Raw genomic sequence first — 57,020 nt, 5'->3', positions numbered from 1 at the left:
CGGTATTCTGGTGCGCGCTGGGGGCGCTGTGCTATTTGTTTGTGTGCAGTCTGCTTAAGCACTGGCGACACCACAAATAAAAACGCCCTCCAGGTGAGGGCGTCTTAGTGTTACTGGGCGGCAAACAGACCCAGATGCTCTTTAGCGTATGCTTCAAAGTCGGTGCAGCCACCAATGTGTTTCTGATCGAGGAAAATCTGCGGTACGGTTTCAACCGGTTTACCCACGGTTTTTTCCAGATCGGCTTTGGTGATGCCTTCTGCGTGGATATCCACATAGCGGAAGTTAAAGTCATCACGCTCTTCAGTCAGTTTTTCAGCCAGCTCTTTTGCGCGCACACAGTAAGGGCATCCTGGACGACCAAAAATTACTGCAAACATTTCTCTCTCCTCAAAAAACAAGCCTGACGGCGAATAGGACATATAGTGCCCGATAACCTGGCGTCATTAAAGAAGGTTTCGCCTGTCACTTTGATACAGTAAGGCTATGTTTCGCCAATTACACCGCGCAAATCATTGCCTATACTGGCTGCAATACGGTTTAAGCACGACAAAGAGAGACAAGATGACACCAACGATTGACCTGCTCCTTTCCCATCGTTCCATTCGACACTTCACCGGTGAACCAATTACCGAAGCGCAGCGCGAAGCGATTATTAACAGCGCAAGGGCGACCTCCAGCTCCAGCTTCCTGCAGTGCAGCTCCATTATCCGCATCACCGACCCGGCCCTGCGCGAGCAACTGGTTACGCTCACCGGCGGGCAGAAACACGTGGCGCAGGCCGCGGAGTTCTGGGTGTTCTGCGCCGACTTTAACCGCCACCTGCAGATCTGCCCTGAGGCCGAATTAGGCCTGGCAGAACAGCTGCTGCTGGGCGTAGTGGATACCGCGCTGATGGCGCAAAACGCCTTTACGGCGGCGGAGTCGCTGGGGTTAGGCGGTGTGTATATCGGCGGGCTGCGTAACAACATTGAAAGCGTGACCGAACTGCTGAAGCTGCCAAAACATGTCCTGCCGCTGTTTGGCCTGTGCCTTGGCTGGCCGGCGGATAACCCGGATCTGAAGCCGCGTATTCCTGCTGCCATGCTGGTGCACGAAAACCACTACCAGCCGCTCGATCGCGACGTGCTGGAGCAATACGACGAGGAGCTGGCGCACTACTATATGACCCGCGGGAGCAATACCCGTCGCGATACCTGGAGCGACCATATTCGCCGCACTATCATTAAAGAAAATCGTCCGTTTATTCTTGATTACCTGCACAAACAGGGCTGGGCGACGCGATAGTCCATTTATCCTGTGCCTGCCTGCGTATATGATACGCAGGCTTTTTCCATGTCTTTAGCGAGGTGCAGGGTGAAAATTGCCATATTATCCCGGGATGGAACGCTCTATTCATGTAAACGCCTGCGAGAAGCGGCGGCAAAGCGCGGGCATCAGGTTGAAATCCTCGATCCAATGTCCTGCTATATGAACATCGATCCCGCGGCCTCATCGATTCACTACAAAGGCCGCAAGCTGCCGCATTTTGATGCGGTGATCCCCCGCATCGGCTCCCAGATCACCTATTACGGCACCGCCGCGCTGCGCCAGTTCGAGATGCTGGGCAGCTACCCGCTCAACGAATCTGTCGCCATTTCCCGTGCCCGGGATAAGCTGCGCTCGCTGCAGCTGCTCGCCCGTCAGGGGATCGATCTTCCGGTGACCGGTATCGCTCACTCCCCGGACGACACCAGCGATCTCATCGACATGGTGGGCGGCGCGCCGCTGGTCATCAAGCTGGTGGAGGGCACCCAGGGCATTGGCGTGGTGCTGGCGGAGACGCGTCAGGCGGCGGAGAGCGTGATTGACGCTTTCCGTGGCCTCAATGCGCACATCCTGGTGCAGGAGTATATTGAAGAAGCTAAAGGACGTGATATTCGCTGCTTCGTGGTGGGTAACGAGGTGGTGGCGGCCATCGAACGCCAGGCAAAAGAGGGCGATTTTCGCTCCAATCTCCATCGAGGAGGCATTGCGCGGGTGGCAACGATCAGCGATCGTGAGCGTGAGATAGCGGTGAAAGCTGCGCAAACGCTGGGGCTGGATGTCGCGGGTGTTGATCTTCTGCGGGCGACGCGCGGGCCGCTGGTGATGGAGGTGAACGCCTCTCCGGGGCTGGAAGGCGTGGAAAAAACCACAGGGGTCGATATTGCGGGTAAAATGATCGCATGGATCGAGCGTCATGCGACCCCAGGCTACTGTCTGAAAACGGGTGGGTGAATGGTATTGATCGCACTTTTTGCGTACCCTATGCGAAGTTTTTATTAAAGAGGCTGCACAGCGATGGATTTACAGGTCGTTCCAACATTGGATACGTTACGTCAATGGCTCGATGATGCGGGTATTACGTTCTTTGAATGTGATTCCTGCCAGGCGCTGCATCTGCCTCATATGCAGAATTTCGACGGCATTTTTGACGCCAAAATCGATCTCATTAACGACGTGATCCTCTTCTCCGCGCTGGCCGAAGTGAAGCCGTCTGCGCTGCTGGCGCTGGCCTCGGACCTGTCAGCGATCAACGCCAGTTCTTTGACGGTGAAAGCATTTCTCGACATACAGGATGATAATCTGCCAAAACTGGTCGTTTGCCAGTCTTTATTCTCCGGTGCCGGGCTGTCGTTCAAGCAGTTCGCCTGGTTTATGCGCTTGAGCGAAGAGCAAATTTCCATGGTCATGATGGAAGCCAGTGCACACCATCTCCTGTACAGCGCGGAAGATGATGCAGAGAATAATGATGCATCTCCCAATTTTCTTCACTAAACCTGTGTGACTTTTGCGCAGTCGCTGCCATAGCGGCTGCAGAAGGCCATTTTTTCTGCTGCTTTTAACCTTTCCTTAAAGAATTTTTCACCTCCCCAAAGGCCATTTCGGCTTATCACGTAGACATAACCTGCATAAAAAATTGATAAAAGGCGTTTTTTCGTCTGGGCTATAGCCGGGGACACGGGCTACAGTTATTCTTGCGATGCTTAAAAAAGCGAGCGGAGGCTGCCGGATAAAGAGGTTTCTTTTTATTTCGGGCAGAGCGACAAACTATGCATGATTTTTGCATATATCCAGATTGCACAGTTTTAGTTCGTTTGTTAACGAGCTTTCAGAAGGAATAACACTATGATCGCCTTGAATAAAAAATGGTTATCGGGTCTGGTTGCGGGTGCTCTGATGGCCGTCTCTGCCGGCACGCTCGCTGCGGAACAAAAAACGCTGCACGTTTACAACTGGTCTGACTATATTGCGCCGGACACGGTCGCGAATTTTGAAAAAGAGACCGGCATTAAAGTGGTCTATGACGTGTTCGATTCCAACGAAGTGCTGGAAGGCAAACTGATGGCGGGCAGCACCGGCTTCGACCTCGTGGTACCGTCCGCGAGCTTCCTGGAGCGTCAGCTTACTGCCGGCGTCTTCCAGCCGCTGGATAAGAGCAAATTACCGAACTGGAAAAACCTCGACCCGGAAGTGCTGAAGCTGGTGGCCAAACACGACCCGGAGAACAAATACGCGATGCCGTATCTGTGGGCGACCACCGGTATTGGCTACAACGTCGATAAAGTCAAAGCGGCGCTGGGCCCGGATGTCAAGCTGGACAGCTGGGACGTGGTGCTGAAGCCGGAAAACCTTGCGAAGCTGAAAAGCTGCGGCGTCTCTTTCCTCGATGCACCGGAAGAGATCTTCGCCACCGTGCTGAACTACCTGGGCAAAGATCCGAACAGCAACAAGGCGGATGATTACACCGGTCCGGCGACGGATCTGCTGCTGAAGCTGCGTCCAAACATTCGTTACTTCCACTCGTCTCAGTACATCAATGACCTGGCGAACGGCGACATCTGCGTCGCGATTGGCTGGGCAGGGGACGTATGGCAGGCGGCTAACCGCGCGAAAGAGGCGAAAAACGGCGTGAATGTCTCCTACTTCATTCCGAAAGAGGGGGCGCTGGCCTTCTTTGACGTCTTCGCGATGCCGACGGATGCGAAAAACAAAGATGAAGCTTATCAGTTCCTCAACTACCTGATGCGTCCTGACGTGATCGCCCACATCAGCGACCATGTTTACTACGCAAACGGTAACAAGGCCTCCGTGCCGCTGGTGAGCGAAGAAATCCGTAATAACCCGGCTATCTATCCGCCAGCGGATGTGTTCGCCAAGCTCTTCACCCTGAAAGTTCAGGATCCAAAAATTGACCGTGTGCGTACCCGCGCGTGGACCAAGGTGAAAAGCGGTAAATAACGGCGTTTGGTATTGTTGCCCGGTGGCGCTATCGCCTACCGGGCCTATACAACCCGTAGGCCGGGCAAGCGTTAGCGCCGCCCGGCGATGCGCACCCTGACGGTGCGTTTGCACCAGTTTTGATCTATGCCGGAGAGCACCCCGTGAATGACGCGATCCCCCGCCCGCAGGCGAAAGTCCGTAAAGCGCTGACCCCGCTTCTTGAAATTCGTAACCTCACCAAATCTTTCGATGGCCAGCATGCCGTGGACGACGTCAGCCTGACTATCTATAAAGGCGAAATTTTTGCCCTTCTGGGGGCGTCCGGCTGCGGCAAATCGACACTGCTGCGTATGCTGGCCGGTTTTGAACAGCCCACGGCCGGGCAGATCATGCTTGATGGCGTGGATCTCTCCAGCGTGCCGCCGTATCAGCGCCCCATTAACATGATGTTCCAGTCTTACGCGCTGTTTCCGCACATGACGGTGGAGCAGAACATCGCCTTTGGCCTGAAGCAGGATAAGCTGCCGAAGGCTGAAATTACCGCGCGCGTGGCCGAGATGCTGAGCCTGGTGCATATGCAGGAGTTCGCGAAACGTAAACCGCACCAGCTTTCTGGCGGTCAGCGTCAGCGTGTGGCGCTGGCCAGAAGCCTGGCAAAACGCCCGAAACTGCTGCTGCTTGATGAGCCGATGGGGGCGCTGGATAAAAAACTGCGCGACCGTATGCAGCTCGAAGTGGTGGATATTCTCGAACGCGTGGGCGTGACCTGCGTGATGGTCACCCACGACCAGGAAGAAGCCATGACCATGGCCGGACGTATCGCGATCATGAACCGCGGCAAGTTCGTGCAGATTGGCGAGCCGGAAGAGATTTATGAGCATCCGACCACCCGCTACAGCGCTGAGTTCATCGGTTCGGTGAACGTCTTTGAAGGGCTGCTGAAAGCGCGTCAGGAAGATGGCCTGATCATCGAATCGCCGGGGCTGCAGCATCCGCTTAAGGTCGATCCGGATAACTCCGTGGTGGATAACGTGCCGGTCTACGTCGCGCTGCGCCCGGAGAAGATCATGCTCTGCGACGATCCGCCTGCCGATGGCTATAACTTTGCCGTGGGTGAAGTGGTGCACATTGCCTATCTGGGTGACCTCTCCATCTACCACGTACGCCTGAAAAGCGGGCAGATGCTGAGTGCCCAGTTGCAGAACGAACACCGCTATCGCAAAGGCCAGCCAACCTGGGGTGACGAGGTGCGCCTGTGCTGGGATGCGGACAGCTGTGTTGTGCTGACGGTATAAGGAGCGGCCAATGAGTACACTTGAACCTCCAGCCCGCGCAGGTAAACCGGGCGGCGTTGTCAGCTGGCTGACGCGCATGCAGATGAACCACGGCCGCAAGCTGGTGATCGCCATGCCTTACGTGTGGCTGATCCTGCTGTTTCTGCTGCCGTTCCTGATTGTTTTCAAGATAAGCCTGGCGGAAATGGCGCGGGCGATCCCGCCCTACACCAACCTGCTGGACTGGGCCGACGGGCAACTGACGCTGACGCTGAATCTCGGCAACTTCCTGCAGCTGACGGATGACCCGCTCTATTTCGAGGCTTACCTCCAGTCGCTGCAGGTGGCGGCGATCTCGACGCTCTGCTGCCTGGTCATGGGCTATCCGCTGGCGTGGGCCGTGGCGCACAGTAAACCGTCGACGCGGAATATTTTGCTGCTGCTGGTGATCCTGCCGTCGTGGACCTCGTTCCTGATCCGCGTTTACGCGTGGATGGGGATCCTGAAAAACAACGGCGTGCTGAACAACTTCCTGATGTGGTTAGGCGTTATCGATCAGCCGCTGACGATCCTGCACACCAATCTCGCGGTTTATATTGGCATTGTGTACGCCTATCTGCCGTTTATGGTGCTGCCGATCTATACGGCGCTGACGCGTATTGATTATTCGCTGGTGGAAGCCTCGCTGGATCTTGGTGCCCGTCCGTTAAAAACCTTCTTCAGCGTCATTGTCCCGCTGACCAAAGGCGGCATTATCGCCGGGTCGATGCTGGTCTTTATCCCGGCGGTAGGGGAGTTTGTGATCCCGGAACTGCTCGGCGGGCCAGACAGCATCATGATTGGCCGCGTGCTGTGGCAGGAGTTCTTCAATAACCGCGACTGGCCGGTGGCGTCGGCGGTGGCGATCGTGATGTTACTGCTGTTGATCGTGCCGATCATGTGGTTCCACAAGCATCAGCAGAAACAGATGGGAGACCACGGATGAACAACTTACCGGTAGTGCGCTCCCCGTGGCGAATTGCGATCCTGGTTATCGGCTTCACCTTCCTGTATGCACCGATGCTGATGCTGGTGATCTACTCGTTCAACAGCTCCAAACTGGTGACGGTGTGGGCCGGCTGGTCGACGCGCTGGTACAGCGAGCTGTTCCACGATGATGCGATGATGAGCGCGGTGGGGCTGAGCCTGACCATCGCGGCGTTGGCGGCGACAATGGCGTCCGTTCTGGGCACGATCGCCGCGCTGGTGATGGTGCGCTTCGGCCGTTTTCGCGGTTCGAACGGGTTTGCCTTTATGATCACTGCACCGCTGGTCATGCCCGACGTCATTACCGGTCTTGCGCTGCTGCTGCTGTTCGTGGCGCTGGCGCATGCCATCGGCTGGCCGGCGGATCGCGGCATGCTCACCATCTGGCTGGCGCACGTCACCTTCTGTACCGCGTATGTCGCGGTGGTGATCTCCTCGCGCCTGCGCGAGCTGGATCGCTCCATTGAAGAGGCGGCGATGGATCTCGGCGCGACGCCGCTGAAGGTCTTTTTCATCATCACCCTGCCGATGATTATGCCGGCGGTGATCTCCGGCTGGCTGCTGGCGTTTACCCTGTCGCTCGACGATCTGGTGATCGCCAGCTTTGTCTCCGGCCCGGGCGCGACGACGCTGCCGATGCTGGTCTTCTCCAGCGTACGCATGGGGGTCAACCCGGAGATCAACGCCCTGGCCTCGATCATCCTCGGCGTGGTCGGAATTGTCGGATTTATCGCCTGGTATTTGATGGCGCGCGCGGAAAAGCAGCGCGTGCGTGATATCCAGCGTGCAAGACGCGGCTGAAGGATTTAAAATTTCCAGTGATGTGCCGCGCATGACGCGGCACTGTTTTTCAGGGAAGTAAAACATTGGGATTATTAAAGAAATCACGTATTACGCACGCGCGTCCTAACGTTCCTGCTCTGGTTCAGGTGGCGGCGCTCGCCATTATTATGATCCGCTGCCTGGATGTGCTGATGATTCTCAACACCCTGGGCGTGCGCGGCATCGGTGAGTTCATTCACCGCAGCGTGCAGACGTGGAACCTGACGCTGGTTTTTTTGAGCAGCCTGATGCTGGTCTTTATCGAGATCTACTGCGCATTCTCGCTGGTCAAAGGGCGCAACTGGGCGCGCTGGGTCTATCTGCTGACGCAGGTAACCGCGGCGAGCTATCTGTGGGCGGCTTCGCTGGGATACGGCTACCCGGAACTGTTCAGCATTGCCGGCGGCTCCAAACGCGAAATCTTCCACGCGCTGGTCATGCAGAAATTGCCGGATATGCTGGTGCTCCTGTTGCTCTTTGCGCCAGCTTCAAGCCGGCGGTTCTTCCGCCTGCAATAATGTGTATAATCGCTGCCCTCGCTTTCCTTAAGGTTTTCATATGCAGTGCGCACTCTATGACGCCGGACGCTGCCGCTCCTGTCAGTGGATAGAACAGCCGGTCTCTCAACAACTCACCGCCAAAATGGCCGACCTGCAACAGCTGCTGGCAGCACACGCGGTGGCGGAGTGGTGCGCACCCGTCAGCGGCCCGGAGCAGGGCTTTCGTAATAAAGCCAAAATGGTGGTCAGCGGCAGCGTTGAAAAACCCCTGCTCGGGATGCTGCATCGCGACGGCACGCCGGAAGATTTGACCGACTGCCCGCTCTATCCAGCCTCCTTTGCGCCTGTTTTTGCCGCGCTGAAACCGTTTATCGCGCGGGCCGGGTTAACGCCTTATAACGTCGCCCGCAAGCGCGGTGAGCTGAAATACCTGCTGCTGACGGAGAGTCAGGCAGATGGCGGCATGATGCTGCGTTTTGTGCTGCGCTCGGAAACCAAACTGGAGCAGCTGCGCGAGGCGCTGCCGTGGCTGCAGGAACAGCTTCCGCAGCTTAAGGTGATTACCGCAAACATTCAGCCAGTGCATATGGCGATCATGGAAGGGGAGAAAGAGATCTACTTGACCGAGCGACACGCGCTGGCTGAGAACTTCAACGGCGTGCCGCTGTGGATCCGCCCGCAAAGCTTCTTCCAGACGAACCCGACGGTGGCGAGTGCGTTATACGCCACCGCCCGCGACTGGGTACGGTCGCTGAATATCCATCATATGTGGGATCTGTTCTGCGGCGTCGGTGGTTTTGGCCTGCACTGCGCCACGCCCGAGATGCAGCTCACCGGGATTGAGATCTCCGCCGAAGCCATTGCCTGTGCGAAACAGTCCGCCGCCGGGCTGGGTTTGACGAATATCCACTTCCAGGCGCTGGACTCCACGCAGTTCGCGACCGGCCAGGGCAACGTGCCGGCGCTGGTGCTGGTCAACCCGCCGCGCCGTGGCATCGACAAGGCGCTGTGCGACTACCTGAGCCAGATGGCACCGGAGTACATCATCTACTCCAGCTGCAACGCGCAGACCATGGCGAAAGACATCGCTCAACTGCCGGGCTATCGCGTTGAACGCGTTCAGCTTTTCGATATGTTCCCGCATACCGCCCATTATGAAGTGCTGACGTTGCTCGTAAAATCTTAAACAAAATGTGAACTCTTCATTCCTGCGAAATCAGGTAAGCTTACGTCATAAGACATGAATGAAGGCTTACCCATGAAGCAGATCCTGCTGGTGGAAGATGACCACGATATCGCGGCGCTTCTGCGACTCAATTTAGAAGACGAAGGCTACGCCATCACCCACGAGCCCGACGGGGGCAACGCCCTGCAGCGTCTTGAAAAACAGGCGTGGGATGCGGTGATCCTCGACCTGATGCTGCCCAACGTTGACGGGCTGGAGATTTGCCGCCGTATTCGTCAGATGACGCGTTACCTGCCGGTCATTATCATCAGCGCCCGCAGTAGCGAAACTGACCGCATTACCGGGCTGGAAACCGGTGCCGATGACTATCTGGCAAAACCGTTTTCGGTGCAGGAGTTGATTGCGCGCATCAAAGCCCTGTTTCGCCGCCAGCAGGCGATGGGACAGGCGCAAACCGACGGTCACATTCAGGCTCACGGCCTGACCATCGATCCGCTGGCGCGCAGCGTGCTGCTTCATGGCCAGGTGGTGGATCTCACCCCGCGTGAATTCGAGCTGCTCTACTTCTTTGCCCGTCATCCTGGCGAGGTGTTTTCGCGTCTGGCCCTGCTGGAGCAGGTCTGGGGCTACCAGCACGAAGGCTACGAGCACACTGTGAACACCCACATCAACCGCCTGCGCATCAAGATTGAGAAGGATGCTGCCGAGCCGGAGATCATTCGCACCGTCTGGGGCAAGGGCTACAAATTTGCGGAGGCGCACCATGATGCGCCGCTTTAGCCTCAGCCAGCGTCTGACGCTGCTGTTTATCCTGCTGATGATGCTCTGCGCCGCCGTTGCCTGCGCGGTACAGCTCTACAGCAGTATGCAGTACGGTAATGCGATGGTGCAGCGGTTGTCGGGCGGGCTGGCGCAGCAGATTGTCCAGCGTGAACCGATTCTGGACGCGCAGGGCAGGGTTGACCGCAGCGCGCTGAAACCGCTGTTTGACCGGCTGATGACCTTTAACCCCAGCGTTGAGCTGTACGTCGTCTCCCCGGACGGCACGCTGCTGGCCGATGCCGCGCCGCCGGGCCATATTCAGCGACAAACCATCGACCTTGCTCCGGTGCAGAGCTTCCTCAGCGGCGAGGTCATGCCGATCTATGGCGACGATCCGCGCAGTCAGAGTAAAAAAGTCTTCAGCGCGACGCCGTTACGTCAGGACGGCGAGCTTAAAGGCTATCTGTATATTATTTTGCAGGGCGAGGAGTCGAACGCGCTGGCGGAAATGGCCTGGCATAAGGCGCTGTGGAGTACCGTCCTCTGGTCACTGCTGTGGGTGGCGCTGTTTGGACTGCTGGCAGGCTTACTGATCTGGTACTGGGTCACGCGTCCGGTCAAACGCCTGACCCGCGAAGTGGCCGGGCTGGAGCAGGACAGCATCAGCGCCATCAGGCAGCTGGCGGCACAGCAGCCGGACGCGGCGGCGAAAGATGAAGTGGCGCTACTGCGCAACAGCTTTATCGAGCTGGCGCGTAAAATCACCCGTCAGTGGGATCAGCTGGCGGACAGCGATCGCCAGCGCCGGGAGTTTATCGCCAATATCTCGCACGATCTCCGCACACCGCTGACGTCGCTGCTGGGCTATCTCGAAACCCTGTCGCTCAAATCCGCGACCCTGACGCCGCAGGAGCACCAGCAGTATCTCGCCACCGCCCTGCGTCAGGGGCAGAAGGTGCGTCATCTCTCCCAGCAGCTGTTTGAGCTGGCGCGTCTTGAACACGGCGGCATTAAACCGCAGCGTGAGCGTTTCGCCATGGCGGAGCTGATTTCCGACGTGGCGCAGAAGTTTGAATTAACCGCCCGCACCCGGGAGGTGAACCTGCATATTGATGTGCCGGGACCGCTGCCGCTGATTAATGCCGATGTGTCGATGATTGAGAGGGTGGTGACCAACCTGCTCGATAACGCGATGCGGCATACGCCAGCCGGCGGGGAGATCCGTCTGGCGGTCTGGCAGGAGAATCAACAGCTTCAGGTCGAAGTGGCCGACAACGGAACGGGTGTTGATGCCGCGCTGCGCGACGATCTGTTCCAGCGGCCATCGGCGTTGACGACCCAGGCATCACGCGAGGATCGTGGCGGGTTAGGGCTGCTGATTGTGAAACGGATGCTGGAGCTGCACGGGGGCGGGATCAGGCTGATGGAGTCGGTGAGTGGGGCGCGTTTTCGCTTCTTTGTTCCGCTGTAGAATTGCCGGATGACGCTACGCTTATCCGGCCTGGAATTCCCCCCGTAGGCCGGGTAAGGCGTAGCCGCCACCCGGCAAAAAAATCTTACTGCGGGAACCACTGCTCGCTGATTTTCTGATACGTACCGTCGGCTTTAATCGCTTTCAGCGCGCCGTTCAGTTTTTCCAGCAGGGCTTTGTTATCCGGACGAACCGCGATGCCCAGACCCGTGCCGAAGTACTGTGGATCGGTCACTTTTTCCGTGGCGGTGCCCAGCTGCGGGTTGGTTTTCAGCCATTCGTTCACCACGGCGGTATCACCGAATACGCCATCGATACGGCCGTTTTTCAGGTCGATAATCGCATTCTGGTAGCTGTCATAGGCCACGGTTTTCACTTCAGGATGCTTGTCCTGCAGGTACTTCTGGTGGGTGGTGCCGTTTTCCATCCCGATGCGTTTGCCTTTCAGCTCGTCGAACGACTTGTACGCCCCTTTCTTCGCAATCACCACCGCCGAGTTGGCGTAGTACGGGTCGGTGAAGGCCACCTGCTTGCTGCGCTCAGGCGTGATGTCCATCCCGGAGATCACCGCATCGTATTTTTTAAATTTCAGCGACGGGATCAGGCTGTCGAAGGCATGGTTGGTAAAGGTGCAGTCGGCCTGCATCTGTTTGCACAGCGCTTTCGCCAGGTCGATATCGAAACCGACGATCTGGTTGCTGGCATCCAGCGATTCAAACGGCGGATAGGTGGCGGAAACGCCAAAATTGATTTTATCCGCAGCGGATGCGCCAGCGGCGAACGTTGCCAGTAAAGCGGCCAGAACTAACTTTTTCATTATCATACTCCCGTCTGTAGGTCCTATGAATAAACAATGCCAGCAAATGAATTTATATTCAATAAAAATGATTAAATATTATTTATGATATAAAAAAAAGCGGATAACCAGAAGGTTACCCGCATTGATGTTTATATTTTATGCATTCTGTAGGTCGGGTAAGGCGAAGCCGCCACCGGACTAATTCCGGCGCTCAAACGCCAGCGCTTTACGCTCGATCAGGCGCATCATTAGCGTCAGCAGACCGTTCACCACCAGATACACCACGCCCGCCGCGCCGAACACCATCACATCATAGGTGCGTCCGTACAGCAGCTGTCCGTGCCCCATCACTTCCATCAGGGTGATGGTGTAGGCCAGAGAGGTACTCTTGAACACCAGCACCACTTCGTTGGAGTAAGAGGAGAGGGCGCGCTTAAAGGCGTACGGCAGCAGGATCGCCAGCGTGTCTTTCTTGCTCATGCCCAGCGCCCCGCAGGACTGCCACTGTCCTTCCGGAATCGCACGGATCGCCCCATAGAACAGTTGGGTGGTATAGGCCGCACTGTTCAGCGAAAGGGCTATCAGGGCACACAGCCACGGCTCAGAAAGCAGGTGCCAGATAACCGGATACTCCTGCAGCGACGGGAACTGGCCCGGGCCGTAGTAAATCAGGAATATCTGCACCAGCAGCGGCGTACCGGTAAACAGGGTGATATAAGCGCGCACAATCCACACCAGCACCGGCGTTTTCAGCGTCAGGATGATGGTGAAAATGAGCGCCAGGATCAGCGCCACGATGATGGACGCCACGGTCAGCGTCAGGCTGGTGTGCAGCCCTTTCATCAGCTCGGGAAAGTATTCAAGCATCAGCCTGGTCTCCGTTCAAAGCGCGTGGCACGCAGGTCAATACGCTTGAGGATGTACTGACTGAGCAACGTGATCACCAGGTAGATCGCCGCCGCCACAATGTACCAGGTAAAGGGTTCCTGGGTACGAGTGGCGATGCTTTTGGTTTGCAGCATCAAATCGTTAACGCTTATCAGGCTTACCAGCGCGGTATCTTTCAGCAGCACCAGCCACTGGTTGCCGAGGCCCGGCAGGGCATGACGCCACATCTGCGGCATCACCAGACGGAAGAAGATCGCGGATTTCGACAACCCTAACGCCTGACCCGACTCCCATTGCCCCTGCGGCACGGCCTTCAGCGCACCGCGCAGGGTTTGCGAGGCGTACGCGGAGTAGAGCAGGGAGAGGGCAATCACGCCGCACAGGAACGGGCTGACGTCGAAGTTTTCAATCTGCATCTGCACCGGGATCTGCGCAAAACCGAGATTGAGGGTAAAGCCGTCCGACAGCGTAAGCAGCAGCTGTGAGGAGCCGAAATAGATAAACAGGACCACCAGAATTTCCGGTAGTCCACGCAGCACGGTGACCAGCGCGGAGCCTGTCCAGGCGACGGGGAACCATTTCGCGGATTCCCACACCGCAAAGAACATCGCCAGCACAAGGCCGATAATCAGTGCGCAAACGGCAAGGCCGACGGTCATCCCGGCGGCGCTTGCTAAAGGAAAAATTTCATTCATCAGGAATTACTTCTGGAACCATTTTTTGTAGATGGTTTCGTAGGTGCCGTCTTTCTTCACTTTTTCCAGCGCAGCGTTGAATTTCTGCTGCAGCTCGGTGTTGCCCTGACGAACGGCAATCCCCAGACCGGTACCGAAGTAGTCCTTATCGGTCACTTTGTCGCCCACTGGCGCCAGCTTGTCGTTGGCTTTCAGCCATTCAGTCACGACCGCGGTGTCACCAAATACGCCATCGATACGGCCATTTTGCAGATCCAGCTTCGCGTTCTGGTAGCTGTCATACGGAACGGTGGTGATTTCCGGATGCTTATCCATGATGAATTTCTGGTGGGTGGTGCCGTTCTGCACGCCCACTTTTTTGCCTTTCAGCTGATCGACAGAGGTGAATTTGCCTTTCTGACCAATGAACAGGGCGGAGTTGTCGTAGTACGGGGTGGTGAACAGCACCTGCTTTTCACGCTCTGGGGTGATGTCCATACCAGCCATCACGGCGTCGATACGGCGGAACTTCAGGCTTGGGATCAGGCTGTCGAACGCCTGGTTGCTGAAGGTGCAGGTCGCATCGATCTCTTTACACAGGGCATTCGCCAGGTCTATGTCGAAGCCAACAATTTTGTTGTTCGCATCCATAGACTCAAACGGAGGATAAGACGCTTCCGTGGCGAAACGAATGGTCTGGGCTGCGGTAGCGGAAAGGGTAACGCCAGCAAGCAGCACGGCAAGTAATACTTTTTTCATTATATTTCCCCTGACACAATCAATGAGATAAATAGTTTTTGAAGGCATCGGTTTGCGGGTTCGCGAAGCAGCTCGCATCACCTTGCTCAACGATATACCCGTTTTCCATATAGACCACACGGCTGGCGGTTTTTCGCGCCACTTCCACTTCGTGGGTGACGATAACCTGCGTAATGTTGGTTTCCGCCAGCTCGCGAATGATGCTGACGATCTGAGCGGTGATTTCCGGATCCAGCGCCGCCGTCGGTTCATCAAACAGCAGTACCGCAGGCTCCATCATCAGCGCACGGGCAATCGCCACGCGCTGCTGCTGGCCACCGGAAAGGTGCAGCGGGTAGCGGTCGCTGTAGGGCTTAAGACGCAGACGTTCCAGCAGCTTTTCCGCACGCGCGATCGCCTGATCCTTGCTTAAGCCCAGCACGCGGCATGGCGCTTCAATCAGGTTTTGCAGTACGGTGAGATGCGGCCAGAGATTGTATTGCTGGAAGACCATGCCGACGTTTTGACGCAGTTCGCGAATCGCCTTATCAGAGGGCGTTTTGGCGAAGTCAAAATGGTTACCGGCGATAGCCAGCGTACCTGAACGGGGCATTTCAAGCAGATTAAGGACACGCAGAAGGGAGCTTTTGCCTGCGCCGCTTGGACCCAGCAAAACCAGCGTTTCGCCTTCCGGGCAGTTCAGCGTGATGTCAAACAGCGCCTGGTGTGCGCCGTAGAAGCAGTTAATGCCGTTTAGTTTAATACTCATCGGGGCAGTCTTTACTCATCCAGGCAATCTATAGCAATTGAGGCCGCAGATAGTACCGTTGACAGAATAGTTATGCAATATTTCTGCGTTAAAAGTTAAATATAACCCGTGTTTCCCCTTAAACATAGCACAAAATAGCGAGCGGCAAGGTCGGCGAGTATAAATGTCGGCATTCCGCATGAAATGCCGCACATTTTACGGGGGTTACCGCGCGGTATCGCAGAAGTTAGCGATTCTCAATCGACTGGCGAAGCGTGCCGGCCGGGGCATGAACGCTGCCGCCAACGTAGCGCACGTCGTCCACTGCCCAGCACTGGCCTTCACGGATCATCAGCACTTCATCCTGCCAGGTTTGGATGCCCTGGGTCAGCTTCACGCGCAGCGGAATATTTCGCGCATCGGTGTTCGGAATGGTGGACGCGCTGGCCACCTCGGCGCTGTCTGGCAGCGTGGTGCGGCTGGAGAACGGGTCGGACTTCAGCAGCGCGTTGTGCTGCGGATCGCGGGTGGCGTCGTTGAGCAGTTTTGCCAGCCCATCGCTCAGGTACGGGCGCAGACCGGTAAGATCGTTGCTGCGGTGCTGAATGCGATAATCATAGAACTGTTGCGCCACGGTATCCGGCCCGCCCTCGATACAGGGGCCGCTGCGGGTACCGATATCCTTAAAGGCTGGCGTGACCGTGGTGGTACAGGCGCTGAGCACCAGCGCGCAGGGCACTAAAAGTGTTAAAGCTGAATAGCGCATGTTGATTTCCTTATTTATTAACTATCCTTTCAATCATAGCGTAACGAACCGATAATGCTGTCCCTAAGGCATTGAACGCTAAAGAAGGAGAGAAACCATGCAGTTTTCAACAACGCCAACCCTGGAAGGGCAGACCATTACCGAGTATTGCGGCGTGGTCACCGGTGAAGCGATTCTCGGTGCCAATATCTTCCGTGACTTTTTTGCCGGTATTCGCGATATCGTGGGCGGCCGCTCTGGCGCGTACGAAAAAGAGCTGCGCAAAGCGCGCGAAATAGCTTTTAAAGAGCTCGGCGAGCAGGCGCAAGCCCTCGGCGCGGATGCGGTTGTGGGGATCGACATCGACTACGAAACGGTCGGTAAAGACGGCAGCATGCTGATGGTGAGCGTAAGCGGTACGGCGGTGAAAACCCTGCGATGAGGCGTGCGTTTGCCCCACTCCTGCTGGCGCTGTTGCTGGCAGGATGTGTTTCGGAAAAAGGGATTGTCGATAAAGGTGCCTACGAGCTGGATACGCGCCATCAGGCCCAGGCGGCGTATCCGCGCATAAAGGTGCTGGTTCTTCACTACACCGCGGATGATTTTGACAGCTCGCTGGCCACGCTGACGGATAAAAACGTCAGCTCTCACTATTTGATCCCTGCCACACCGCCTGCCCCTGACGGTAAGCCGCGCATCTGGCAGCTGGTGCCTGAAAGCGAACTGGCCTGGCATGCGGGTATCAGCTTCTGGCGCGGCACCAACCGTATCAATGATACCTCGGTGGGCATTGAGCTGGAGAACCGTGGCTGGCAGAAAACGGCCGGGGTGAAGCATTTTACGCCGTTCGCACCAGCGCAAATTGCGGCGCTGGTCCCGCTTGCTAAAGACATTATCGCCCGCTACAACATCAAGCCTGAGAACGTGGTGGCTCATGCGGATATTGCGCCGCAGCGCAAGGACGATCCCGGCCCGCTTTTCCCCTGGCGTGAGCTGGCGCATCAGGGGATTGGCGCCTGGCCTGATGCTGACCGGGTGGCATTTTATATGAATGGGCGGCCGCCTTATCAGCCGGTGGACACCGCCGCGCTGCTGGATCTGCTCGCGCGCTATGGTTACGAGGTGCCCGATAACAGCACTCCCGCCCAGCAGAAACGCATCATCATGGTGTTCCAGATGCACTTCAGGCCGCAGTTGTGGAACGGTGTCGCGGATGTCGAAACGCTGGCCATCGCCGAAGCGCTTCTGGAGAAATACGGACAGGGGTAATTCTTCGGAAAGCCCCCGAAAGAAAGATTAGCTATTAATGCGCTTAAGATTAATCTTAAGTACATTCTCAATTCATTTTAAGTTAATTGATTTAAAATCGGCCTCAATTAAGATGGATTCATCGATTCACAGCATGAATCAAATTAAAAAAACAGCGCTTGTTTGGTTTTTTTAATTTTAAAAGAATACGAAATTTACTTTACGGCAACATCTATTGCTGCCGACCACTTTCCCTTTTAAACATCTTAATCAGGTATAACAATGTTAAGCATTTTCAGTAAAAAAACGCGTCCTCATCATGAAATGGCAGCCATTATTGCTTCAACGTCTGGTTACGAAGAAAAAACGTTAAAGAAATGGCAACGAATTTCCACACAAAACTCGGATAATATTCATATTATCATCAGCGGTGAAGTTGAGTTCCGCCGCAGTTCTGATGATTTATGCTTATTTACGCTGGAGGGACAATGTATTTTTGGCCTCTCCGCCATTTTTTACAACTCGGCACACATGCACGGCGTTGTGCGCACCAACACCGTAATACGCACCATTCATAAAGATGATTTCCAGCGGTTAATGACCGAGCAGGGGCTGTGGCCTGAGTTAACCAAAGTGCTGGCATGGTATATCTGTATGCTCAGCAAACGTGATGACCGTTTAGTTGCCCGCAGCGCATATTCCGTGGTGCGTGAATTCCTGATTGAAATTAACGAGCTGATTGTTCAGCAGCAGCGCGATATTAACATTTACGATTATATTCAGGAATACACCAACCTGGCACGCAGTACCATTATCAAAATTCTCTCCGACCTGAAAAAAGGCCAATATATTGTGGTGGAAAAAGGGCGGTTGATTAGCCTGACCACGTTACCGGAAAAATATTAGTCTCCTCCTGCGTCTCCTTTTATCACCGAAGGAGACGCATTTTGCGTTTCATCGACCGGTGGTGCCGGCATTTTTCCCTTCGCCATATCATTCTGCTGCTGTTTTAACGCCTGCATAAATAACGCTTTTAACGCACCGTCATCCTCAGATGTCGTCGCCTGTTCGTGTGCCTCGGTGCCGGGTAAGGTATCGCGCGAGGTGTCATGCGTGACGGAGCTATCCGGTAAGGTGCCATCAGGTGCCTGCTGCCAGTCATTTTCGTCGCTGTTGATCGGCATATTCTCCATCGGCGGTAAATCGTCCTTTATTTTCACCGGCTGCGGTTTGGGCTGCGGGTGCGGGAACGGCTTCGTTACATAGATATAATGCATATCCGAGAGGCTGGTTTCCGGCTTCGCGACGCTGACCTTTTTCACCACCGGCGCCGGATGGCGTAAGTTCCAGTACACATGGGCATAAAGCCCGGCGACGATCAGCGCACACATCCCCAGACACCAGAGCGTGACCACGCTGAACATTTTACTGAACGACGGTAACCGCCAGGAAAACCAGACCGGTTCCCCGGTGGTATAGCTGCGCTGGGCAGCGAGACAGATAGTAGACATTATGCGTGCTTCTCTTGCGTGTTCGGGGTGGTCTGCGATGCCTGGAGCTGAACGCTCGGTGTGGTATGGGTTTCGCGCATCAGCTGCATCAGGGTCTCTTCCCCTGGGATACCATCGACGCGAAGGTGCATCTTCTCCTGGAATTCGCGGGTGCGTTTCATCAGCTCCGCCGTCCAGTTTTTATCGTGCGTTTCGTTTTCACCGAGCGCGACGCTGAGCTGCTGATCCAGCCACTCAAGATCGTTGCTGTCGCTGGCCGCGGTAATTTCATCTTTGCCGGAAGGCGTCAGGCGGTGAAGCAGGGTGTAACTTCCCGTGGCGTGTTGGTTATACCAGGCGCGGCTCACCTGCCAGGTCCGGTTGTTCATCAGCAGATCCAGAGAGGTTTTTCCGGCGCGCGCCACCACGGCGTAGTTAATGTGGTTGCCCATTTTGACTTCACTGACCCACGGGTACCCTTCGCTGGCCAGGGTATCCAGGCTGGCCGTTCCCTGTTTACACATCAGGTTCACTTTGGCCGCGTTCTGACACAGGGCGTCGTCTGCTGAAGCGTCATACCCCCACATGGCGTACAGCTGGTGCATGGCATCAGGCTGATTCACCACCTCGTTTTCGATAACCGGGACCACCGGCGCGTCTGGCGTTTTGACTGGCTGTTTCCAGCTGGCCGGCACCGGCAGCGCCACCGGCAGTTTTGCCGTAATGGAAGAGGTCATCATCCAGCCGCAGGCAGCGAACAGGACGGAGGCGAACAGCCCGACGGTAGCCAGCGCTTTACCGCGTTTCGGCGCCGGGAGCACTTCGCCGATGGCCAGACGCAGATGGCGCGGCCCGACGTTCGGCGCGCGTTCGGTCCAGGCGGCCAGCATTGAGAGATGCGCCAGCGCATTCAGCTTGCTGATATTACCTTTGGTCAGGGCGTGGATTTTTTTCACGCGAGCAGGCGTCAGCGGGGAGATCGCTGCGCCGTGCTCTTCGCACTGGGCGTCGACATAGCGCAGGAACTCGCGGCAGGTCAGGTTACGCAGCGTGTGGCGGGTCAGAACAAACGCCTGCAGCGCGGAATCGGTCAGCATCGTCTCCCTGTCTTCACTGCCCATCAGGATGACCGACAAACGCACGTCCAGCTCCTGGGCACGCGTGAGCAGCATGGCCAGCAGATCATAACAGTTGTGCTTCATCGCCTCAGCATGGGTGATGACCAGCACCTTCTGCGTGGCACGGGCATCTCGCCACTGGCGCAGCACGGCATCCACGGCCTGCAGTTTATTTTTGCTCTCTTTCACCGACGGGTTGAGCTTATAAAGGAGAGAATTGGCGCTCAGCTTCGGAAAGGCATTAACCGGGATGACGGCGTTGCTGCGCTTCAACGCCTCGCTGAACTGCCCCAGCAGTTCGCTGTCGTGGTAAAAGAGCCCGGTGATCCCTGCCTGCTGGCTTTTTTCTTTCAGAAGATTGAACACATCCTGATGATAAGGCACCAGAAAATCACCCGATTTGCGGGTGATATTTCTGAACGGAGGGGTACTGAATTTAAAATGACTCTGATACATAGCGACTAACCGTCTCATCTCTTTAATAGCAATGGGCGAAAAGTACGGGATGCACCAGGTCTGGTCAATTTAACACCAGAGTAAAAATAACCTGCCGTCAGGCTCTAACATTCCCCTTTTTTCCGGTCAATCATTTTCTTCATTAAAGTTAATAGCGAAGCCGATAGTCCACCTTCAGGGGGCTGATTATTATTAGCTCACTCAGTGATGCAGCACGTCGCTGCGAATGACTGCTTTGCTAAAAGGCCAGATAAATAATGAGGAACGTATTCCTTTCCCGTTTAATGACACCCTGCGTCATGCTTGTCATGCTGATATTCTGCAGCCAGCAGGGATATGTCGTTTATAAAGATTATAAGAAGGTTACGAATAAGTTAGCGAATGCTGATAAGCCGGCGCTAAAAAAAACTGACGCTGAAAAATCCTTTGGGCTTTTCACCGCCGCAGTGCGTCAAAGCAACGCGCCATCCGCGGCAAAAGCGCCACTGTCGGCAGAGATTGAGGGCATTATTCGTAGCGATGAATCCTGGTTATCGTTCGCCGTGATCAAGACGCCCGCCGGTCAGCAGAGCTACCGGGAAGGGGAGCCGCTGGTGGGCTTTGACGATGCCTATGTAAGTGAAATTAATCAAGATAATGTGGTGGTGCAGTACGAGGGGGCGAAACAGACGCTGGCCCTCAATAAACCGGCGTATTTCAAGGGCGGCGTTGACAGCGCCCCGGTTACCAAATCGAAAAAAGATGCCGGCGCCGACAGTCTGCATCTCGATGATTATCTGGTGTTAAAACCGTTAATCGATAAAGGCCAACTGGAAGGCTTTACTATTAATCCACGGAACGCAACGCCTTTTTACCATAATGCAGGACTGGAAAAAGGCGACGTGGTGTTGAAAGTCAATGACGTCGATATGACGCAAGAAGCGCAGGCGAAAAATATCATCGCCAACTGGTCGAAAATGAAAGAAGCGGATGTTGTCGTCAGACGGCACGCTCACCTTGAAAATATTCGGGTTAATGTATTCAACAATTAACAAGTGTACATCATGAAGAAATTTCCGTGGGCGTGCGTGGCGCTGACCGCATTGTCGTTATATTCCGGTTCGCTGCTTGCAGCCAACTTTAGCGCCAGTTTTAAAAATACCGATATCCGCGAATTTATCGATACGGTAAGTCGTAATCTGAATAAAACCATTCTCGTCGACCCGTCCGTTCAGGGCACCGTGTCGGTGAGAACCTATAACGTGCTGTCGGAGGAGGAATATTATCAGTTCTTCCTGAGCGTGCTGGACCTGTATGGTCTGTCGGTTATTCCGATGGATAACGGTATGGTCAAAGTGGTGCGTTCAAGCGTGGCGCGTACTGCCGGTGTACCGGTGGCCGACAGCAAAAATCCGGGCAAAGGGGATGAGATCATCACCCGCGTGGTGCGTATGGAAAACGTCCCGGTGCGCGAGCTGGCGCCGTTGCTGCGCCAGCTGAACGATGCTTCGGGCATCGGTAACGTGGTCCATTTTGAACCTTCAAACGTGCTGTTGTTAACCGGTAAAGCCTCGGTGGTGAACCGCCTGGTGGATCTGGTGGAGCGCGTGGATCGTTCCGGCATGCAGCGTCGTGAAATCGTGCCGCTGCGCTATGCCTCCGCCAAAGAGCTCTCTGACATGTTGAATAACCTCAATAATGAAGAGCAGAAAGGGCAGAACGCGCCGCAGCTGGCAACCAAAGTGGTGGCCGATGACGAAACCAACAGCCTGGTGATCAGCGGGACGGAAGATGCGCGTGCTCGCACCCGGTCGCTGATCGGTCAGCTCGACCGCGAGCAGAATAACGAGGGCAATACCCGCGTCTTTTACCTGAAATACGCCAACGCCTCAAAAGTGGTGCCGGTGCTGACCGGTATTGGTGAGCAGCTGAAAGACAAAGCGGGTACGCCGAAAAGCAAAACCGCAAGCCCTTCAGGGGATCTGAATATTACCGCCGATGATGCGACCAACTCCCTGGTGATCACCGCCCAGCCAAACGTCATGAACTCGCTGGAGAAGGTGATCGACAAGCTGGATATTCGCCGTCCGCAGGTGCTGGTGGAAGCGATCATTGCTGAAGTACAGGACGGCAACGGCCTGGATCTCGGCGTGCAGTGGACCAGCTCACACGGCGGCGTGCAGTTTGGCTCGACCGGTCTGCCGATCAGCCAGATTAAGAACAAGACGCTGAAAACGGCCAGCTTTACCGGCCTGGCGACCGGCTTCTTTAACGGCGACTTTGGTGCGCTGATGACTGCGCTGTCGACCACCGGTAAGAACGACATTCTCTCCACGCCGAGCGTGGTCACGCTGGATAACAAAGAAGCGTCGTTCAACGTCGGTCAGGATGTGCCGGTACTGTCCGGCTCCCAGACCACCAGCGGCGACAACGTCTTTAATTCGGTTGAACGTAAAACCGTCGGTACCAAGCTGAAGATTGTGCCGCAGATCAACGACGGGGATATGATCCACCTGAAGATCGAACAGGAAGTCTCCAGCGTCGATGCCAGCGCCACCACGGACGCCAGCCTGGGGCCAACCTTCAACACCCGTACCATCAATAACGAAGTGATGGTTCACAGTGGCCAGACGGTGGTGCTCGGCGGGTTGATGGAGAACGTCAACAAACAGAACGTGTCAAAAGTGCCGCTGCTGGGTGACCTGCCGCTGGTGGGACAGCTGTTCCGCTATACCTCGCAGGACACGTCGAAACGTAACCTGATGGTGTTTATCCACACCACCGTGCTGCGTGATGACGACAACTACAGCGCGGCGACGAAAGAGAAATACGATCAGATCCGCGCCCGTCAGCAGCAGCGTATGGAAGAGCAGAAGCTGGGGATTATTGAAAACAGTGATAACCCGGTACTGCCGGCACTGCCATCGCAAAGCCGTTCAACGCCGGTGGGGACGACTGCGCCGTCATCGACCCGCAATCCCTTCAAAGAGTAAGCGGAGGTGATGCGTGGATGAACTGACGAAACAGCTTTGCACCAGCAGCTTTGCGAAAGACAACGGCATCCTGTTCTGGAACGACACGGTCTATATCCGTGAAGATGTGCCCGCGTTTGCGCTGCTGGAGATGCGCCGGGTGCTGGGGCGCGCCTTTGTGCCCCAGACGCTGAGCGCCGAAGCGTTTGATGAAATGCTGGCCAAAATCTGGCAGCAGAACAGCGGCGTTTCGCAGCAGCTGGTGGACGACATGGATGCGGATATCGATCTGATGGCGTTAACCGAGGAGATCCCGGACAACGAAGATCTGCTGGATAACGACGAAAACTCGCCGGTGATCCGCCTGATCAACGCCATTCTTGGCGAAGCGGTGAAAGACGGCGCCTCGGATATCCATATCGAAACCTTCGAGCGCACGCTGAGCATCCGTTTTCGCGTTGACGGCGTGCTGCGCCCGGTGCTGCAGCCAGCGCGTAAGCTGGCGCCGCTGCTGGTGTCGCGTATTAAGGTGATGTCGAAGCTCGATATCGCCGAAAAGCGACTGCCGCAGGATGGCCGTATCTCCCTGCGCATTGGCCGTAAAGCGATCGACGTGCGTGTCTCGACTATTCCGTCGCAGTACGGCGAGCGCGTGGTCATGCGTCTGCTTGATAAGAGCAACCTGAAGCCGGACATCAACAAGCTCGGGCTGATTGATGAAGAGCTGGAAAAACTGAAAGGGCTGATTGCTCGCCCGCACGGCATTATCCTGGTCACCGGGCCGACAGGCTCCGGTAAAAGTACCACCCTGTACGCCATTCTGTCGGCGCTGAACGGCCATGAACGTAACATCCTGACCGTCGAAGATCCGATTGAGTATGAACTGGAAGGGGTGGGGCAGACGCAGGTGAACCCGCGCGTGGACATGACCTTTGCCCGCGGCCTGCGCGCCATTTTGCGTCAGGATCCGGACGTGGTGATGATCGGGGAGATTCGTGACGGCGAAACCGCGCAAATTGCGGTGCAGGCGTCGCTCACCGGTCACCTGGTCATGTCTACGCTGCACACCAACAGTGCGGCGGGGGCGATCACCCGTCTGCGGGATATGGGCCTTGAGTCCTTCTTGATTGGTTCATCGCTACTTGGCGTCATTGCCCAGCGTCTGGTGCGGCGGCTGTGTCCGTACTGCCGGACCACCAGTCCGCTGGACGACAATGAAAAAGCGCTGTTTAGCTTTATGGATAAACCGCCGAAGGCCATCTATCGCGCCGTGGGCTGCGAACACTGCCGTCAGAGCGGGTATCAGGGGCGGGCGGGCATTCATGAATTTCTGGTGGTCGACAGCGCCATGCGCCGCGCCATTCACGAAGATAAAGATGAAATGTCCATTGAGACCGAGCTGTTCAAACAGGCCTACAGCCTGCGCGAAAACGGCCTGATGAAGGTCATCAGCGGCATCACCTCGCTGGAAGAGGTGATGCGCGTGACCGCCGAGCGTGGAGGCGATGAATAATGGCTTTCTACGCGTGGACCGCCACCGATGCAGCCGGGAAAACCCAGCGCGGCACGCTGCAGGCGGAAGGGCCAAAGCAGGTGCGTCAGTCGCTGCGTGAACAGAAGCTGATGCCGCTGACCATCACCGAAACCCGTGAAAATGCGGCCAGCGCCAAAGCCAAAACCGGCGCCAGACTCTCTGTGCCGGTGCTGTCGATGTTTACCCGTCAGCTGTCGACGCTGGTTAATGCGTCGCTGCCGCTGGAAAGCGCCCTGAAGGCGATTTCAAAGCAGACGGAAGACAAAAAGCTGGCGGCGATGGTGACCGAAATCCGCGAGAAAGTGGTGGAAGGCCATACCCTTTTTGACGCCTTCAGCCAGTTCCCGCGCACGTTCGACAAGCTGTACTGCACGCTGGTGATGGCCGGGGAAAAAACCGGCCATCTCGGCGACGTGCTGGAGAAGCTGGCGGAGTACAACGAGCAGCGTCAGAAGATGAAAAGCAAGCTGACGCAGGCGATGGTCTACCCGATCACCCTGACGGTGGTCGCCGTGGCGGTGATCAGCATCCTGCTGGTGGCGGTGGTCCCGCAGGTGATCGAGCAGTTTGTGCATATGAAGCAGCAACTGCCGATTACCACCCGCACCCTGATTGCCGTCAGTGATTTCCTGCAGGCATACGGGATCTTCATTGCGGGTGCCTTCTTTGGCGCGATGGTCGGCTTTAAGGTCTGGGTCAAGAAAACGGCGAACCGTTTTCGCTGGCACAGCTGGCTGGTGAACGGCTCGCCGATCAAAAAGCTGGTCTGCGCCATCAACAGCGCGCGCTATATCCGCACGCTCAGTATCCTGCAGGCCAGTAGCGTCCCGTTGCTGGAGGGGATGTATATCGCGATGGACGGGATCGAAAACCGCTATGCCCGGCAGGTGCTGGAGCAGGCGGCGGATACCGTGCGTCAGGGGGCCTCCCTGTATAACGCCCTGGACCAGGCGAAACTGTTTCCGCCGACCATGCTGTACATGATTGCCTCTGGTGAAGAGAGCGGGGAGTTAGGTTCATTAATGGATCGCGCCGCGGAAAATCAGGAATCGGCTTTACAACATCGAATTACGTTAACGCTGTCGGTCTTTGAACCGGCACTGGTGGTGACAATGGCGACAGTGGTTTTATTTATCGTGCTGTCAATATTACAACCTCTCCTTCAGCTCAATAATATGGTGGGTTAAATATGTCCTTAAAAAGAAATAGCCTGAAACGTCAGGCCGGGTTTACCTTGCTCGAATTAATGGTGGTCATCGTTATTCTTGGCGTCCTCGCCAGTATGGTGGTGCCAAATTTAATGGGAAATAAAGAAAAAGCCGATGCCCAGAAAGCGACCAGCGATATCGTGGCGCTGGAAGGTTCGCTGGATATGTACAAGCTGGATAACCACCGTTATCCCACGACAGAGCAGGGGCTGCAGGCGCTGGTGACCAAACCGGAAATCGCCCCGATCCCGAAAAACTACCGTGACGATGGCTATATTCGTCGTCTGCCGGAAGACCCATGGGGTAATGATTATATCCTGGTAAGCCCGGGTGAACATGGCGCGGTGGATGTGTTCTCTGCCGGTCCGGATGCCGAAGCGAATACCGCGGATGATATTACCAACTGGTCTTTAGATAAAAAAGAGAAGTAATGAATAAGCAACGTGGGTTTACCTTACTGGAAATTATTCTGGCGCTGGTGATATTTGCCAGTTGCGCCATGATGGTGGTGTCGACTATTCCGTCGCGCAGCGGCGCGGATATTTTCGGTCAGCAGTTAAAAGCCCTCGTTGAATATGGTTCGGACCGTGCGGTGATGGACGGCAATATTGTCGGGCTGGTGATCACCCCCTCGGAATATCAGCTGGTCACCTGGGCCGAAAAAGAGGGCGAGCGTCACTGGGAACCCTTAACCGCCGGGCGCATTGTCACCCACGGTCAGTTCCCGGAAGAGATGCACGTCTCACTGTCACCGCAGCGCCTTGCGGCCACGACTGACGCGACGCCGCAGATTGTCTTTTTGCCGGACGGGGAGATCGGCCGCTTCACGCTTTCCCTGCAAAGTTTTGACAAAAAGCAACGTTTTCGCGTGGTGTCGCAGGGGGCATCACCGGTTTTGGTAGAGAACGATGACTAAACGCAAAGAACAGGGGATGACCCTGCTGGAAGTGATGGTCGCTCTGGTCATCTTCTCCACCGCCGCGCTGGCCCTGATGAACTCCGTCTCGCTGAACGTGCGCTTCACCCACGGTCTCGGCGACTCGCTGCAGGCGAGCTGGGTGGCGGAAAACCAGCTGGCGGAAGCGAAACTGAGCAACACGCCGTTCCCGGATGCCCTGCAGACCGGCTCGGAGATGATGGGCGGGCGAAACTGGACCTGGCGCAAACAGCGGGTCAACGTCACCGAAAAACGCTTTGCCGATGAGGTGCAGGTGTTTGCCGAGGGCGACGAAGACAAGCCGGTGATTACCCTGCAGGTGCCGGATCCCGGAGAAGTGAAATGAGCAAGCAGATTCAGCGTCAGCAGGGCTTTACGCTGCTGGAGATCATGATTGCGCTGACCATTTTCGCGGTTATCAGCTTGCTTGCCTGGCAAATCCTTGACGGGGCGATGCGCACCTCGAACGCCACCGACGCGGCGGCCACCCGCTTAAACCAGCTTCAGCGCGCCTATAACCTGCTGGAGCGGGATTTCTTCCAGCTTCAGGCCCGCGCCCCGCGCAACGAGCCTGAGGTTTTTGTCCAGCATGACGATGCGCTGGAGCTGACCACGCTGAACGGCGTGAGCGGTCAGGTTCAGCTGGAGCGTGTGCGCTGGCGGCTCAAAGATAAAAAGCTGTGGCGGGATATCTGGCCGGTCATTGACGGCCCGGCGGATACGAAACCGGAAGAGGTGGCGATCCTCAGCGAGGTGAAAGAGATCTCCTGGCGCTTCTGGAAAGCGAGCTGGCTCGACAAGTGGACCGACACGGCGCATCAGCCGGACGGCGTGGAGCTGCTGCTGACCATGGAAAATGGCGATACCTGGCGCTGGGTCTTTACCACCCCGGGCGATCTGCCGGACGCGCCTGCGGCGCCAAGAGAAGCTACGCCAGCAGCCCCTGGGGATGCGCAACCGCAGCCGGCACCTGCCCCGTCCGGAGAGAAGAAATGAGCGGAAAATCGGTTCGAAAACAGCGCGGTGTCGCGCTGCTGGTGGTGCTAATTTTGCTGGTCATGATGTCAGCGCTGGCGGCCAAAATCAGCCAGCAGTTCTGCCGCAATCTGCAGAAGACCCGCTATCAGGTGAGCCAGCAGCAGCTGCGCTGGTCCATTCAGAGCCAGCAAAAAGCGATTGAAGATCGGCTGCAGACGTACGCCAGCGGTGAGAGCAAAGGGCTGTCGCCAAAAGGGGAATGGACGGATCCGGTGGAAACCGAAGGCGAACATTACACCGTGGTAAGCCAGATTGAGGACGCCCAGACCTGTTTTAACGTGAACAATTTACTGGCCACCGACCCGACACCGGCGACCCAGACGGCGGGCGCGCAGCCGGAAAAACCGGTCAAAGAGCGCATCGTTGAACAACTGCTCGCCGACAGCGGGATCTCCACGGGGGATGCCGAAGAGATCTACCAGCAACTGATGGACTATCTCGATGGCGATACCACGACGGTTAAAGAGGGGCTGGAGACGGATGCCTGGGCCGGCGTGGAGCCAGCGCGGCAGCCCGCGAATCAGATGATGCGCACCCCGGGGGAGTTAAAGCTTCTGCCCGCCTTTCCGGCGGCGGCCTACGGCAAAGTCAGTAAGGTGCTGTGCGCCTTACCCGACACGGCCAGCAAGGTGGATGTCAATACATTGACCGAAGAACAGGCGCCGCTGCTGGCCGCACTGTTCATTGGCTCGCTGAGTGAGGATGAAGCCATCCGGCTTATCGCCTCCCGCCCGGAAGAGGGCTGGGAGTCGATGGAGGCATTCCTGAAAGCGCTTGAGACAAATTATCCGCAGACCAAAGACGCCCTCAAGCAGGTTCAGGCGTTGCTTGCGGTGAACAGTAACTATTTCCGGGTCAACAGCACCGGCAATACCGATGATTTAACGCTGCGCGTCGTCAGCCAGCTTCATGTTGATAATGAAGCCGGGAAGGTGATTACCTGGCAACGTCGCTACCGAATGGTTGAATAACACAAGACGATCTCTATGAAACAGGTGCTTTTTATTCGTCCCGATACGCATGAAGACGGGAACATAATGTGGTGCGAGTCCGGTAGCGACCAGGTGGGAGAACGCCAGGGGGCGGCGTCACTGGCGGAACTCGCCGGTCACGCGCTTGCCGCGCGGGTATGTCTGTTACTCCCGGCCTGCGAAATGATCTTCCGCCATTTCACCTTGCCGAAAAAAGGGAGCGTTGAATTCTCCTGGCTGGCCGAAGAGACGCTGATAGGTGACGTGGACACGCTCCACTGGACGGTGCTCAGCAAAAAAGGGCGGGACGTTGACGCGGTGGCCATTGATGCGGCGCGTCTGCGCTACTGGCTGGACCGCTGTGCCGGGGCCGGACTGACGGTGGTGCAGGTGCTGCCCGATGCCATCCTTCTGCCGGTGGCCGAAGGCGGGACCACGCTGGTGTCAACCGACGACGGCTACTGGATGCGCTACTCGCCGTTTGGCGCCTGTGAAACCGACGCCGCGCTGCTGCCGCTGCTGCTGAGCCAGCAGCGCGCCGGGGAAATCGTCTGCTACGGCGATGCGCCCGCGGGCGTGCAGGTGGATGAGCAACTGGCCTGGCAGCACCCGCTGGTGCTGATCCAGCCGCAGTGGAAAACCTGCAAAGCCAATCTCCTGCACGGCGAATTTTCTGCAAAAGGCACCGACGGCGGTTTTTGTTACGCCAGACCGGCTATCGCCGCCGTGGCGCTGCTGAGCCTGGGACTGCTGATCGGCCCTCGCATCGGCATGGCCTTGATGCTCACTCACCAGGAAAACCTGGCCCAGCAGCAGATGGTTGAGCTGGCTCAGCACTACTTTCCCACGCTGCGCCAGACTACCAACCTGAAGTACCACTTCGGGCAGAACATTAAGAAAGAGAAAAAAGGCGTCTTTCTGCAACTGGAGGCGCTGGAGCAGATCAAAGCCGCGCTCCCGTCGGTTGAACTGAGTGAAGTCGGGTATGACGACACGCAGAATCAGCTCACGCTCAACATCAGCGCCACGGATCCCGCTGCGTTGCAGGCGTTCGTCAATAAGGCCAGTGACACCTTCGACTTTACGCTGCAGCCGGTTTCCAGTGAAGCGCCGTATACCGCCATTATCACAGGGAAATATAAATGAAAGAGAAAATTGGACAATTAAAGGCGCGCTATCAGGGCTACAGTCCGCGCGAGCGAAATCTGTTTAAACTGTGCGGCGCGGCGCTCTGCTGCGCCATTATCTGGTACGGCGTAATGACCCCGCTGGACAGTATGATTAAAAATAGTGAAAGCACGCTGGCCAAACAGAAACAAACCCTCAACTGGATGCGTGCCGAAATAAATAAAAACCATCTTCAGGCCAAAATATTAAAAACCAGTAATCCACGTAGCGTGGTGGAAGAGAGCGCGAAAGAGATCCACGTTGCGCTGAGTAATATTCAGCAGGACGGTCAGACCCTGTCATTTAATATTGATCGGGTTAACGTCTATGAGCTGAAAAACTGGCTCCGGGAGGTGAATTTAACCACCGGGGTGCGTCTGGAGAAAATGGATCTCACCCCGGTCGATCATCTCAGCGACGTAAAAGCGCAGATAAAACTCACCTGGGCGAAAGTGGCATGAACCCGCTGATGCTGCTTCAGAGCAGCCAGATGCCCGCCCTTTGCCTGCTGAGCGGTACGCTTGGCGGTATTATCGGCAGCTTTCTGGGCGTAGTTGTCGAGCGCATTCCCCCGCTCATCAACGAAGAGGAGGGTGCCGGGAACCTGCTGTTTCCGGCCTCCCACTGCCCCGCGTGTTCCCACAGGCTCTCCTGGTGGGAAAATATCCCTGTTGTGAGCTGGTGCTGTCTGCGCGGGCGTTGCCGCTGCTGTAAAACCGCGATCCCGCTGCGTCTGCTGCTGCTTGAGCTTTCCAGCGCCCTGTTTTTTGCCCTGACGGCGGCGTTTGCCCCGTCTGCGGCCGCATTGGCCTCACTGTGGGTGCTCTGGTGCGGGCTGCTGCCGCTGGCAGTGATTGACGCGAAACACCTGCTGCTGCCGGATTGTCTGACGCAACCCCTGCTGTGGGCGGGGCTGTTAAGCCATGCACTGTTTCATCAGCTGCCGCTGACGGATGCCCTGTATGGTGCGGCGGCAGGCTACCTGTCGCTGTGGCTGATGTACTGGGCGTTTCGCCTGAGCACTGGCCGCGAAGGTTTGGGCTACGGTGATTTTAAGCTGCTGGCTGCGCTGGGCGCGTGGTGCGGCTGGCAGGCATTGCCTTCTTTATTGCTGGCGGCTGCATTGAGCGGCATCGCGTTGTATTTCCTTTTTTATAAATCTGTTAAAGAAAATAGCATTATTCCGTTTGGACCGATGTTGTCACTGGCGGGTTTGGTTATTTTTATTCTGCAGACCTTGCACATTACATTCTGAACGGCGCGGTCAAGTTTTTTTTGAAATTTTTTCGATAAGGGAATGGCAGGATTTTATTAAATTCCCGGCGTATTGTAAGAGACATAAACTGTAAGGATTGTCGCTTATGTCTTTTTAGGGAGGATAATTTAGCGTAATAGCTGTCTGGTTTAATTAAGTAAGGCTCACGGTTTTAGTTAAATAATATATTCACTACCCGCCCATGTTATATGGAATACATGGTTGTTTTAATTTATCACAAATAAGATTATCAGGAATTAATAATGAAATTTATGAAGCCAACTTATCTGGCACTGTTTGTCGCCGCCGTCTCCGGCTCTGCGTTCGCCGCAGCCCCAGGTACGCCAACTATCAGCAGCGGTAATGACAAATTTGCTATCGTTGAAGTGGATCAGTCTGTGGTGGACTACGGTAACCTCGTTAAGGTCCATAACGATGGCGTTGACGTGAAGGTGGAGTGGAACGTCTGGAGCGGCGATGCGCCGACTACCGGTAAAGTCCTGCTCGACGGTCAGACCGTATGGTCTGGCGCTGCCGGTGCCTCTGGCTCCGCGACCTTTAAAGTGAAAAAAGGTGGCCGTTACCAGGAACAGGTTGAACTCTGTAACACCAGCGGCTGTACCAAAAGCGCCAGCAAGCTGATTATCGTTGCGGATACCGACGGTAGCCACCTGCAGCCGCTGAATGCGCCTATGCGTGAAAACAACAAAACCTTCGCACAGCATACCGATAAAGTGGTTGCCGCTTACTTCCCTGAGTGGGGCGTATACGGTCGTCAGTTCCCGGTTGATAAAATTCCAGCCTCTAACCTGAACCACCTCCTGTACGGCTTCATTCCAATTTGTGGCGGTGACGGCATCAACGACGGTCTGAAAACCGTTGAGAATGGCAACAGCTTCGCAAACCTGCAGAAAGCCTGTGCTGGCCGTCCTGACTACACTGTGGCGATCCACGATCCGTGGGCTGCGCTGCAGATGCCACAATCTGGCGTATCTAACTGGGACGACCCGTACAAAGGTAACTTTGGCCAGCTGATGGCGCTGAAAAAAGCCCATCCGGACCTGAAGATCCTGCCATCCATCGGCGGCTGGACCATGTCCGATCCGTTCTATCATATGAACGACACCGCGATCCGTGCCCGCTTCGTGGCGTCTGTTAAAGACTTCCTGAAAACCTGGAAATTCTTCGACGGCGTGGATATCGACTGGGAATTCCCTGGCGGCGGCGGTGTAAACGAAGGTCTGGGTAATGCTCAGCAGGATAAAGCGACCTATACCGCGCTGATGCACGATCTGCGCACCATGCTGAACGAGCTGTCTGCGGAAACCGGTCGTACCTATGAGCTGACCAGCGCTATCGGTGCGGGCAAAGATAAGATCGAAGACGTGGACTACACCACGGCGCAGCAGTACCTCGACCACATCTTCCTGATGAGCTATGACTTCTACGGTGCGTGGAGCATGACCGATCTCGGCCACCAGGCGGCACTGCATGCGCCAGCATGGCGTCCGGACACCAACTACACCACCTCTAACGGCGTTGACGCGCTGCTGCAGCAGGGCGTACAGCCAGGCAAAATCGTGGTGGGTACTGGCATGTATGGCCGCGGCTGGAAGGGCGTTCACGGTTACACTGGCGACAACCCGTTCACCGGTACGGCGACTGACGCCGTGAAAGGCACCTGGGAACCCGGCGTTGTTGACTATCGTCAGATTGTGAACGAGTACAAAGGCAAGCCAGGCTGGGAATACGGTTATGACGCGGATGCTGAAGCGCCATACGTCTTCAACAAGTCTACCGGCGAGCTGATCTCTTATGAAGATGCCCGTTCCGCGACGGCGAAAGGTAAATACGTGATGGCGAAAAACCTCGGTGGTCTGTTCGCCTGGTCTATCGACTCTGATAACGGTGACATCCTGAACGCCATGAACGAAAGCCTGCTGGGTGGCTCAACGCCGGATCCGGTGGTGACTAACCATGCGCCAATTGCCTCCGCTGCGGATCAAACCGTGACCGGTCCGGCAACTGTCACCCTGGACGGCTCTGCGTCTACCGATCCTGATGGCGATGCGCTGACGTACAAGTGGACCCAGATCTCTGGCCCATCCGTCACGCTGACCAACAGCACCAAAGCGAAAGCGACCTTCTCCGTTGGCGCGGTGACCAGCAACCAGACCCTGGCATTCCGTCTGACCGTGACCGATCCTAAAGGTCTGAGCAGCACCGCTGATGTTCAGGTTGTAAACAAGGCGCCGAAAGCGAACCAGGCTCCGGTGGTTAACCAGATGCAGGCTGTGACCCTGGAAGCAGGCCAGTCTTATACCCTGAACGTACAGGCTGCGGATCCAGATGGTGATGTACTGACCTATACCTGGAGCGTTCCATCTGATATGCACGCCACCGGTACGAACACCTCAAGCGTACAGATCACCGCACCGGATGTGAGCACTGACTCAACCTACACCCTGAGCGTGATGGTGAGCGACGGCAAAGCCAGCGTTCAGTCTAACGTACAGGTCACGGTCACGCCGAAAGCAACGCCGGTTGTGCCTGATGAAGACAACACCCCCGCTGACGAAGGCGACAAACCTTCTGACGAAGGGCAAGCAACCGGCAGCTGTGACAACCCGGTTGACGCCAACGCCAGCAAATATGCGGCATGGGAATCCAGCAAAGTCTACAACAATGGCGATATGGTCAGTTCCGATAATCTGGTATGGAAAGCGAAATACTGGACTCAGGGCAACAAACCTGGCTTTGATGCAGACGCATGGGAAATGGTCAGCCAGGTGAAAATGAACTGGCGTGCCGATAAAGTCTACAACGGTGGTGACAAAACGTCCTATCAGGGCTTTGAATACCGTGCGAAATGGTGGACTCAGGGCGACAAACCCGGTAACAGCGATGTATGGGTGAAAGAAGGCGCGTCTGCGGACTGCAAATAATCTTCTGATGTGAAATTGTGGGTGTGATATCTGCCCACAATTACTGGTCACACCCCACTTCGGGTGTGGCCAGTCACTTCACCTAATTTAACAGGACGTGTTTAAGGAGAATCGAGTCATACCACAGCAGGTGAATAATGAAGCGTTTACTGTTTCTGTTATTGATATTAAGCCAAAGCGCGTTAGCGAATTGCTGGAATAAAGCAGCGCACTATTATCATGTTGATCCGTATTTGCTGTATGCGATTGCTAATGTTGAATCAGGAATGAATCCCTATGCGGTCGGGAAAAATCACGATGGCACGATTGATGTGGGATTAATGCAAATTAACAGCACGCACTTTACGGCGCTTGAACAACACGGTATCAGCGAGCGAAGACTCATGACTGAACCTTGTACCTCCATTATGGTGGGCGCATCGATCCTCTCAGGCATGATTAAAGTTTACGGTTATAACTGGGAAGCCGTCGGCGCTTATAACGCCGGGCTCAAAAAAGAGAATTACCCCAAACGCATGGTGTATGCCCATAAAGTCTGGGAAAAATATCAGCAACTCAAATCCGTTGCCCATGAAAGAAATGACTGGTGAGTTTTTTCTTTTTTGAAGAGTACCAATACGTATTCTTCAGAAAATGAAAAGCAGCTGTCTGGAGTTTATTTATTAATGGATTAATAAATAAGCTGGATTTTTATTTAACACTATCGAAATTAACAGGAATAACCGAGATGAATAAAAGGACATTACTGAGCGTGCTTATTGCAGGTGCATGCGTAGCACCTGTTATTGCTCAGGCCACCATGCTGAAGGCGGATAACAGCGAGCCTTACACCATGAAAGCCAGCGATCTGGCGAAAAAGGAGAAAGCGCTCACCGATTTCCCGCTGATGAAATCCGTGAAGGATACTATCCGTACGCTGGACAACGCGTCAGTTGAGCAGATTGAGCCAGGCCGTGCGGCAAACCCGGATAACGTAAAACGCGTTGAAGGGATCCTGAAAGAGAGCGACTGGGAATACCTGTTCCCACTGCGCGCGAAGGATTACAGCTACAGCAACTTCCTGAAAGCGGTGGGCAAATTCCCTGCACTGTGCGACACCTATAAAGACGGCCGCAACAGCGATGCCATCTGCCGTAAAGAGTTGGCAACCATGTTTGCTCACTTTGCGCAGGAAACGGGGGGGCACGAAAGCTGGCGTCCGGAAGCCGAATGGCGTCAGGCGCTGGTGTACGTGCGTGAAATGGGCTGGAGCGAAGGCCAGAAGGGCGGTTATAACGGCGAATGTAATACCAGCGTCTGGCAGGGTCAGACCTGGCCGTGCGGTAAAGACAAAGACGGTGATTTCCTGAGCTACTTCGGTCGCGGAGCGAAACAGCTGTCTTACAACTATAACTACGGTCCTTTCTCTGAAGCGATGTACGGCGATGTCCGCACGCTGCTCGACAAACCAGAGCTGGTGGCAGACACCTGGCTGAACCTGGCGAGTGCGATATTCTTCTTCGCCTATCCACAACCGCCAAAACCAAGCATGCTGCAGGTTATCGACGGGACCTGGCAGCCGAACGACCACGACAAGGCTAACGGCCTGGTCCCAGGCTTCGGCGTCACCACCCAGATCATCAACGGCGGCGTTGAGTGCGGCGGTCCGACCGAGATTGCCCAGTCTCAGAACCGTATCAAGTATTACAAAGAGTTCGCAAACTACCTGAAAGTGCCTGTTCCTGCTGATGAAGTGCTGGGCTGTGCCAACATGAAGCAGTTCGATGAAGGCGGCGCGGGTGCCCTGAAGATTTACTGGGAGCAGGACTGGGGATGGAGCGCGGATACGCCTGACGGCAAAACCTACGCGTGCCAGCTGGTGGGCTACCAGACGCCATTCAGCGCGTTCAAAGACGGCGACTACACCAAGTGTGTACAGAAGTTCTTTAACGTGAAGATCGTGAATGACGATGGCTCAAATGTGAACCCGGCGGATAACACCCCTGCTGACAACACCCCGGCAGATAATACGCCAGCGGATAACACGCCAGCAGACAATACCCCAGCGGATAATACGCCTGCTGACAACACGCCGGCTCCAGTAAACCACGCACCGGTTGCGCAGATTGCCGGTCCGATTGGTGCAGTTGAAGCGGGTGCGCAGGTGTCTCTGAGCGCGGAAGGTTCTACTGACGAAGACGGTAACCAGTTGACTTACACCTGGCGTTCCCAGGACGGCCAGACGGTGACCGGTCAGGACAAAGCGGTGATCACCTTTACGGCACCAGAAGCCGCCACGGCGAAACAGTACGAAGTCAGCCTGACCGTCAGCGATGGTGAACTGAGCAGCACCACCACTTACCTGCTGAACGTCAAAGCCAAAGCGGCGACCCCGTCTCAGGATGAAGGTACCTACCCGGCGTGGAGCGCGAACAGCAAGTACAGCGCAGGCGATATCGTGAACAACCACGGTAAACTGTTCCAGTGCAAACCGTTCCCGTACAGCGGCTGGTGTAACAACGCCCCGGCATACTATGAACCAGGCGCGGGTCTGGCATGGTCTGAAGCCTGGACGGCGCTGTAAAAACAAAACGGCAACCGAAAGGTTGCCGTTTTTGTTTTACTCCCTCTCCCTGTGGGGGAGGGCATCAGGCCGCACCAGATTAACTACCGATGCAACTTTCCGTGATCCCGCAACCACGCCGCGGTACGCACAATCCCTTCATCCAGCGTCACAATCGGTTTATACCCCAGCTCATTCTCCGCGCGGGAAATATCGAGCGTGAAATCAAAATTTAGCTTTGAAACGCCATAGTGGGTCAGCGCAGGCTCTTTGGCCGATTTACTGCCAAAACGCTCCATGCTGCGGGCGATCATATCCAGCATCGGGTAAGGCACGGAACGGATACGGCAGTTGATCTGCAGCTCATCAATCAGGCGCTGCACAATGCTGCGAAGCGTGCAGGGCTCGCCGTTGGTGATGTTATAGGCGCGACCGGAAATCAGCGTATCGCAGTCCGGCTGGCTGGCCAGCCACATGGCGTGGACCGCATTTTCGTAATAGGTCATATCCACCAGCGCGTCGCCGCCGCGTGGCAGCAGTACGCTGCCGTAGTGGTGCATCATCTGCGCCAGACGGGGAATAAACACTTTGTCGTGCGGTCCGAACAGGCTCTGCGGACGCAGGACCGTAAAACGGGTATGCGGGTTCGACTGTGCCAGCAGATCAATCACCTCTTCGCTGGCTGCCTTGCTGCGGGCAAACTCACAGGCAAAACGGGCTGGCCGGAAATCTTCCTGCACATCGCGGTGGTGGTGATAGTCGAAATAGAGCGACGGAGAGGAGATATGAATAAAGTTACGCACGCCCCAGGCGACGGCCCATTCGCCCAGACGGCGGGTGGCCCGCACGTTGGCGAGATCAAAGGCTTCCTGGGTACCCCACGGAGAGGTAAAGCTGGAGCAGTGCCACAGGGTATCGATACCGGCGAGCATCACTTTGGCCTGAGAGGAGACCAGCTCCGTCAGATCGGCATGGACGAACTCTGCGCCCATTTTTTGCAGCAGTTTTCCCATCGCTTCGTTGCGACCGGTAGCCCTGACGCTGATGCCCTTGTTGCGCAGAAATTCGACCGCATTTCGGCCTAAGCCGCTGGTCGCCCCGGTAACCAGTACCTTCATATCAATCCACTGTGTTGAAAAGAATTTCGTGCGCATTCTTTCGTGAATTACGGCGCTATGCAATGGGAAAGGTGAAAGAAAGAGAGTTTTATTTAGATCTTTTCCGTCTTTTGTTCTGCCCGTTGCGCAATCCGCTTTGCCATCCCGCGAAAGATAAACAGGTGCGCCGGGATCATGAACAACCAGTAGAACAGACCGGGCATGCCGTGCGGATGCCACCAGGCGCGGACGTCCAGTTCACGATGATCGCCTTTGTCTTTCAGGGTAAAGCAAAGCCGGCCGAGTCCCGGCGCTTTCATACCGAACAGCAGTGCCAGCTGTTTTTCCGGTTCGACGATGATCACCTTCCAGCTGTCCACCGCGTCGCCCACCTCAAGATACGGGCGCGCCGGACGGCCTTTTGCCAGCCGGTGGCCCACCAGCAGGTCCATCGCCCCGCGGGTTTGCCAGAGCAGGTTACCGAAGAAATAGCGCTCTTTACCGCCAATCTGGTTTACCACCTCCCACAGCGCGGCCAGGCTGGCCGGGGTTTCTACCGTGCAGCCCGCCTGTTTCGGGTAATAACCGTACTCCGGCCGCCAGCGGGCAAACGCCTGGGCGTCGTAGCCCCAGTCGCTGGAGTTCACCAGCTGCGCTTCTTCTTGCAGGGTGTTGCGTACGGCCTCGTCAAAGCGGATCAACGGCTGGGGGATTAAGGCGCGGAGCGCGCTATCGTCTGCCAGCAGATCGTGTTTCAGCCCCTGGATCAGGGCTTTGGCGGTCGTCGGCGGGACGGAGGTGATCACATTCAAAAACCACACCGAGATCCAGCGGGTCGGGAAGGGGATCGGGATCAGCCAGCGTCGACGGCCGCTGACGTGCATAAAGTGTTCAAACTGTTCCTGATAGCTCAGCACTTCCGGGCCAGCGGCTTCGAACACGCGGTGCTGTTCCGCCGGATGATCCAGTAATGCCACCAGATAATGCAGCAGATTCTCCAGCGCGATGGGCGTGGTACGCGAGCGGACCCAGCGCGGCGGCGTGAGCACCGGCAGGTTGTAGACCATATCGCGCATCACTTCGAAGGCGGCGGAACCGGCACCGACGATAATGCCGGCGCGCAGTTCCGTGACGGGAATGTTCGCACTACGCAACGTGTCAGCGGTAAGCTGGCGCGCACGCAGATGATCGGACTGTGCATTTTCAGGAGCCTGAAGCGAACTTAAAAAAATCACCTGCTTCACCGGCGTTTGCCGCAGCGCATCGCGCACGTTGAGGGCCACCTGACGTTCGTGGGCGATAAAATCGCCCCCTTCGCCCATGCTGTGCACCAGGTAATAAAGCGTATCGACCCCCTCCAGCAGTGCTGGCAGCGCGACAGGCCAGTTGAGGTCGACGTTGTGGCAGGTCACGCCGGGCAGATTCTGCTTTTGAAGGCGTTCCGTGTTGCGTGCCGCCGCCAGCACCTGATGCCCCTGCTGGCTTAACGCCGCGGTGAGATGCTGACCGATATACCCGCTGGCGCCAAGCACCAGAATACGCTGCGGCACGTTCTGCTCCTTAACGCTGTAAAAACGCCTGCCAGTGTTTCACCACGTCCGCCAGCTGTGCGCGACTCACGTCGAGATGCATCACCAGACGCACAACGGGTGACGCATTGATCAGCACGCCACGCGCTTTCAGAAACTCACCCAGCGCCGCGGCATGGTCATCGCCCACGCGAACGAACAGCATGTTGGTGTCGTGGCGCATCACGTCGGCGCCAATTTCACGCAGCTGCGTCGCCATCCACGCGGCATTGTCGTGATCGTCCTTCAGGCGCGCCACGTTGTTTTTCAGGGCATACAGACCCGCCGCCGCCAGAATACCGGCCTGGCGCATGCCGCCGCCGGTCATCTTGCGCCAGCGGTTCGCGCGCTTAATGTAGTCTGCGTTGCCCACCAGCAGGGAGCCGACAGGCGTCCCCAGCCCTTTAGAGAGGCAGATGGTGAACGAATCGCAGTATTGCGTAATCTCTTTCAGCTCGCAGCCGTAGGTCACCACGGCGTTAAAAATACGCGCGCCGTCCACGTGCAGCCCGAGTTTGCGTTCGCGGGTGAATTCCCACGCCGCTTTCAGGTATTCGCGCGGCAGGACTTTGCCGTTATGGGTGTTTTCGAGGCTGAGCAGCCGGGTGCGGGCGAAATGGATATCGTCGGCTTTGATTTTCGCGGCGACTTTGTCGAGCGGCAGGGTGCCGTCCGGTGCGGCGTCAATCGGCTGCGGCTGAATGCTGCCGAGCACTGCAGCACCGCCTGCTTCGTAGAGATAGTTATGTGCCCCCTGGCCGACAATGTACTCTTCGCCGCGCTCGCAGTGGCTGAGCAGCGCCACCAGGTTAGCCTGGGTTCCGGTGGGCAGGAACAGGGCGGCCTCTTTGCCGCTGAGCTCCGCGGCATAGCGCTGCAGCTCGTTTACGGTCGGATCGTCACCGTAAACGTCGTCCCCGACCGGGGCGGCCATCATCTCTTCGAGCATGGCGCGACTCGGGCGGGTAACGGTATCACTGCGTAAATCAATCATGGCATGTCCTTATATTTAAAAGGCGATGCCAGATGTTTTACCTGAGCCAGTTGGTTTTTGCCAGTTCGATCACCTCATCGCCGCGGCCGCTGATGATCGCGCGCAGCATGTAGAGGCTAAAGCCTTTGGCCTGCTCCAGCTTGATCTGCGGCGGGATGGCCAGCTCCTCTTTGGCGACCACGACATCCACCAGCACCGGGCCGTCGATGGAAAAGGCGCGCTGCAGGGCTTCATCCACCTCTGACGCTTTCTCCACGCGGATGCCGGTGATGCCACAGGCCTCGGCGATGCGCGCGAAGTTGGTGTCGTGCAGCTCGGTGCCGTCTGTCAGATAGCCGCCGGCCTTCATCTCCATCGCCACAAAGCCCAGCACGCTGTTATTAAAGACCACGATTTTCAGCGGCAGCTTCATTTGTACCACCGACAGGAAATCCCCCATCAGCATGCTGAACCCGCCATCGCCGCACATCGCCACCACCTGACGCTCCGGCGCTGTCGCTTTTGCTCCCAGCGCCTGCGGCATGGCGTTCGCCATCGAGCCGTGGTTGAACGATCCGAGCAGACGGCGTTTGCCGTTCATTTTCAGATAGCGCGCCGCCCAGACGGTGGGGGTGCCCACGTCACAGGTGAAGATGGCATCGTCGTCTGCGAAATGGCTGATCTGCTGGGCCAGATACTGCGGGTGGATCGCTTTGTCGCTCGGTTTGGCGAGGTCGTCCAGCCCCTTGCGGGCATCGCGATAATCGCTGAGGGCCTTGTCGAGGAACCTGCGATCTGTTTTCTCTTCCAGCAACGGCAGCAGGGCGGCAAGGGTGGATTTGATGTCCCCCACCAGCGCCATATCGACCTTACTGTGTGCGCCGATGCTGGCCGGGTTGATATCAATCTGAATGATTTTGGCATCCGTCGGGTAGAACGCGCGATACGGGAACTGGGTGCCGAGCAAAATCAGGGTGTCGGCGTTCATCATGGTGTGGAAGCCGCTGGAAAAACCGATCAGCCCGGTCATCCCCACGTCATAGGGGTTGTCGTACTCGACGTGCTCTTTGCCGCGCAGGGCATGAACTATCGGGGCTTTCAGCTTGCCCGCAAATTCAAGCAGCTCCTTGTGCGCGCCAGCACAGCCGCTGCCGCACATTAGGGCGATATTGCTGGAGTAGCGCAGCAGCTGCGCCAGCTTTTTCAGCTCCTCTTCCGCTGGGGTGATGACCGGCTGCGGCGCGTGGTACCAGTGGGTACTGGCCCCTTCAGGCGCCGCCTTCAGGGCCACGTCGCCCGGGATGACGACCACCGAAACGCCCCGGTTCAGCACCGCCTTGCGCATGGCGATGGCCAGCACCTGCGGGATCTGCTCCGGGGATGAAACCAGCTCGCAATAGTGGCTGCATTCACGGAACAGCTCCTGCGGATGCGTCTCCTGAAAATAGCCGCTGCCGATTTCGGAAGAGGGGATGTGGGCGGCTATCGCCAGCACCGGCACGTGATTGCGGTGGCAGTCGAACAGCCCGTTGATCAGATGCAGGTTACCCGGCCCGCACGACCCGGCGCAGACGGCCAGTTCACCCGTGAGCTGTGCTTCGGCACCGGCAGCAAAGGCGGCGACCTCTTCATGACGGGTCGACATCCATTCAATGGTCTTCATCCTGTTAAGGCTATCGCTGAGGCCGTTAAGGGAATCCCCGGTTACGCCCCAGATACGTTTTACGCCTGCCTGTTCCAGGGTCTTCGCTATATATGCAGCCACGGTTTGTTTCATGGTGGTCCGTCTCCTTTTTGTGATATCGCCTACAAGCTTAGAAGAAAGCCACTGTATTGCCTGCGCAATACCCCTCAATTAAAGGTGGTTTTCATGAGTCATTGTTCGGCATAATCTGTTCGGGTACAGGGTGAAAAATAAAGGATTTCAAATGGTTAAATCATTGTTAATGGCTGTAAATGAAAAGCTCGCGTGTGACGATCTCGGCAAACTCTTGTTACGACTTGCCGTCGGCGGGCTGATGCTGTTTCACGGTTTACACAAGTTGTTTGGCGGCGTCGGGTTTATCAGCGGCATGCTGGTGGAAAAAGGATTGCCGGGATTTATCGCTTACGGCGTGCTGATTGGCGAAGTGGTGGCACCGATCCTGATTATCGCCGGGCTCTTCACGCGCCCGGCGGCGCTGGTGCTGGCGTTCACCATGATCGTGGCATGGTTGATGGTGGGCACGGGCAAAACCTTTGCGCTGGATGCCGTGGGGGCCTGGGCGATTGAGAGCCTGATGTACTTCTTTATCGGCTCGCTGGCGGTGGCGTTTTTAGGGGCAGGGCGTTACGCGCTGGGGAAAGCGCCCGCGTGGCGGTAGGGTGGTTGTAGGCCGGGTAAACGCAGTGCCACCCGGCAAAAAAGCCCGGTGGCGCTTACGCTTACCGGGCCTACGAACGAGCGTTTATTGTTTATGCGAGGACCAGATCGCCCTGCGGATGGCAGGAGCACGCCAGCACGTAACCCTCGGCAATTTCCGCGTCGGACAGCGTCATGGTACTGGTGACGGTATAATCACCGGACACCACTTTCGTTTTACAGCACCCACACACGCCAGCACGACAGGCTGCAGCCACCGGTACTTTATTGCTCTCCAGCGCCTCCAGCAGCGTGGTGCCCACGCGGCCAAAGAAGGTCTGCGCCGGTTGCAGTCTGGTGAACTGGATCCCGCTGGTTGCCGCCTCTGCCACCGGCGTGAAGAACTGCTCTTTGAAGAAGCGGGTGACGCCGAGCGCTTTTACGTCCTCTTCCACAATAGCCATGTACGGCGCCGGGCCGCAGGTCATCACGGTACGGTTTGCGATATCCGGTACGCTTCGCAGCAGTTCGCGGTTCAGACGCCCCGCGACAAAGCCGTGCGTCGCGTTGCGTTCTGCCACCAGCGTGACCGGATAGTTGCGCCACTCGTCGGCAAAGATCACATCGTCCGGTGAACGCACGCTGAAGATCACCTGCACGTCAGCCTGCGGGCGGTTTTTGGCCAGCCAGCGGCGCATTGACATAATCGGCGTCACGCCACAACCGGCCGCCAGCAGCAGGAATTTATCCTCTGTTTTGTCGTCACAGGTGAAATCGCCCTGGGCGTCAGACAGCCAGAGGTAATCCCCACGCTTCACGTCCCGGGTCAGCCATCGAGAGCCTGCCCCGTCATCAATACGGCGGATGGTCAGCGTAATGTACTCGCTCACGCCCGGCGTCGAGGAAAGCGTGTAGGCGCGCAGCGTATCCGCACTGTTGCGAACACTGACCAGTGCATACTGACCCGCGCGGTACGGATAGTAGTCATGGCACAGCAGTGACAGCGTCCACACATCCGGCGTCTCCTGATGGATGTGATGGACCTGCATCCGCCACGGACATTGTGAGGTTGGCATGGTCATGAATAACTCCTTACGCGCTCAGCAGCTGCTGCATGTCTTCTTCAACGGTGGTCACGGAACGCAGACCGAATTTTTCATTCAGTACGGCCAGCAGGTCCGGTGTCAGGAAACCTGGCGCAGTCGGGCCGGTGACGATGTTGGTTACGCCCAGCGAAAGCAGGGTCAGCAGGATCACGATGGCCTTCTGCTCAAACCAGGAGAGCACCAGAGACAGCGGCAGATCGTTTACGCCACAGCCCAGTTTTTCCGCCAGGGTGACAGCCAGAACGATCGCCGAGTAAGCATCGTTACACTGACCGGCATCCACCAGACGCGGCAGACCTTCGATGTTGCCGAAGTCCAGCTTGTTGAAACGGTATTTACCGCAGGCCAAAGTCAGGATCAGGCAATCTTCCGGCACGCGGGTGGCGAAGTCGGTGAAGTAGTTACGCTCGCCGCGCGCGCCGTCGCAGCCGCCGATCAGGAAGATATGACGCAGTTTTTCACGGCTGACGAGGTCAATCAGGGAATCTGCAGCGCCGAGCAGGGTTTCGCGACCGAAGCCGACGGTGATGAGATGCGGGATCTCGCTGTACGGGAAGCCGGCCATCTGCTGCGCCTGCGCAATCACCGGACCGAAATCGTCACCTTCAAGGTGGCTCACGCCCGGCCAGCCAACGATGCTGCGGGTCCAGATGCGGTCGTCATATGCCCCGACGGTCGGGTCGATGATGCAGTTTGAGGTCATCACAACAGGACCCGGGAAGCGGGCGAACTCGACCTGCTGGTTCTGCCAGCCGCTGCCGTAGTTACCGATCAGATGCGTAAATTTACGCAGCTCCGGATAGCCGTGCGCCGGTAGCATTTCCCCGTGGGTATAGACGTTAACGCCGGTGCCTTCGGTCTGTTTCAGCAGGTTGTAGAGATCTTTCAGGTCATGACCGGAGATCAGAATGCATTTGCCTTTGGTCGCTTTGACGTTGACCTGGGTTGGCGTTGGGTGCCCATAGGTGCTGGTTTCACCGGCATCCAGAATGCTCATTACGCGGAAGTTCATCTGGCCGATTTCCATCGAGCATTCCAGCAGCGCGTTCATATCGGCAGGCCAGGTCCCCAGCCACGCCATGATGTTGTGGTACTGGGCGTAAATCTCATTGTCTGACTTCCCGAGCACGTGCGCGTGCTCCATATACGCCGCAGCGCCTTTCAGACCGTACAGGCACAGCAGGCGCAGGCCGAGAATGTTCTCACCAATCACGGCTTTGTCTTTGTTTGGGGTGAATTCCGCCGCCTGACGCTGCAACTCGCCCAGATCGTCACTTACAAGCTGAAGTTCAGACATCGGGTGTTCCACGCGGGCGCTCGCATCCGCCTTCAGGCACTGCGCTTTCAGCGCTTCACGCAGGGCAATTGCTTCGCGGGCATACCCGACGATGCGCGGGGAGTCGAAGTTGACGTTGGTCAGCGTGGAAAAGAAGGCGCGCGGGGCGAAGCTGTCGACGTGGTGGTCGATGATGCCGTAATCGCGGGCTTTGGATGCCCATGCGGAAAGGCCTTGCAGGGCCGCAATCAGCAGGTCCTGCAGGTCAGATGTTTCTGCGGTTTTGCCGCACATACCCTGTGCGTAAGAGCAGCCATTGCCTGCCGGGGTACGGATAGTTTGTTCACATTGCACACAAAACATAATCACACCTGTTAAAGTTATATTTGATATACATGTTTAAGGTTATGCCTGTGTCAGAACGGTGAAAAGGGCTTTCTACGACAAAATAGAGGGAGCTTGATTTAGCGCAATTTTGGCGGCAGGTTCGCTACCGCCAAAGAGGTATCAGGCAGAGAAGAGTGCCATCAGAACGGGAACCAGCAGGCTTAAAATAAAGCCGTGAACAATGGCGGCGGGGACCATCTCCAGTCCGCCAGAGCGCTGCAGTACCGGGAGGGTAAAGTCCATCGACGTCGCTCCGCAAAGCCCCAGCGCGGTAGAGCGACTGCGGCGCACCAGGCCCGGGATCAGCATGATAGCGAGCAGCTCACGCGCCAGATCGTTAAAGAAGGCGGCGCTGCCAATCACCGGACCGAAGGACTCGGTCAGCAGAATGCCGGAGAGGGAGTACCAGCCAAACCCTGACGCCATGGCCAGACCGGTTTTCAGCGGCAGGTTGAGAATAAAAGCGTTAATGACGCCCGCCACCATAGAACTGGCGATAACAATAACCGCGACCATCATTCCCCGACGATTGAGGACAATTTGCTTCAGGGTCATGCCATTATTTCGCAGCTGGATACCAATCAGGAACAGCAGGAAGATCAGCGTATATTCGCTGGCCTCTGTCGCGTGCTGTAAAAACGCCCAGCCGGTCAGCCCCAGAAGAAAACCGAGCACCACGACGCCGCACAGTTTTAATGATTCCAGCGCCATCGCTATGCGGGACGGAAGTTTTTCCTGATGATGGTGGTTTTTCCACGGAATAGTGCGTTCAAGCCAGAACAATGCGGCAATATTGCACAGCAAAATAACCACAACAGTGACCGCAGAATAATGCAGGATCGCCAGCAGATTGGTCGCCAGGTTATCCAGAAAGGCCAGGCTGATTCCCATAAAAAAAAGAATGACGTAAACAATCCAGCTGAGAAAACGGTTAATCAGCCGTAAGGCTGATTCCTGATGCAGTGGGATTAGGTAGCCCACAATCAGGGGCAGCAGAATAATGAGGAGTCCTGAAAACATGAACAGCCGGTCCTTGTGAGTATCTGTTGAGCGCCAGAGACACTACCCAATAAAGGCTGTTCAGTAAAGCGGCAAAAAGAAAGCCGGGTGGCGCTAACGCTTACCCGGCCTGTGTGTGCGGCCTGTTGCACTCACCCCGACCCTCTCCCACAGGAGAGGGAGGGAAGATTAATCGCGTTTTTCCAGCAGGGTGCGATACAGCACGCCGCCCAGAATACCGCCAACGATAGGCATGACCCAGAACAGCCACAGCTGCTCCAGCGCCCAGCCACCCTGGAAGATAGCCACTGCGGTACTGCGCGCCGGGTTAACGGAGGTGTTGGTGACCGGAATGGAGATCAGGTGGATAAGCGTCAATGCCAGACCAATGGCAATCGGTGCGAAACCAGCAGGTGCGTGTTTGTCGGTTGCGCCGTGGATCACCAGCAGGAAACCAGCGGTCAGCACAATTTCAATCACGATAGCCGACAGCATGGAATAACCGCCCGGAGAGTGTTCGCCGAAGCCGTTAGAGGCGAAACCGCTGGCTGCCGCGTCGAAGCCCGCTTTACCGCTGGCGATGACGTACAGAACGGCTGCGGCAATAATCCCGCCCACCACCTGGGCGACGATATAACCGATCACCTCTTTCGCCGGGAAACGACCACCGGCCCATAAACCCAACGTCACGGCCGGGTTAAAATGACCACCGGAAATATGACCCACGGCAAAGGCCATGGTTAATACGGTTAAACCAAAGGCCAGCGCCACGCCGACAAAACCAATACCTAATTCCGGGAATGCTGCTGCCAGAACGGCGCTACCGCAGCCACCAAATACCAGCCAGAATGTACCAAAGCATTCTGCTGCCAATTTTCTAAACATAACCACCTCAACATAATTTCCGCACGCTTTCCTGCATGCGGGATATATCGCCATAAAGGGATGACGACTCAAAGAGCCTGTATTTTAAAAACCAATAACATCCCTTCGCCACTTAAATAAATTTGTTTAATTTGATTTAAGGCAATGTGATGTCAATCCTTGTTCAAACTGGAGGTGAATACAGCATAGTCCAATTTGCGGACAATAGTTTGTTGTGCTGTTGACACTATTTCAAATGAAACCTGCCACGGAAATTCTTAATTTTTCGTGCTGGCGCAGAATAATCAGGACCTCTGGCAGTGTTCCGCGCGGCATCCTCCCGCTATACTGCTGATAACTTAAAGGAAAAAGTGATCATTTCGCGGGGGACTTATGCTTCTCGAACGAGTGGAAATTGTCGGGTTTCGCGGTATTAACCGCCTGTCGCTGCAGCTGGAGCAGAACAACGTCCTGATCGGCGAGAACGCGTGGGGTAAGTCCAGCCTGCTGGATGCGCTGACGTTACTGCTTTCGCCCGAAGACGATCTGTATCACTTCGTCCGGGACGATTTCTGGTTTCCGCCCGGTGATGTCAATGGCCGCGAGAAGCACCTGCATATCATCCTGACGTTCCGGGAATCCGAACCGGGCCGTCACCGCGTGCGGCGCTTCCGTCCGCTGTCACCCTGCTGGGTGCCGTGCGATGACGGCTTCCACCGGATTTTCTATCGGCTGGAAGGGGAGATGGCGGAGAACGAAGGTGTACTCACGCTGCGTGAGTTTCTCGACGAGAAAGCCAATCCGATCCCGCTGGACAATATTGACGATCTGGCCCGCCACCTGATCCGCCTGACGCCGGTATTACGCTTGCGCGATGCGCGTTTTATGCGGCGTATTCGTAACGGTACCGTACCGAATATGCCGGAAGTGGAAGTCACCGCCCGCGAGCTGGATTTTCTGGCGCGGGAGCTGGTGTCTCGTCCACAAAATCTGACCGATGGCCAAATCCGCCAGGGGTTGTCCGCGATGGTACAACTGCTGGAGCACTATTTTTCCGAGCAGGGGACCTCGGAGTCCCGCCATCGTCTGATGCGCCGCCGTTCTCATGATGAGCAACGAAGCTGGCGCTATCTCGATATCATTAACCGGATGATTGACCGGCCCGGCGGGCGTACGCATCGGGTGATTTTGCTGGGGCTGTTCTCCACGCTTCTGCAGGCCAAAGGCACCGTCCGTCTTGACCGGGACGCCCGACCGCTGTTGCTGGTGGAAGATCCTGAAACCCGCCTGCATCCCATTATGCTCTCCGTGGCATGGCATCTGCTGAATCTGCTGCCGCTCCAGCGCATTACGACCACCAACTCCGGTGAGCTGTTATCCCTGACGCCGGTTGAACACGTCTGTCGTCTGGTGCGTGAATCCTCCCGTGTCACCGCTTACCGACTGGGGCCGGGCGGCATGAACGCGGAAGACGGGCGGCGCATCGCGTTTCATATCCGCTTTAACCGGGCGTCATCGCTCTTTGCCCGCTGCTGGCTGCTGGTGGAGGGAGAGACGGAAACCTGGGTCATTAACGAGCTGGCGCGCCAGTGTGGTCACCATTTTGATGCGGAAGGCATTAAGGTGATCGAATTCGCCCAGTCGGGATTAAAGCCGTTGATTAAATTCGCACGCCGGATGGGGATCGAGTGGCACGTCCTGGTCGACGGTGATGAGGCGGGCAAAAAATATGCCTCGACCGTGCGTAGCCTGCTCAATAACGAGCGGGAAGAAGAGCGCGACCATTTAACTATGCTGCCCGCGATGGACATGGAGCACTTTATGTATCGTCAGGGGTTCGACGACGTATTCCACCGAATTGCCATGGTGCCTGTCGATGTCCCGATGAACATGCGGCGCGTGATCGCCAAAGCCATTCATCGTTCGTCAAAACCGGATTTAGCCATTGAAGTGGCGACAGAAGCGGGAAGGCGGGGCGTGGAGGCGGTACCGACTCTGCTGCGTAAGATGTTTTCCCGCGTGCTGTGGCTGGCACGCGGGAAAGCGGATTAGCGTTGGGTTGCCTGATTGACCTGCTGAATCAGGCTATCCAGCAGTTCATAACGGCGGCGATACTCGGCGCGCTTTTTGCTCGCGATCTCTTCCATCGGTTTACGCGGCATGGCAAGCGGCAGCAGGAAGTGACCGTTATCCTGTTTTTCACCGCCGATCGAGACCCAGAAACTGTCGTAATCAGCCAGCAGTTTCCCCTCTTTTTTCTTGCGGTAACGCCAGCTGCGATAGATGTGTGTGGCGTTGCTGACGGCAACGATCTGCTCGACCGGAAAAGCGGCGCCAAGCGTCATCGCGGCTTCCAGCAGCAGACGTTTCGGGAACAGACCGTGACAGGCTTTCGTCGCCCCCTGGATCAGTTCATGGGGAACGTGCGCTTTTGCGCCCTGTAGACCGCCGATGAACAGCGTCGTTTTTCCTGCAAACTGGCAGAGCGTAAAGGTCATTTCCGCCAGCACCGTGTTGTGCCTGTCGCAGAAGGCGAGGGTGGCTTCCCCTTCTTTATCCAGGAACGCATCAGCGCACAGACGAACGGTGAACTGCTGTTCCTCTTTGCCGGTTAAGGTCAGCAGGGTGTAACCTGGCTTAGAAAGATAACCCGCAAGCAGCGTCGCAGGAAGCTGGCGGCTCAGGGTCTGATAGTGCCAGTTAAGCGATTCCAGCGCATGCTGACGATCCATTTTCACCGTCAGCCAGGGGCGATGCAGCCGGCACGGCAGTCCTGGCTGGACCTGCAGCATCTGCATCAGACGCGGTTGCTTAGCAAGGCTCGTTAACAGGCGAGCGGTGCTAATGGGTGTCGCCAGCGAACGTAACATGAATTTACGTCGATAGGCGGGGTTCTGCCACGCCAGCCCTGGCGTGAGCGTACCGAAAGCCAGATTTTTGAAGAGCTGCCAGCCCGATTTAGGCTGTGGCAGGCTGGAAAAAGGTGTATCGACGATGGAAGACATGATAGATCCTGCTTCTTGATGAATATCTCCATTTCAGCAGGCGAACGTTCAACGTCTCGTAAACAAATTGTGACGATTTCAGGGAACGGGGGTTTCGTTGAGGAGTCGTTTAGATAGAATCAACATTTATTATTGCCAGAACATTTAATTGGAATATTTATGAACCTTAAGGGAAAACGCAGAACGCTGTTTCTGCTGCTGGCGGTCGTGGTGTTAGCCGGTGGGTACTGGCTATGGCAAGTGCTTAATGCGCCTGTGCCACAGTATCAGACATTGATTGTTCGTCCTGGCGAACTGCAGCAAAACGTCCTCGCGACGGGCAAGCTGGATGCCCTGCGCAAGGTTGACGTGGGTGCCCAGGTGAGCGGCCAGTTGAAAACGCTGTCGGTAGAGATTGGCGATAAGGTGAAAAAAGGTCAGCTGCTTGGGGTTATCGATCCTGAACAGGCTGAGAACCAGATCCGCGAGGTGGAAGCCACGCTGATGGAGCTGCGCGCCCAGCGCGCCCAGGCCCAGGCAGAGCGTAACCTGGCTCAGGTCACACTGACCCGCCAGCAGGCGCTGGCGAAAACCCAGGCCATTTCGAAACAAGATTTAGATACGGCCACCACAGAGCTGGCGGTAAAACAGGCGCAGATTGGCACCATCGACGCGCAAATCAAACGCAACCAGGCCTCGCTGGATACGGCGAAAACCAACCTCGACTATACGCAAATCGTCGCGCCGATGGCTGGCGAAGTCACCCAGATCACCACCCTGCAGGGGCAGACGGTGATTGCCGCGCAGCAGGCGCCAAACATCCTGACGCTGGCGGACATGAGCACCATGCTGGTCAAAGCCCAGGTCTCCGAGGCGGACGTTATCCATCTCAAACCGGGGCAAAACGCCTGGTTTACGGTGCTGGGGGATCCGCAGACCCGCTACGAAGGCGTGCTGAAAGACATTCTGCCGACGCCGGAAAAGGTTAACGACGCCATCTTCTACTATGCCCGTTTTGAAGTGCCGAACCCGCAGGGCGTGCTGCGTCTGGACATGACCGCGCAGGTGCATATCCAGCTGACCGGCGTGAAGAACGTGCTGACCATTCCCCTCTCTGCGCTGGGCGAGTCCGCCGGGGATAACCGCTATAAAGTCAAAGTGCTGCGCAACGGGGAAACGCGCGAGCGTGAAGTGGTGATTGGCGCGCGCAACGACACCGATGTGGTGGTGGTGAAAGGGCTGGAAGAGGGTGAGGAGGTTGTCATCAGCGAAAGCCTGCCCGGAGCCGCGAAATGACGGCGCTGCTTGAGCTGAACGACATTCGCCGCAGCTACCCCTCGGGCGATGGCCCGGTGGAGGTGCTGAAAGGCATCTCTCTGCGCGTGGAGGCGGGCGAGATGGTGGCGATTGTCGGCGCATCGGGATCCGGTAAATCGACGCTGATGAACATTCTGGGCTGTCTGGATAAACCGACCAGCGGCACCTATCGCGTGGCCGGAACGGACATCTCCACGCTGGACGGCGACGCGCTGGCAAAGCTGCGTCGGGAGCACTTCGGCTTTATCTTCCAGCGTTACCATCTGCTCTCTCACCTCAATGCAGCGCAGAACGTCGAAGTGCCGGCGGTCTATGCCGGCGTGGAGCGGAAAAAGCGTCTTGAGCGCGCGCAGATGCTGCTGACGCGTCTGGGGCTGGCGGAGCGGGTGGAGTACCAGCCTTCGCAGCTTTCAGGCGGCCAGCAGCAGCGCGTGAGTATTGCCCGTGCCCTGATGAACGGCGGGCAGGTGATCCTCGCGGATGAACCCACCGGGGCGCTCGATAGCCATTCCGGCGAAGAGGTGATGGCGATCCTCCACCAGTTGCGCGATCAGGGACACACGGTAATTATCGTGACGCATGACCCGCAGGTGGCGGCGCAGGCGGAACGCATTATTGAGATCCACGACGGCGAGCTGGTCAGCAATCCGCCTCCGGGAGCGTCCAGAGCGGCGGCGACGAAAGAAGCGCTACCACCGTCCACCGGCTGGGGACAGTTCTCCAGCGGCTTTCGTGAAGCGCTTGCCATGGCCTGGCTGGCGATGGCGGCGAATAAAATGCGCACCCTGCTCACCATGCTCGGCATCATTATCGGTATCGCCTCGGTGGTATCGATTGTGGTGGTGGGCGACGCGGCCAAGCAGCTGGTGCTGGCCGATATCCGCGCGATTGGCACCAATACCATTGACGTCTATCCCGGCAAAGACTTTGGCGACGACGAGCCGCAGTATCAGCAGTCCCTGAAATATGACGATCTGGCGGCGATTCAGAAGCAGCCGTGGGTTAACTCGGCGACGCCGGCCGTGTCGCAAAATTTGCGCCTGCGCGTGGGTAACGTGGACGTTGCCGCCAGCGCGAACGGCGTCAGCGGGGACTATTTCAACGTTTACGGTATGACCTTCAGTGAAGGTGCGACCTTCAATGCCGAACAGCTGGCAGGCAGGGCGCAGGTGGTGGTCCTGGACGCGAACTCACGCAGACAGCTTTTCCCCAATAAAGCGAATGTGGTGGGGGAAGTGATCCTGGTCGGCAATATGCCGGCTACGGTCATCGGCGTGGCGGAAGAGAAGCAGTCGATGTTTGGCAGCAGCAAGATCCTGCGCGTCTGGCTACCCTATACCACCATCTCCGGGCGGATTATGGGGCAGTCCTGGCTTAACTCCATCACCGTGCGCGTGAAGGAGGGCTACGACAGCGCGCTGGCTGAACAGCAGCTTGAGCGGCTGTTAACCCTGCGCCACGGGAAGAAGGATTTCTTCACCTGGAATATGGACGGCCTCTTGAAAACGGCGGAAAAGACCACACGTACTCTTCAGTTGTTCCTCACGCTGGTGGCGGTCATTTCGCTGGTCGTTGGCGGTATCGGGGTGATGAATATCATGCTGGTATCGGTGACCGAACGCACCCGTGAGATTGGTATCCGCATGGCGGTCGGGGCCAGAGCCAGCGATGTCCTGCAACAGTTTTTGATTGAAGCTGTGCTGGTGTGTCTGGTGGGGGGCGCGATGGGCATTGCGCTCTCGATGATGATCGCATTTGCGCTGCAGCTCTTTTTGCCCGGCTGGGAAATTGGCTTCTCACCGGTGGCCATTCTTACCGCGTTTTTGTGTTCAACTTTTACCGGCATTTTGTTTGGCTGGTTACCCGCCCGCAATGCGGCGCGGCTGGATCCGGTGGATGCACTGGCCCGCGAATAGGCTGAAAATAAAAATGCCAGCCGATCGGGCTGGCATTTTGACTGCGGGATGTACACAATAAAACAGAGAGCTATGCAACCGTCTCTGCTTCAATGGGTACGATAAGGCTTGCGTGATTGCCTTTGGGTCCCTGGTGTACATCGAACCGGACGGACTGCCCGGCTTTGAGCGTTCTGTAACCATCCATCTGAATGGTGGAATAGTGAGCGAAGATATCCTCGCCGCCGCCTTCAGGGCAGATGAAGCCAAACCCTTTGGCGTTGTTGAACCACTTAACAGTACCCATTTCCATGCTTCGACATCCTTCGTAAATCTTATAAGTTAAGATGGAATGAACCGGTGGTGGAGTGGGGGCTGTTCAAAACCTCGCCATCTCACGCTTGTACAATTTAGAGAAACGAAAGAAGTCGTCAAGCGTTTGGCGCTGGAGATGGGACAATAATCAACCAAAGTTTGAAGCAGTTAACGCTATTGCAACAGTTTGTGACAGACATCGCGGATGACAGTAATAGATGATTGTTATCTAACATCTGAGGTAGATTCAAAGTGGTTATGCAAAATGGGTAAGACCAACGACTGGCTGGATTTTGACCAGCTGGCGGAAGACAAAGTGCGTGACGCGCTAAAACCGCCATCTATGTATAAAGTTATGTTAATGAACGATGATTACACGCCGATGGAATTTGTTATTGACGTGCTACAAAAGTTCTTTTCTTATGATGTAGAACGTGCAACGCAACTGATGCTTACCGTTCATTATCGTGGCAAAGCTATCTGCGGCATCTTCACAGCCGAAGTGGCGGAAACCAAAGTGGCGATGGTGAACGACTATGCGAGGGAGAACGAGCATCCGTTGCTGTGTACGCTGGAAAAGGCCTGATAAGGCATAAAATTGGGGGAGGTGCCTATGCTCAATCAAGAACTGGAACTCAGTTTAAACATGGCTTTCGCCAGAGCGCGTGAGCACCGACATGAGTTTATGACCGTCGAGCACCTGCTGCTCGCACTGCTTAGCAACCCATCTGCCCGCGAAGCGCTGGAAGCCTGCTCCGTGGATCTGGTGGCGCTACGTCAGGAACTCGAAGCCTTCATCGAACAAACCACACCGGTGCTGCCAGCCAGTGAAGAGGAGCGCGACACGCAGCCGACGCTCAGCTTCCAGCGTGTGCTGCAGCGCGCGGTATTTCACGTCCAGTCTTCCGGACGTAGCGAAGTGACTGGCGCAAACGTCTTAGTCGCCATCTTCAGCGAGCAGGAGTCACAGGCTGCCTACCTGCTGCGCAAACACGAAGTCAGCCGACTCGATGTGGTTAACTTTATTTCTCACGGAACGCGCAAAGACGAGCCTAACCAGGCATCGGATTCCAGCAATCAGGTCAATAACAATGAAGAGCAAGCAGGCGGGGAGGATCGTATGGAAAACTTCACCACCAACCTTAATCAGCTTGCTCGCGTTGGCGGTATCGACCCGCTGATTGGTCGCGATAAAGAGCTGGAGCGTGCGATCCAGGTACTGTGCCGTCGCCGCAAGAACAACCCGCTGCTGGTGGGGGAATCTGGCGTGGGTAAAACCGCGATTGCCGAAGGTCTTGCCTGGCGCATTGTGCAGGGCGACGTGCCGGAAGTGATTGCCGATTGCACCATCTACTCGCTGGATATTGGCTCGCTGCTGGCGGGCACGAAATACCGTGGTGATTTTGAAAAACGCTTCAAGGCGCTGTTAAAACAGCTGGAGCAGGACACCAACAGCATCCTGTTTATTGATGAGATCCACACCATCATCGGTGCCGGTGCGGCCTCCGGTGGCCAGGTGGATGCCGCAAACCTGATCAAACCGCTGCTCTCCAGCGGCAAGATCCGCGTGATTGGCTCTACCACCTACCAGGAGTTCAGCAACATCTTTGAGAAAGACCGTGCGCTGGCGCGCCGCTTCCAGAAAATCGACGTGACCGAACCGTCCGTCGAGGAAACGGTGCAGATCATCAACGGCCTGAAACCGAAGTATGAAGCGCACCACGACGTGCGTTATACCGCGAAAGCGGTGCGTGCGGCGGTGGAGCTGGCGGTGAAATACATCAACGACCGTCATCTGCCGGATAAGGCGATCGACGTCATTGATGAGGCAGGGGCGCGTGCGCGTCTGATGCCGGCCAGCAAGCGTAAGAAAACCGTTAACGTGGCGGATATTGAGTCCGTGGTGGCCCGCATTGCGCGCATTCCTGAAAAGAGCGTCTCTCAGAGCGACCGCGACACGCTGCGCACCCTTGGCAACCGCCTGAAAATGCTGGTCTTTGGTCAGGATAAAGCCATTGAGGCCTTAACCGAAGCGATCAAGATGGCCCGCGCCGGGCTGGGGCATGAGCATAAACCTGTCGGTTCCTTCCTGTTCGCCGGCCCAACCGGTGTGGGGAAAACCGAGGTGACGGTTCAGCTCTCCAAAGCGCTGGGCATTGAGCTGCTGCGCTTTGATATGTCCGAGTATATGGAGCGTCACACCGTCAGCCGTTTGATCGGTGCACCTCCGGGCTACGTGGGCTTTGACCAGGGCGGGCTGCTCACCGACGCGGTGATCAAGCATCCGCACGCGGTACTGCTGCTTGATGAAATCGAGAAAGCGCACCCGGACGTGTTCAACATCCTGCTGCAGGTGATGGACAACGGGACGCTGACCGACAACAACGGGCGCAAGGCGGACTTCCGTAACGTGGTGTTGGTGATGACCACCAACGCCGGGGTACGTGAAACCGAGCGTAAATCCATCGGTCTTATCCACCAGGATAACAGCACCGATGCGATGGAAGAGATCAAGAAGATCTTTACGCCGGAGTTCCGTAACCGTCTGGACAACATTATCTGGTTCGATCACCTGTCTACCGAGGTGATCCATCAGGTGGTGGATAAGTTCATCGTCGAGCTGCAGGTTCAGTTGGATCAGAAAGGCGTGTCGCTGGAAGTGAGCCAGGAGGCCCGCAACTGGCTGGCCGAGAAAGGCTACGACCGTGCGATGGGTGCCCGTCCGATGGCGCGTGTGATTCAGGATAACCTGAAGAAACCGCTGGCGAACGAGCTGCTGTTTGGCTCACTGGTGGACGGCGGTCAGGTGACCGTGGCGCTGGATCAGGCGAAGAACGAGCTGACGTACGATTTCCAGAGTGCGGCGAAGCACAAGCCGGAAGCGGCTCACTGATTTCTTACGTAGGTTTAAAAACCGGGCACTAGCCCGGTTTTTTTATGCCTGCCAAGGTAAAAGCAAAACGACAACAGTGTTGTCGTTTTTAGTGTTTTCTCCCTCTCCCTGTGGGAGAGGGTTGGGGTGAGGGCAACAGGCCGCAGAGGAATTTTGCGAGGCGCTTTCCAGTTTCTTTCGAAGTCAGCTGCTGGATAAATCCACAGTAATAAAATGGCGGCGCACCTGCAAAATCAGGTGCCGGGATTGGCGTCCTGAAAGTGTGTG

55 protein-coding genes (1 of these 55 running past the window's edge) are annotated in these 57,020 nt (G+C 56.4%); 36 read left to right on the top strand and 19 right to left on the bottom strand.

The features are described from left to right. Positions 1 to 80, top strand: partial view of an inner membrane protein YbjM gene (locus tag LDK53_RS06630; protein ID WP_045284541.1) — the 3' end only. The gene continues 295 nt to the left of window position 1, outside the view; the window shows 80 of its 375 coding nt (coding positions 296–375); the start codon falls outside the window, past its left edge; its stop codon occupies positions 78 to 80. A 30-nt stretch (positions 81 to 110) separates the two neighbouring features. On the opposite strand, the gene LDK53_RS06625 is transcribed toward LDK53_RS06630, so the two are convergent. Then, the gene (locus LDK53_RS06625; RefSeq protein ID WP_006809455.1) at positions 111 to 380 is read right to left on the bottom strand and encodes a GrxA family glutaredoxin; all 270 of its coding nucleotides are present in this window, start codon (positions 378 to 380) and stop codon (positions 111 to 113) included. Positions 381 to 564: 184 nt separating this feature from the next. On the opposite strand from LDK53_RS06625, the gene nfsA reads away from it, so the two are divergent. The 11 genes from nfsA (at position 565) to LDK53_RS06570 (ending at position 11,286) form a co-directional block, all read left to right on the top strand. Beyond that, on the top strand, positions 565 to 1,287 hold the full coding sequence (gene nfsA / locus LDK53_RS06620; RefSeq protein WP_095449403.1) for a nitroreductase NfsA: 723 nt from the start codon (positions 565 to 567) through the stop codon (positions 1,285 to 1,287). Between the two features lie 69 nt (positions 1,288 to 1,356). Beyond that, positions 1,357 to 2,259 carry a 30S ribosomal protein S6--L-glutamate ligase gene (rimK, locus tag LDK53_RS06615; protein ID WP_025756080.1) on the top strand — a complete coding sequence of 301 codons (903 nt, stop codon included), beginning with the start codon at positions 1,357 to 1,359 and terminating at the stop codon, positions 2,257 to 2,259. A 63-nt stretch (positions 2,260 to 2,322) separates the two neighbouring features. Further along, positions 2,323 to 2,799: a YbjN domain-containing protein gene (locus tag LDK53_RS06610; RefSeq protein WP_047958115.1), complete on the top strand. Its 477-nt coding sequence runs from the start codon at positions 2,323 to 2,325 to the stop codon at positions 2,797 to 2,799. Positions 2,800 to 3,150: 351 nt separating this feature from the next. Continuing rightward, on the top strand, positions 3,151 to 4,263 hold the full coding sequence (gene potF, locus LDK53_RS06605; RefSeq protein WP_025756078.1) for a spermidine/putrescine ABC transporter substrate-binding protein PotF: 1,113 nt from the start codon (positions 3,151 to 3,153) through the stop codon (positions 4,261 to 4,263). A gap of 143 nt (positions 4,264 to 4,406) precedes the next feature. Beyond that, on the top strand, positions 4,407 to 5,540 hold the full coding sequence (gene potG / locus LDK53_RS06600; RefSeq protein WP_025756077.1) for a putrescine ABC transporter ATP-binding subunit PotG: 1,134 nt from the start codon (positions 4,407 to 4,409) through the stop codon (positions 5,538 to 5,540). 10 nt (positions 5,541 to 5,550) lie between these two features. After that, entirely contained in the window at positions 5,551 to 6,504 is a 954-nt protein-coding gene (gene potH / locus LDK53_RS06595; RefSeq protein WP_225285056.1) for a putrescine ABC transporter permease PotH, read from the top strand. Then, positions 6,501 to 7,346 carry a putrescine ABC transporter permease PotI gene (gene potI, locus LDK53_RS06590; protein ID WP_023310934.1) on the top strand — a complete coding sequence of 282 codons (846 nt, stop codon included), beginning with the start codon at positions 6,501 to 6,503 and terminating at the stop codon, positions 7,344 to 7,346. Before potH ends, potI begins: the two co-directional genes overlap by 4 nt. A gap of 65 nt (positions 7,347 to 7,411) precedes the next feature. Next, entirely contained in the window at positions 7,412 to 7,885 is a 474-nt protein-coding gene (locus tag LDK53_RS06585) for a YbjO family protein (protein WP_025756075.1), read from the top strand. Positions 7,886 to 7,925: 40 nt separating this feature from the next. Then, on the top strand, positions 7,926 to 9,053 hold the full coding sequence (gene rlmC, locus LDK53_RS06580; protein WP_225285053.1) for a 23S rRNA (uracil(747)-C(5))-methyltransferase RlmC: 1,128 nt from the start codon (positions 7,926 to 7,928) through the stop codon (positions 9,051 to 9,053). A 72-nt stretch (positions 9,054 to 9,125) separates the two neighbouring features. Continuing rightward, positions 9,126 to 9,833 carry a response regulator transcription factor gene (locus tag LDK53_RS06575; protein ID WP_225285051.1) on the top strand — a complete coding sequence of 236 codons (708 nt, stop codon included), beginning with the start codon at positions 9,126 to 9,128 and terminating at the stop codon, positions 9,831 to 9,833. Continuing rightward, the gene (locus tag LDK53_RS06570) at positions 9,817 to 11,286 is read left to right on the top strand and encodes an ATP-binding protein (RefSeq protein WP_225285050.1); all 1,470 of its coding nucleotides are present in this window, start codon (positions 9,817 to 9,819) and stop codon (positions 11,284 to 11,286) included. Before LDK53_RS06575 ends, LDK53_RS06570 begins: the two co-directional genes overlap by 17 nt. 85 nt (positions 11,287 to 11,371) lie before the next feature. On the opposite strand, the gene artJ is transcribed toward LDK53_RS06570, so the two are convergent. From artJ to LDK53_RS06540, 6 genes are all read right to left on the bottom strand, one after another. Then, complete coding sequence (artJ, locus tag LDK53_RS06565) at positions 11,372 to 12,103, bottom strand: arginine ABC transporter substrate-binding protein ArtJ (protein ID WP_015571008.1); 732 nt, start codon at positions 12,101 to 12,103, stop codon at positions 11,372 to 11,374. Between the two features lie 180 nt (positions 12,104 to 12,283). Beyond that, entirely contained in the window at positions 12,284 to 12,952 is a 669-nt protein-coding gene (artM, locus tag LDK53_RS06560; RefSeq protein WP_025756070.1) for an arginine ABC transporter permease ArtM, read from the bottom strand. Further along, positions 12,952 to 13,668: an arginine ABC transporter permease ArtQ gene (gene artQ / locus LDK53_RS06555; RefSeq protein ID WP_025756069.1), complete on the bottom strand. Its 717-nt coding sequence runs from the start codon at positions 13,666 to 13,668 to the stop codon at positions 12,952 to 12,954. Before artQ ends, artM begins: the two co-directional genes overlap by 1 nt. A gap of 6 nt (positions 13,669 to 13,674) precedes the next feature. Beyond that, positions 13,675 to 14,406 (bottom strand): arginine ABC transporter substrate-binding protein ArtI, encoded by a 732-nt coding sequence (gene artI / locus LDK53_RS06550; RefSeq protein WP_225285048.1) that lies wholly within the window; start codon positions 14,404 to 14,406, stop codon positions 13,675 to 13,677. A gap of 19 nt (positions 14,407 to 14,425) precedes the next feature. Next, positions 14,426 to 15,154 (bottom strand): arginine ABC transporter ATP-binding protein ArtP, encoded by a 729-nt coding sequence (gene artP / locus LDK53_RS06545; RefSeq protein ID WP_008500030.1) that lies wholly within the window; start codon positions 15,152 to 15,154, stop codon positions 14,426 to 14,428. Between the two features lie 226 nt (positions 15,155 to 15,380). Beyond that, a complete protein-coding gene (locus tag LDK53_RS06540; protein ID WP_225285046.1) occupies positions 15,381 to 15,899 on the bottom strand; it encodes a lipoprotein in 519 nt (172 codons plus the stop codon). Between the two features lie 97 nt (positions 15,900 to 15,996). Here LDK53_RS06540 and LDK53_RS06535 point away from each other — a divergent pair, with 97 nt between their 5' ends. The 3 genes from LDK53_RS06535 (at position 15,997) to LDK53_RS06525 (ending at position 18,032) form a co-directional block, all read left to right on the top strand. Continuing rightward, positions 15,997 to 16,320: a heavy metal-binding domain-containing protein gene (locus LDK53_RS06535; RefSeq protein WP_025756066.1), complete on the top strand. Its 324-nt coding sequence runs from the start codon at positions 15,997 to 15,999 to the stop codon at positions 16,318 to 16,320. Continuing rightward, positions 16,317 to 17,147 carry an N-acetylmuramoyl-L-alanine amidase gene (locus LDK53_RS06530; protein ID WP_225285045.1) on the top strand — a complete coding sequence of 277 codons (831 nt, stop codon included), beginning with the start codon at positions 16,317 to 16,319 and terminating at the stop codon, positions 17,145 to 17,147. The genes LDK53_RS06535 and LDK53_RS06530 overlap by 4 nt, the downstream gene beginning before the upstream one ends. Before the next feature lie 261 nt (positions 17,148 to 17,408). Then, a complete protein-coding gene (locus tag LDK53_RS06525) occupies positions 17,409 to 18,032 on the top strand; it encodes a helix-turn-helix domain-containing protein (protein WP_025756064.1) in 624 nt (207 codons plus the stop codon). Here LDK53_RS06525 and LDK53_RS06520 read toward each other — a convergent pair. Beyond that, a complete protein-coding gene (locus LDK53_RS06520; RefSeq protein WP_225285043.1) occupies positions 18,029 to 18,637 on the bottom strand; it encodes a hypothetical protein in 609 nt (202 codons plus the stop codon). The two genes, LDK53_RS06525 and LDK53_RS06520, sit on opposite strands and share 4 nt — an antisense overlap. Then, positions 18,637 to 20,190, bottom strand: a complete 1,554-nt coding sequence (locus tag LDK53_RS06515; RefSeq protein ID WP_225285041.1) for an ExeA family protein — start codon at positions 20,188 to 20,190, stop codon at positions 18,637 to 18,639. The genes LDK53_RS06520 and LDK53_RS06515 overlap by 1 nt, the downstream gene beginning before the upstream one ends. Positions 20,191 to 20,489: 299 nt before the next feature. Here LDK53_RS06515 and gspC point away from each other — a divergent pair, with 299 nt between their 5' ends. The 15 genes from gspC to LDK53_RS06440 all read left to right on the top strand — a co-directional run bounded on the left by gspC (position 20,490) and on the right by LDK53_RS06440 (position 36,759). Next, positions 20,490 to 21,221, top strand: a complete 732-nt coding sequence (gene gspC, locus LDK53_RS06510) for a type II secretion system protein GspC (protein ID WP_225285040.1) — start codon at positions 20,490 to 20,492, stop codon at positions 21,219 to 21,221. Positions 21,222 to 21,233: 12 nt separating this feature from the next. After that, positions 21,234 to 23,162 carry a type II secretion system secretin GspD gene (gene gspD / locus LDK53_RS06505; protein WP_059385915.1) on the top strand — a complete coding sequence of 643 codons (1,929 nt, stop codon included), beginning with the start codon at positions 21,234 to 21,236 and terminating at the stop codon, positions 23,160 to 23,162. Positions 23,163 to 23,175: 13 nt separating this feature from the next. Beyond that, the gene (gene gspE / locus LDK53_RS06500) at positions 23,176 to 24,654 is read left to right on the top strand and encodes a type II secretion system ATPase GspE (RefSeq protein ID WP_225285038.1); all 1,479 of its coding nucleotides are present in this window, start codon (positions 23,176 to 23,178) and stop codon (positions 24,652 to 24,654) included. Then, positions 24,654 to 25,862, top strand: coding sequence for a type II secretion system inner membrane protein GspF (gene gspF, locus LDK53_RS06495; RefSeq protein WP_225285035.1), 1,209 nt, complete (start codon positions 24,654 to 24,656; stop codon positions 25,860 to 25,862). The genes gspE and gspF overlap by 1 nt, the downstream gene beginning before the upstream one ends. Positions 25,863 to 25,864: 2 nt before the next feature. Then, a complete protein-coding gene (gspG, locus tag LDK53_RS06490; RefSeq protein WP_059310662.1) occupies positions 25,865 to 26,314 on the top strand; it encodes a type II secretion system major pseudopilin GspG in 450 nt (149 codons plus the stop codon). Then, entirely contained in the window at positions 26,314 to 26,799 is a 486-nt protein-coding gene (gene gspH, locus LDK53_RS06485) for a type II secretion system minor pseudopilin GspH (RefSeq protein ID WP_025756056.1), read from the top strand. The genes gspG and gspH overlap by 1 nt, the downstream gene beginning before the upstream one ends. Continuing rightward, a complete protein-coding gene (gene gspI, locus LDK53_RS06480) occupies positions 26,792 to 27,166 on the top strand; it encodes a type II secretion system minor pseudopilin GspI (RefSeq protein ID WP_225285034.1) in 375 nt (124 codons plus the stop codon). The genes gspH and gspI overlap by 8 nt, the downstream gene beginning before the upstream one ends. After that, positions 27,163 to 27,816, top strand: a complete 654-nt coding sequence (gene gspJ, locus LDK53_RS06475) for a type II secretion system minor pseudopilin GspJ (protein WP_225285033.1) — start codon at positions 27,163 to 27,165, stop codon at positions 27,814 to 27,816. The genes gspI and gspJ overlap by 4 nt, the downstream gene beginning before the upstream one ends. Continuing rightward, a complete protein-coding gene (gene gspK, locus LDK53_RS06470) occupies positions 27,813 to 28,829 on the top strand; it encodes a type II secretion system minor pseudopilin GspK (protein WP_225285032.1) in 1,017 nt (338 codons plus the stop codon). The genes gspJ and gspK overlap by 4 nt, the downstream gene beginning before the upstream one ends. Before the next feature lie 15 nt (positions 28,830 to 28,844). After that, positions 28,845 to 29,975, top strand: coding sequence for a type II secretion system protein GspL (gene gspL / locus LDK53_RS06465; protein WP_225285030.1), 1,131 nt, complete (start codon positions 28,845 to 28,847; stop codon positions 29,973 to 29,975). Continuing rightward, positions 29,972 to 30,457 (top strand): type II secretion system protein M, encoded by a 486-nt coding sequence (locus LDK53_RS06460; RefSeq protein WP_025756051.1) that lies wholly within the window; start codon positions 29,972 to 29,974, stop codon positions 30,455 to 30,457. The genes gspL and LDK53_RS06460 overlap by 4 nt, the downstream gene beginning before the upstream one ends. Further along, entirely contained in the window at positions 30,454 to 31,251 is a 798-nt protein-coding gene (locus LDK53_RS06455) for a prepilin peptidase (RefSeq protein WP_225285028.1), read from the top strand. The genes LDK53_RS06460 and LDK53_RS06455 overlap by 4 nt, the downstream gene beginning before the upstream one ends. Before the next feature lie 263 nt (positions 31,252 to 31,514). Continuing rightward, positions 31,515 to 34,196, top strand: a complete 2,682-nt coding sequence (locus tag LDK53_RS06450; RefSeq protein WP_225285027.1) for a glycosyl hydrolase family 18 protein — start codon at positions 31,515 to 31,517, stop codon at positions 34,194 to 34,196. Positions 34,197 to 34,333: 137 nt separating this feature from the next. Continuing rightward, positions 34,334 to 34,786: a type III secretion system invasion protein IagB gene (iagB, locus tag LDK53_RS06445; RefSeq protein ID WP_047958137.1), complete on the top strand. Its 453-nt coding sequence runs from the start codon at positions 34,334 to 34,336 to the stop codon at positions 34,784 to 34,786. A 137-nt stretch (positions 34,787 to 34,923) separates the two neighbouring features. Continuing rightward, positions 34,924 to 36,759 carry a glycoside hydrolase family 19 protein gene (locus LDK53_RS06440; RefSeq protein ID WP_045284521.1) on the top strand — a complete coding sequence of 612 codons (1,836 nt, stop codon included), beginning with the start codon at positions 34,924 to 34,926 and terminating at the stop codon, positions 36,757 to 36,759. Between the two features lie 83 nt (positions 36,760 to 36,842). Here LDK53_RS06440 and LDK53_RS06435 read toward each other — a convergent pair whose 3' ends face one another. The 4 genes from LDK53_RS06435 to poxB form a co-directional block, all read right to left on the bottom strand. Continuing rightward, positions 36,843 to 37,856, bottom strand: a complete 1,014-nt coding sequence (locus tag LDK53_RS06435) for an NAD-dependent epimerase/dehydratase family protein (protein ID WP_047959784.1) — start codon at positions 37,854 to 37,856, stop codon at positions 36,843 to 36,845. A 92-nt stretch (positions 37,857 to 37,948) separates the two neighbouring features. Continuing rightward, entirely contained in the window at positions 37,949 to 39,385 is a 1,437-nt protein-coding gene (locus LDK53_RS06430; protein WP_225285026.1) for an SDR family oxidoreductase, read from the bottom strand. A gap of 10 nt (positions 39,386 to 39,395) precedes the next feature. After that, positions 39,396 to 40,397, bottom strand: a complete 1,002-nt coding sequence (gene ltaE, locus LDK53_RS06425; protein WP_225285025.1) for a low-specificity L-threonine aldolase — start codon at positions 40,395 to 40,397, stop codon at positions 39,396 to 39,398. 37 nt (positions 40,398 to 40,434) lie between these two features. Beyond that, positions 40,435 to 42,153: a ubiquinone-dependent pyruvate dehydrogenase gene (poxB, locus tag LDK53_RS06420; protein WP_059386154.1), complete on the bottom strand. Its 1,719-nt coding sequence runs from the start codon at positions 42,151 to 42,153 to the stop codon at positions 40,435 to 40,437. A 151-nt stretch (positions 42,154 to 42,304) separates the two neighbouring features. Between poxB and LDK53_RS06415 the strand changes: the two genes are divergently transcribed. Beyond that, positions 42,305 to 42,739: a DoxX family protein gene (locus LDK53_RS06415; protein ID WP_225285021.1), complete on the top strand. Its 435-nt coding sequence runs from the start codon at positions 42,305 to 42,307 to the stop codon at positions 42,737 to 42,739. A gap of 91 nt (positions 42,740 to 42,830) precedes the next feature. On the opposite strand, the gene hcr is transcribed toward LDK53_RS06415, so the two are convergent. The 4 genes from hcr to aqpZ form a co-directional block, all read right to left on the bottom strand. After that, entirely contained in the window at positions 42,831 to 43,799 is a 969-nt protein-coding gene (gene hcr, locus LDK53_RS06410; RefSeq protein WP_225285019.1) for an NADH oxidoreductase, read from the bottom strand. 10 nt (positions 43,800 to 43,809) lie between these two features. Beyond that, positions 43,810 to 45,462, bottom strand: coding sequence for a hydroxylamine reductase (hcp, locus tag LDK53_RS06405; protein WP_225285017.1), 1,653 nt, complete (start codon positions 45,460 to 45,462; stop codon positions 43,810 to 43,812). Positions 45,463 to 45,606: 144 nt separating this feature from the next. After that, a complete protein-coding gene (locus tag LDK53_RS06400; RefSeq protein ID WP_225285015.1) occupies positions 45,607 to 46,506 on the bottom strand; it encodes a lysine exporter LysO family protein in 900 nt (299 codons plus the stop codon). 168 nt (positions 46,507 to 46,674) lie between these two features. Next, a complete protein-coding gene (aqpZ, locus tag LDK53_RS06395) occupies positions 46,675 to 47,370 on the bottom strand; it encodes an aquaporin Z (RefSeq protein WP_025756038.1) in 696 nt (231 codons plus the stop codon). 372 nt (positions 47,371 to 47,742) lie between these two features. Here aqpZ and LDK53_RS06390 point away from each other — a divergent pair, with 372 nt between their 5' ends. Next, entirely contained in the window at positions 47,743 to 49,401 is a 1,659-nt protein-coding gene (locus LDK53_RS06390; protein WP_045284513.1) for an ATP-dependent endonuclease, read from the top strand. On the opposite strand, the gene LDK53_RS06385 is transcribed toward LDK53_RS06390, so the two are convergent. Continuing rightward, on the bottom strand, positions 49,398 to 50,354 hold the full coding sequence (locus LDK53_RS06385) for a VirK/YbjX family protein (protein ID WP_225285013.1): 957 nt from the start codon (positions 50,352 to 50,354) through the stop codon (positions 49,398 to 49,400). The genes LDK53_RS06390 and LDK53_RS06385 overlap by 4 nt on opposite strands. A 159-nt stretch (positions 50,355 to 50,513) precedes the next feature. On the opposite strand from LDK53_RS06385, the gene macA reads away from it, so the two are divergent. Beyond that, on the top strand, positions 50,514 to 51,629 hold the full coding sequence (gene macA / locus LDK53_RS06380; protein ID WP_225285010.1) for a macrolide transporter subunit MacA: 1,116 nt from the start codon (positions 50,514 to 50,516) through the stop codon (positions 51,627 to 51,629). Next, positions 51,626 to 53,566 carry a macrolide ABC transporter ATP-binding protein/permease MacB gene (gene macB, locus LDK53_RS06375; RefSeq protein ID WP_047958146.1) on the top strand — a complete coding sequence of 647 codons (1,941 nt, stop codon included), beginning with the start codon at positions 51,626 to 51,628 and terminating at the stop codon, positions 53,564 to 53,566. The genes macA and macB overlap by 4 nt, the downstream gene beginning before the upstream one ends. A gap of 70 nt (positions 53,567 to 53,636) precedes the next feature. Here the strand turns inward: macB and cspD are convergent, their stop codons facing one another. Continuing rightward, entirely contained in the window at positions 53,637 to 53,858 is a 222-nt protein-coding gene (cspD, locus tag LDK53_RS06370; RefSeq protein WP_008499993.1) for a cold shock-like protein CspD, read from the bottom strand. A 267-nt stretch (positions 53,859 to 54,125) separates the two neighbouring features. Between cspD and clpS the strand changes: the two genes are divergently transcribed. Together clpS and clpA are read left to right on the top strand one after the other, a co-directional pair. Next, positions 54,126 to 54,446, top strand: coding sequence for an ATP-dependent Clp protease adapter ClpS (clpS, locus tag LDK53_RS06365; RefSeq protein ID WP_006174393.1), 321 nt, complete (start codon positions 54,126 to 54,128; stop codon positions 54,444 to 54,446). A gap of 27 nt (positions 54,447 to 54,473) precedes the next feature. Beyond that, positions 54,474 to 56,753 (top strand): ATP-dependent Clp protease ATP-binding subunit ClpA, encoded by a 2,280-nt coding sequence (gene clpA, locus LDK53_RS06360; RefSeq protein ID WP_014831269.1) that lies wholly within the window; start codon positions 54,474 to 54,476, stop codon positions 56,751 to 56,753. Positions 56,754 to 57,020: the final 267 nt, after the last annotated feature.

The organism is Enterobacter sp. K16B (assembly GCF_020216105.1).
Classification (GTDB): domain Bacteria; phylum Pseudomonadota; class Gammaproteobacteria; order Enterobacterales; family Enterobacteriaceae; genus Enterobacter; species Enterobacter sichuanensis.
Note: the sequence above shows the minus strand (reverse complement) of the source record. Positions and strands in the feature narration are given on the sequence as shown.

Bases quoted from the DNA above. Each gene is read 5' to 3' on its own strand.
- artQ (WP_025756069.1), bottom strand. From the start codon at position 13,668: ATGAATGAAATTTTTCCTTTAGCAAGCGCCGCCGGGATGACCGTCGGC.
- rlmC (WP_225285053.1), top strand. From the start codon at position 7,926: ATGCAGTGCGCACTCTATGACGCCGGACGCTGCCGCTCCTGTCAGTGG.
- artM (WP_025756070.1), bottom strand. From the start codon at position 12,952: ATGCTTGAATACTTTCCCGAGCTGATGAAAGGGCTGCACACCAGCCTG.
- LDK53_RS06535 (WP_025756066.1), top strand. From the start codon at position 15,997: ATGCAGTTTTCAACAACGCCAACCCTGGAAGGGCAGACCATTACCGAG.
- poxB (WP_059386154.1), bottom strand. From the start codon at position 42,153: ATGAAACAAACCGTGGCTGCATATATAGCGAAGACCCTGGAACAGGCA.
- gspK (WP_225285032.1), top strand. From the start codon at position 27,813: ATGAGCGGAAAATCGGTTCGAAAACAGCGCGGTGTCGCGCTGCTGGTG.
- macA (WP_225285010.1), top strand. From the start codon at position 50,514: ATGAACCTTAAGGGAAAACGCAGAACGCTGTTTCTGCTGCTGGCGGTC.
- artP (WP_008500030.1), bottom strand. From the start codon at position 15,154: ATGAGTATTAAACTAAACGGCATTAACTGCTTCTACGGCGCACACCAG.
- gspF (WP_225285035.1), top strand. From the start codon at position 24,654: ATGGCTTTCTACGCGTGGACCGCCACCGATGCAGCCGGGAAAACCCAG.
- potI (WP_023310934.1), top strand. From the start codon at position 6,501: ATGAACAACTTACCGGTAGTGCGCTCCCCGTGGCGAATTGCGATCCTG.
- LDK53_RS06515 (WP_225285041.1), bottom strand. From the start codon at position 20,190: ATGTATCAGAGTCATTTTAAATTCAGTACCCCTCCGTTCAGAAATATC.
- iagB (WP_047958137.1), top strand. From the start codon at position 34,334: ATGAAGCGTTTACTGTTTCTGTTATTGATATTAAGCCAAAGCGCGTTA.
- LDK53_RS06575 (WP_225285051.1), top strand. From the start codon at position 9,126: ATGAAGCAGATCCTGCTGGTGGAAGATGACCACGATATCGCGGCGCTT.
- LDK53_RS06385 (WP_225285013.1), bottom strand. From the start codon at position 50,354: ATGTCTTCCATCGTCGATACACCTTTTTCCAGCCTGCCACAGCCTAAA.
- nfsA (WP_095449403.1), top strand. From the start codon at position 565: ATGACACCAACGATTGACCTGCTCCTTTCCCATCGTTCCATTCGACAC.
- LDK53_RS06390 (WP_045284513.1), top strand. From the start codon at position 47,743: ATGCTTCTCGAACGAGTGGAAATTGTCGGGTTTCGCGGTATTAACCGC.
- LDK53_RS06570 (WP_225285050.1), top strand. From the start codon at position 9,817: ATGATGCGCCGCTTTAGCCTCAGCCAGCGTCTGACGCTGCTGTTTATC.
- aqpZ (WP_025756038.1), bottom strand. From the start codon at position 47,370: ATGTTTAGAAAATTGGCAGCAGAATGCTTTGGTACATTCTGGCTGGTA.
- clpS (WP_006174393.1), top strand. From the start codon at position 54,126: ATGGGTAAGACCAACGACTGGCTGGATTTTGACCAGCTGGCGGAAGAC.
- gspJ (WP_225285033.1), top strand. From the start codon at position 27,163: ATGAGCAAGCAGATTCAGCGTCAGCAGGGCTTTACGCTGCTGGAGATC.
- gspH (WP_025756056.1), top strand. From the start codon at position 26,314: ATGAATAAGCAACGTGGGTTTACCTTACTGGAAATTATTCTGGCGCTG.
- gspD (WP_059385915.1), top strand. From the start codon at position 21,234: ATGAAGAAATTTCCGTGGGCGTGCGTGGCGCTGACCGCATTGTCGTTA.
- LDK53_RS06540 (WP_225285046.1), bottom strand. From the start codon at position 15,899: ATGCGCTATTCAGCTTTAACACTTTTAGTGCCCTGCGCGCTGGTGCTC.
- gspI (WP_225285034.1), top strand. From the start codon at position 26,792: ATGACTAAACGCAAAGAACAGGGGATGACCCTGCTGGAAGTGATGGTC.
- LDK53_RS06530 (WP_225285045.1), top strand. From the start codon at position 16,317: ATGAGGCGTGCGTTTGCCCCACTCCTGCTGGCGCTGTTGCTGGCAGGA.
- hcr (WP_225285019.1), bottom strand. From the start codon at position 43,799: ATGACCATGCCAACCTCACAATGTCCGTGGCGGATGCAGGTCCATCAC.
- LDK53_RS06415 (WP_225285021.1), top strand. From the start codon at position 42,305: ATGGTTAAATCATTGTTAATGGCTGTAAATGAAAAGCTCGCGTGTGAC.
- artJ (WP_015571008.1), bottom strand. From the start codon at position 12,103: ATGAAAAAGTTAGTTCTGGCCGCTTTACTGGCAACGTTCGCCGCTGGC.
- ltaE (WP_225285025.1), bottom strand. From the start codon at position 40,397: ATGATTGATTTACGCAGTGATACCGTTACCCGCCCGAGTCGCGCCATG.
- potH (WP_225285056.1), top strand. From the start codon at position 5,551: ATGAGTACACTTGAACCTCCAGCCCGCGCAGGTAAACCGGGCGGCGTT.
- LDK53_RS06610 (WP_047958115.1), top strand. From the start codon at position 2,323: ATGGATTTACAGGTCGTTCCAACATTGGATACGTTACGTCAATGGCTC.
- macB (WP_047958146.1), top strand. From the start codon at position 51,626: ATGACGGCGCTGCTTGAGCTGAACGACATTCGCCGCAGCTACCCCTCG.
- LDK53_RS06450 (WP_225285027.1), top strand. From the start codon at position 31,515: ATGAAATTTATGAAGCCAACTTATCTGGCACTGTTTGTCGCCGCCGTC.
- cspD (WP_008499993.1), bottom strand. From the start codon at position 53,858: ATGGAAATGGGTACTGTTAAGTGGTTCAACAACGCCAAAGGGTTTGGC.
- LDK53_RS06460 (WP_025756051.1), top strand. From the start codon at position 29,972: ATGAAAGAGAAAATTGGACAATTAAAGGCGCGCTATCAGGGCTACAGT.
- artI (WP_225285048.1), bottom strand. From the start codon at position 14,406: ATGAAAAAAGTATTACTTGCCGTGCTGCTTGCTGGCGTTACCCTTTCC.
- LDK53_RS06455 (WP_225285028.1), top strand. From the start codon at position 30,454: ATGAACCCGCTGATGCTGCTTCAGAGCAGCCAGATGCCCGCCCTTTGC.
- hcp (WP_225285017.1), bottom strand. From the start codon at position 45,462: ATGTTTTGTGTGCAATGTGAACAAACTATCCGTACCCCGGCAGGCAAT.
- LDK53_RS06520 (WP_225285043.1), bottom strand. From the start codon at position 18,637: ATGTCTACTATCTGTCTCGCTGCCCAGCGCAGCTATACCACCGGGGAA.
- clpA (WP_014831269.1), top strand. From the start codon at position 54,474: ATGCTCAATCAAGAACTGGAACTCAGTTTAAACATGGCTTTCGCCAGA.
- gspL (WP_225285030.1), top strand. From the start codon at position 28,845: ATGAAACAGGTGCTTTTTATTCGTCCCGATACGCATGAAGACGGGAAC.
- LDK53_RS06440 (WP_045284521.1), top strand. From the start codon at position 34,924: ATGAATAAAAGGACATTACTGAGCGTGCTTATTGCAGGTGCATGCGTA.
- potF (WP_025756078.1), top strand. From the start codon at position 3,151: ATGATCGCCTTGAATAAAAAATGGTTATCGGGTCTGGTTGCGGGTGCT.
- LDK53_RS06400 (WP_225285015.1), bottom strand. From the start codon at position 46,506: ATGTTTTCAGGACTCCTCATTATTCTGCTGCCCCTGATTGTGGGCTAC.
- LDK53_RS06435 (WP_047959784.1), bottom strand. From the start codon at position 37,856: ATGAAGGTACTGGTTACCGGGGCGACCAGCGGCTTAGGCCGAAATGCG.
- gspG (WP_059310662.1), top strand. From the start codon at position 25,865: ATGTCCTTAAAAAGAAATAGCCTGAAACGTCAGGCCGGGTTTACCTTG.
- LDK53_RS06525 (WP_025756064.1), top strand. From the start codon at position 17,409: ATGTTAAGCATTTTCAGTAAAAAAACGCGTCCTCATCATGAAATGGCA.
- gspC (WP_225285040.1), top strand. From the start codon at position 20,490: ATGCTTGTCATGCTGATATTCTGCAGCCAGCAGGGATATGTCGTTTAT.
- LDK53_RS06625 (WP_006809455.1), bottom strand. From the start codon at position 380: ATGTTTGCAGTAATTTTTGGTCGTCCAGGATGCCCTTACTGTGTGCGC.